Origin of the sequence: Amycolatopsis orientalis DSM 43388 (assembly GCF_000411975.1) — a bacterium.
Taxonomy (GTDB): domain Bacteria; phylum Actinomycetota; class Actinomycetes; order Mycobacteriales; family Pseudonocardiaceae; genus Amycolatopsis; species Amycolatopsis orientalis_D.
On sequence record NZ_ASXG01000063.1, the window covers coordinates 56,486 to 113,850 of the forward strand.

A 57,365-nucleotide genomic window follows, 5' to 3' on the forward strand; every position below is an offset into this window, starting at 1 on the left:
TCTTCTGCGCCGCGAGCGAACCCGCCAGGCAGAGCACCGCGACGATCGGCACGAAGCGGCCGATCAGCATGGCCACCGAAAGCGATGCCTGGAACCAGTCGCTGGTCGCGGTGAGACCGCCGAAGGCACTGCCGTTGTTGTTGCCCGCGGACGCGTAGCCGTACAGGACTTCGGACAGCCCGTGCGGGCCCGAGTTGCCGAGCGCGTCCCGGGTTCCGGGCAGCATCAAGGCGATGCCGGAGCCGAGCAGGACCACGGTGGGCATCGCGAGCATCGCGATCGCGGCGCAGGTGACCTCGCGCTTGCCGAGCTTCTTGCCGAGGTACTCCGGCGTCCGGCCGACCATCAGCCCGGCGAGGAACATCGCGATCACCGCCATCACGAGAATCCCGTACAGCCCGGTGCCGACGCCGCCCGGCGAAATCTCGCCGAAGAGCATGTTCAGCATCGTGCCCCCGCCGCCGAGGCCGGACAGGCTGTCGTGCGCGCCGTTGACCGCGCCGGTCGACGTGCCGGTGGTGGTGTCGGCGAACAGCGACGTGCCGCCGATGCCGAACCGCTGTTCCTTGCCTTCGAGATTCGCCCCCGCGGCCAGCGCCGCCGGGCTGTTCGTGCGCGCCTCGGACGTCCAGATCACCGCGAGCATCGCCGCCCACAGGCCGGCCATCACCGACAGCAGGACGTAGCCCTGCTTGCGGTTGCCGACCAGCTGCCCGAAGGCGCGGGTGAGGCAGACCGGGAGGACGAGGATCAGGAACATCTCGACGACGTTGGTCCAGACGTTCGGGTTCTCGAACGGGTGCGCGGAGTTGGCGTTGAAGATGCCGCCGCCGTTCGTGCCGAGTTCCTTGATCGCTTCCTGGCTCGCTGCCGGGGCGAGCGCGATCGTGCTGCTGCTGCCGTCCGGGTTCGTGACCGCGACGCCGGAACGCAGGCTCTGCACCACGCCGAGCGCCACGAGGACGAGCGCGAACACGAACGCCATCGGCAGCAGCACCCGGATCGTGCCGCGCGTCAGGTCGACCCAGAAATTGCCCAGCCGGTCGGTGCGCGAGCGGAGGAATCCGCGCGTCACCGCGATCGCCACGGCGAGCCCGACGCCCGCGGACAGGAAGTTCTGCACGGTGAGCCCGGCCATCTGGACGAAGTGGCCCATGGTCGTCTCGGGCGTGTACGACTGCCAGTTCGTGTTGGTCACGAAGGAAACCGCGGTGTTGAAGGCGACCGCGGGCGAAACCGGCCCGCGGCCGAAATTCCACGGCAGGATCGACTGCAGGCGCTGCAGCAGATACAGCAGGAGCACCGAGACGAACGAGAAGCCGAGCACGCCGGAGGCGTAGGTCTTCCAGTGCTGTTCGGTGTTCGGGTCGACCCGGACGATCTGGTACAGGGCCTTCTCCACCCGCAGATGCTTCTCGGTGGAGAAGACGCGGGCGAGGTAGTCGCCGAGGGGTTTGTAGACCACCGCGAGGGCGACCAGGAGCACGCCGGCTTGCAGGAAGCCGGCCGCGACGTCACTCATCTCAGAATTTCTCCGGCCTCACGAGGGCGACGAACAGGTAGCCGAGGAGGCCAAGCGCCAGCAGCCCGCCGACGATGTTGGCCACGGTGCCCGCGCCGCTCACAGCTTCTCCAGCCCGCGCAGGACACCGGCGAGCACCACGAAAACGCCGATGAGCAATAGGGCGTACAGCAAATCCGCCACGAGGCACCTCTCAGGAAGGGTCACCCGGCACGGGTGACCGTCGGTCGAGAGCCACTGTGCGGTTGCCGCGGAGGGCGAGCACCCGCGGCTGACGCCTCCTTGACGCCCCGGCCTGGGGGCGTTTACGCGATCTTGACGGCCGGTGACCCGGGCCACCGCGGCGAGCGCGTCCGGGCCGGGCGGGGGCGGGCAACTGTCCGTAGTTGGTGGGTGACTTGCGGCACAGCTGGTAGTGGATCAAGGACAGAGAGTGCAATTCGGGCAGACAAGCCGCGGGGTCCGTGTTACACCTGAGTAACCGATAGTTGTATCTGCTAACTAACTAGGCTCAGGAGGTCTCGTATGTGCGGAATCGCGGGCTGGGTTTCCTACGACACCGATCTCACGCAGCAGCAGGAGATCGCGGACGCGATGACCGAAACCATGGCCTGCCGAGGACCGGACGACCGCGGGACCTGGATCCGCCGTTCGGTCGCGCTGGGCCACCGCCGGCTCGCCATCATCGACTTGCCGGGCGGCCGCCAGCCAATGAGCGTCCGGACGCCGAACGGCGAAGTCGCCATGGTCTACAGCGGCGAGGCGTACAACTTCTCCGAACTTCGTGAAGAACTCACCAAACTGGGCCATCGCTGGGAGACCGACAGCGACACCGAGGTCGTGCTGCACGGCTACCTGCAGTGGGGCACCGAGGTCGTGGACCACCTCAACGGCATGTACGCGTTCGCGATCTGGGACGAGCGCGACCAGAAACTGGTGATGATCCGCGACCGGATGGGCATCAAGCCGTTCTACTACTACCCCACCCGCGACGGCGTCCTGTTCGGCTCGGAGCCGAAGGCGATCTTGGCGAACCCGTTGGCGCGCAAGGTGGTCGACAGCGACGGCCTGCGCGAGCTGATGGGCTTCACGAAGCGTCCGGGCTGGTCGCTGTGGAAGGGCACGTACGAGGTCGACCCGGCCACCGTCGTGACGGTGACCCGCGAGGGCATCAACACCCGCACCTACTGGAAGCTCGACGCCAAGCAGCACACCGACGACCAGGAGACGACGGTCGAGCGCGTGCGCGAGCTGATGACCGACATCGTGCACCGGCAGCTGGTCGCCGACGTCCCGCGCTGCGTCCTGCTGTCCGGCGGCCTCGACTCGAGCGCGGTCACCGGTCTCGCCGCCGCGCGGCTGGCCGAGCAAGGCGAACAGCTGCGCACCTTCTCGGTCGACTTCTTCGGGCAAGAAGAGAACTTCCAGCCGGACGAAATGCGCGACACCCCGGACTCGCCCTACATCCGCGACGTCGCCAAGCTCGTCGGGTCCGCGCACCAGGACGTGATGCTCAACCCGGCCGACCTGAGCGACCCCGAGGTGCGCCGCGCGGTGCTGCGCGCCCGCGACATCCCCACCGGGCTCGGCGACATGGACACGTCGTTGTACCTGCTGTTCAAGGCGATCCGGGCGGAATCGACGGTGGCGCTGTCCGGCGAATCGGCCGACGAGGTCTTCGGCGGCTACCGCTGGTTCCACGACGAGGCCGCGGTCAAGGCGGACACCTTTCCGTGGCTGGCGTTCCGCAACAGCCTGATGGACAACCGCGAATCGCTGCTCGAACCGGGCCTCGCCGCGAAGCTGGACCTGGAGTCCTACATCGACGACCAGTACCGGACCGCGGTGTCCCAAGTGGACTTGCTGGACGGCGAATCCGAGCGGGAGTCCCGGATGCGGGTCATCTGCAACCTGCACCTGACCCGCTTCGTGCGGCAGCTGCTCGACCGCAAGGACCGGATGTCGATGGCGGTGGGCCTGGAAGTGCGCGTGCCGTTCTGCGACCACCGGCTCGTGGAGTACGTCTACAACACGCCGTGGGCGCTGAAGACCTACGACGGCCGGGAAAAGAGCCTGCTGCGGCACGCGACGAAGCACGTGCTGCCCGCGTCGGTGCGGGACCGGGTGAAGAGCCCGTATCCGTCCACTCAGGACCCGGGGTACGCGGTGGCGCTGCAGCAGCAGGTCAAGGAAGCGCTGGCGCAGAAGGACAACCCGGTGTTCCAGATGGTCAACCGGGAATGGCTGCGGCAGTGCGCGGAAACCGACCCGGCGGCGATCAGCCAGGCGCAGCGCGTCGGCATGGACCGGTCGCTGGACCTGCACCACTGGTTCGACCTGTACTCGCCGGAGCTGGAACTCAATTGATCCGGTTCTCCCGGGACCGTCCGTGAAGGGCTCCTTGACGGAATCTGATTCCCTCAAGGAGCCCTTCACGGACTTCGGCATCCCGCGGCGGGGCCGGTCAGAAGTCCAGGTGCGCGTCGATTTCCGTGCCGCGGACGTCCAGTTCCGCGCCGGCTCCGCTCAGCAGCCGCCGGGCCGCCGCGTTGTCCACTGTGGTCGTCGCGACGAACTTGGCCGCACCGCCGTCGCGGGCCGCGTCCAGCAGCACCGCGGCCACCTTGCGGCCGATCCCGCGTCCGCGCGCCGAACGGCCGAGCCACACCCCGGCCTCGACCTCCAGCGCGGCCCGCCCGGACACCGGCCGCAGCCGGGCCGCTCCGCGGACCTCGCCGTCGACCTCCACGACCCACGTCGTCTCGATGGCCGTGTCCGGATTGAGCGATCGTCGGCGGTGAAAGGCGAGAAACGCTTCGCGGCGGGCTTCGGTCCAGCCGGCGGGACCTTCCACCGGCGGCATGACCTCAGTCGGTTCGGCGTCGGCCACCGCGGCTGCCAGCAGCCGTTCCAGCCCCTGCTCGTCGAGCGGGATCAGCACGATCTCGGATTCTCCGGATCCAGGCACGCCCCGCAGCTTGGCACGCGAAGCCGCCCGGCGCTACCCGATCGGCCCAGTCGTTACCAGGGAACCTGCGCTTCCAGCACGTCCACGACCGCCGGCACGCTTTCCCGCGCAGTCCTTCGAGGACTCTCAACCGGCTCAACGCATTCGTGATCATCACTTCGGCGAATCTCTCGGCAGGCAGACCGGTCCGCTCCGTCGCACGCGGCTATCTGCGCTTCGCCGGTCATCTCCAGGTGCTCAGGCAGCCCGACCGTGGCCGCTCCCTTAGCTAGACGCAACGTCACGTCTAGGTCCGGGGCGGGGTAGGGTGTCCGGTATGCCCGCAGTCAATTCGCAGCCCCGCAGGGCACGCTCCGGCAACCGGCGCGACGAGGCCGCACGCTTGGCCGTGCTCCACGCCGCCGACGACCTCCTGGTCGAGCACGGCTTCGGCGCGTTGACCGTCGAAGCGATCGCCCGCCGGGCCGGCGTCGCGAAGCAGACGATCTACCGGTGGTGGCCGTCGAAGGTCGAAATCCTGCTGGACACGCTGATCGAGGACAGCGACAAACGCGTGCCGGTGCCGACGGAACTCCCGACCGCCGAGGGCATTCGCGCGTATCTGCGCGACTTCGCGCACTTCCTGGCCGAAGACCCGGCAGGGAAATGCCTCCTCGCCCTGCTGGCCGAAGCCCAGCACGACGTCGGCACCGCGGCTCGCTTCCACGAGCGTTACCTGGAGCCGCGGCAGCTCGCCGAGCGCGAGATGCTGACGCGGGCCGCCGAGTCAGGCGAGATTTCCCCGGTCTTGGACCCGGAAGCCACCAGGGACGCGTTGCTGGGGCCGATTGTCTACTGTGCACTGACCGGAGCGGCGGTACCGGCGGATTTGATGGATACGTTGGTGGAGAAGCTGCTTCGCCCGCGAGCGTGAGCTACCGCCGCACCTCGGCGACCCGCACCGGGCGGTTCTCCCTCCGCGAGACCTCGCATGCCTCCGCGATGTAGAACGCCTCCAGCGCATCCCCCGCCCCCGCGGGCGACGGGATCCGCCGAGCGGCGACGTCCAGGAACGCCCGCAGCTCAGCGGCATAAGCCGTCCGGAAGCGTTCCATGAAACCGGGATACGCCGGTCCCGGCAACGGCTTGGCCCCGGGCTCCACCGATCGCAGCGGGGCCTGGTCGTCCAAGCCCACCACGGCGTTCCCCAGCGAACCCAGTGCCTCGAAGCGCACGTCGTAGCCCGCGCCGTTGTAGCGCGACAGCGAGACCGTCGCGAGGGTTCCGTCGTCGAGGGTCAATGAGACCGCCGCGGTGTCGACATCCCCCGCGTCCGCGAAGAACTGCTCGCCTTTGTTGCTCCCCAAGGCGAACACTTCCGAGACCTCCCGGCCGGTCACCCACCGGATGATGTCGAAATCGTGCACCCCGCAGTCCCGGAACAGGCCGCCGGAATGCGCGATGTAGGCCGCGGGCGGCGGGGCCGGGTCCAATGTGGTCGCCCGGACGCTGTGCAGCCAGCCCAGTTCCCCGCTCTCGACCGCGACCCGCGCGGCCTGGTAGCCCGCGTCGAACCGGCGCTGGAAACCGATCTGCACCGGGACGTCCGAGCCCGCGATCCGGTCGAGCACCGCGAGTGTGCCGGGGATGTCCGCGGCGACCGGTTTTTCGCAGAACACCGGCACCCGTGCGTCGACCGCCTGGATGATCAGCTCCGGATGCGCGTCCGTGGCCGCGGCGACGACCAGACCGTCCAGACCAGCTTGGAAGAGCGCGTCGATTCCCTCCGCCGCCTCGAGACCGAGCCGAGCAGCGACCGACTTCGCTCGCGCGGGATCCGCGTCCGCGACCACCACCGAGGTGACCTCGTCGAAGCTCGCGAGCGTCTCCGCGTGCGCGGCGCCGATCCGTCCGGCCCCGGCCAGTCCCAACCTCATCGTTGCGTCTCCCCTGAATTGGGCCCCGTGGTCTCGCGCACGACCAGGGACGGATGAAGCAGATGGCGCACCGGTTCAGTGCGCTCCCCGCGGATGCGCTCCAGCAGCGCATCGAACGCCAGCCGCGCCATTTCCGTGCGCGGCTGGTCCACTGTGGTCAACGAAATGTGCCGCAGGGAAGCCAAGGACGTGTTGTCGTACCCGACCACCGAAACGTCCTCCGGCACCCGCAAACCATGTTCCTCGAGAGCCGAAATCGCGCCGACGGCGTTGAAGTCGTTGCCCGCCACCAACGCGGTCGGCGGCGGAGCGTGTGCGGACAGCAGCTCTTGCACGGCCTTCTCGCCGGCGGTGTCGGTGTGCTCGCTGCGCACCACGATTGGCTCCAGCCCGTGCGCCCGCATCGCTCGTTGGAAACCTCGACGCCGCGCGGCGGCACCGGCCGCTCCCCCGCCGTCGAGGTGCGCGATCCGGCGATGTCCCAATTGGACCAGGTGCGCGACGGCCAGCGCCGCACCCGCCTCGCCGTCGTCGTTCACCGTATCCACAGTGGACAATCGAGATGTGCGAGACACCAGCACTACCGGACATTGCCGTGCCGCGGCTTCGATCGCCGCCGCCGGAACCACCGGCGACAACAGCACCACGCCAGCCGGACGGAACGACAGCAGACTGCGCAACGCCGCTCCTTCCCGGGAAGGCATCCGCCCGCCGGTGTTGAGAATGAGATCGAACCCGGCTGCCTGAGCCGCCGCGTCGAGCCCTTCGACCAGGTCGGCGAAGAACGCGTTCCGGAGGTCGTTCACCATCACGCCGAGTACCGTCGAGGTCCGGCTCGCCAGCGACCGAGCCATCACGTGCGGCGAATAACCCAGCTCCTCGGCCGCCTTCCGCACCGCCGCGCGCCGCTGCGCCGAGACGTTCGGTGCGTTCCGCATGACGAGCGAAACCAGCGCCCGGGACACTCCGGCGCGCGCGGCGACGTCCTCCATGGTGGGCTTCCCCATGCGAAAACCTCCCCGGAGAAACGCTTGACGCGACGGTCCGGACGCTACAAGCTTAGAGCGCTCTAATCAAGACCACGCTCGCCCCGTCCCTCCATCGGAAAGGGATCCATGACCGCGAAGATCCGCGTCGCCGCCGCCCCGATCTCGTGGGGAGTCTGCGAGGTGCCCGGCTGGGGGCGAGTGCTCGACGCCCCGGCCGTGCTCGGGGAAATGGCCGGATTGGGCATCACCGCAACCGAATTGGGCCCGCCGGGTTACCTGCCGCGCGAGCCGGCCGAGCTGAAGAAGCTCCTGGAAAGCCACCGCCTCGAACTCGTCGGCGGCTTCCTCGCCGTGCCGCTGCACGAAAACGCGGAAGCAGCGATCGCCGAAGCGGAAGACTCGGCGGCGCTCTTCGCGGCCTGCGGCGGCGAGATGCTCGTGCTCGCCGCGGCGACCGGCCTCGACGGTTACGACGAACGACCCCGCCTGACCGACGCCGAATGGTCCACTTTGGTCCGGACAGCGGGCAAAATCCGCGACGCGGCGGCAACGCACGGACTGAAAACAGTCCTGCACCCGCACGTCGGAACGCACGTGGAGACCGAGGCCGAGGTGGAGCGCTTCCTCGCCGATTCGGATCTCCAGCTCTGCCTCGACACCGGCCACCTTCTGATCGGCGGCGCCGACCCGGTCGCGCTCGCCCAGCGGCACCCGCGGCGGATCGGGCACCTGCACCTCAAGGACGTCCGCGGCGAACTGGCCGACGCCGTCCGGGCAGGCGAACTGCCGTATGCCGAAGCCGTCGCCAAGGGGCTTTACGTGCCGCTCGGCGAGGGCGACGTCGACCTCGAAGCCATGGTCCGCTCCGTCGCCGAAGCGGGCTACGACGGCTGGTACGTCCTGGAGCAGGACACCGCGCTGAGCGACGACAGCCCGGCGGATCGCCCCGGCCGGGACGTCGCGGCCAGCCTCTCGTATCTGCGCACTATCACCGGCTGACGAAGACAAGCGAGGAGAGACAACGATGTCCCATCGCTGGGAGCGCATCCGACGCTCCGGCCGCGCGGCGAGCCTGCTGGCCGCGGGCTTGCTGCTGGCGGCGTGCACCGGTCCGGCCGCCGAGCCGAAGACGACCGCGCCCGCCGCCGCCCCGACGCCGTCCGGACCGCTGAAGGTTTCGGTCATCACCCACGGCACCGCGGGCGACGCGTTCTGGAACGTGGTGAAGAACGGTGCCGAACAAGCGGGCAAAGACCTCGGAGTACAGGTCGAATACACCTCGGACGGTGATCCGGGCGCGCAGGCGAAGCTGATCGACAACGCGGTCGCGCAGCAGACCGGCGGCCTCGTGGTGTCGCTGGCGAACCCGGAGGCGCTGCGTCCGTCCATCGAGGCCGCGGTGCGCGCCGGAATCCCGGTGATCACCATCAACTCCGGCGAGGACAAAAGCGCGGCGTACGGCGCGCTCACCCACGTCGGCCAGAACGAGTCGATCGCCGGCGAGGAAGCCGGGAAGAAGTTCAAGGAACTCGGCAAGCACAAGCTGCTGTGCGTGATCCACGAGGCCGGCAACGTCGGGCAGGCGCAGCGCTGCGACGGCGCGAAAACCGGGTTCGCCGGCACCGTGCAGACGCTGCAAGTGGACATCTCCAACCCGACCGACGCCGAATCCCGCATCCGCGGCGCGGTACAGACCGACTCGTCGATCGACGCGGTGCTGACGCTGAACTCGCAGGTCGCCGCGCGGGCGGTGAGCGCGATCAAGTCGGTGGACTCGAAGGCGCAGGTCGCCACGTTCGACCTGAACTCCGACGTGGTGGCCGCGATCAAGGCCGGGGACGTGCTGTTCGCGGTCGACCAGCAGCAGTACGAACAGGGCTATCTCCCGGTGCAGTTCCTGAAGCTGTACCGGGACAACGCGAACGTCGTCGGCGGCGGCAAACCGGTGCTCACCGGACCCGATCTGGTCGACAAATCCACAGTGGACAAGGTCGGCCAGTACGTGCAAAGGGGCACCCGATGACGACCCTCGACGAACGCCTGTCGCAACCCCGGCTGACCGACCGCCTGGCGGTGCGCCCGGAAATCGGCGCGCTGCTCGGCGCGGTCGTGGTGTTCTTGTTCTTCACCTTCGCGTCCGACAAGTTCTTCAGCGCCAGCGGAGCGGCGACCTGGCTGGACGACGCGGCGACGCTGGGCATCATGGCGGTGGCCGTGTCGCTGCTGATGGTCGGCGGCGAGTTCGACCTGTCGGCGGGCGTGATGACGGCGTCGACCTCGCTGGTCACTGCGATCCTCGCCACCCAGGCCGGCTGGAACGTATGGCTCGCCCTGCTCGTCTCGCTGGTCTTCGCGCTGGCGGTCGGCGCGTTCAACGGCTGGCTGGTGATGAAAACCGGACTGCCGAGTTTCATCGTCACCCTCGGCACTTTCCTTGCCCTGCAGGGCTTGAACCTCGGCGTGACGCGGCTGGTGACCGGAACCGTGCAGGTCTCCGGGATGCGCTCGACCGACGGCTACGCGTCCGCCGGGTTCGTCTTCGCCTCCACAGCGGACATCGGCGGTACCCCGTTCCAGATCTCCATCGTCTGGTGGCTCGGCGCGATCGCGGCAGCCGCGTGGCTGCTCGTGCGGACGCGCTTCGGCAACTGGATCTTCGCGGTCGGCGGATCGGCGGCAAGCGCCCGAGCGGTCGGCGTTCCCGTGGTACGGACGAAGATCCTGCTGTTCATGGGCACCGCGCTGGCCGGCTGGCTGGTCGGCTCGATCAACATCCTGCGGTTCGCCAGCGTCCAGGCGAACCAGGGCATCGGCCTGGAATTCCAGTACATCATCGCCGCGGTGATCGGCGGCTGCCTGCTCACCGGCGGGTTCGGCTCGGCCGTCGGCGCGGCGATCGGCGCGCTGATCTTCGGCATGGCGCGGCAGGGCATCGTGTTCGCCGGCTGGGACAACGACTGGTTCATGCTGTTCCTCGGGATCATGCTGCTGGCGGCGGTCCTGGTCAACAACGCTTTGCGGCGACGCGCGGAAAGGGTGCGGCGATGAACGCTCTCCTCGAAGTCAGGAATGTCGGCAAGCGGTACGGAACCGTGGTCGCGCTGCGCGAAGTGTCCACTGTGGTCAATGCGGGCGAGGTCACCTGCGTACTGGGCGACAACGGCGCGGGTAAGTCCACTTTGATCAAGATCCTCGCCGGGGTGCACCAGCACGACGAAGGCGAGTTCCTCGTCGAAGGCGCGCCGGTGCGGTTCGCCTCGCCCCGGGAAGCGCTGGACCGCGGAATCGCCACGGTGTATCAGGACCTCGCGGTGGTGCCGCTGATGAGCGTGTGGCGCAACTTCTTCCTCGGCTCCGAACCGACCGTCGGCTTCGGCCCGTTTCGCGCCCTGGACCGGCGCAAAGGCCGGGAGCTGACGAAGAAAGCCCTAGCCGACCTCGGCATCGACCTGCGGGACGTCGAACAGCCGGTCGGCACGCTGTCCGGCGGCGAACGGCAGTGCGTCGCGATCGCCCGTGCCATCCATTTCGGCGCGAAGGTGCTGATCCTGGACGAGCCGACGGCCGCGTTGGGCGTGAAGCAGGCCGGGGTGGTGCTGAGGTACGTGGCCCAGGCCCGCGACCGGGGCCTGGGCGTCGTCCTGATCACGCACAATCCGCACCACGCATACCCGGTGGCCGACCGTTTCCTGCTCCTCAAACGCGGCACGGCGCTCGGCTCCTACGAGAAAGCGGAGATCGAACTGCCCGAGCTGACCCGGCAGATGGCGGGCGGCGCGGAACTGGAGGCGCTGGAGCACGAGCTGCGGACGGGGTCGTGAGTGTTTCCAGCCGGTTAGCACCGGCCTAGGCACTCACGAGGTCACCTTCTCCAGCCACGGCCGCACCACCGGCAGCACCGCGGCCGCCTGCATCGCGCTCATGTGGTCCAGCCCGTCGAGCACCTCGACGGTCCACCCCCGCGCTTCCAGTTCGGCGCGCTCCCACAGCAACGGCCCGGCGATGTCGACGGTCACGCCTCCCCACCGCTCGCTGTACTCGATCCGGTCCTCCGACCCGGCGAAGCACAGCCGCGGGCACGACAGCTCGACCGCCCGGTCGTCGAAGTCCTGCAACGCCTCGTACAACGTCACGAACTGCTTCGTCTGCCCCGTCGACAACTGGACGTCCACCGAATCCCAATCCCCCGGCTCAGCCGCGGATTCCGAGGCCGCCGGGCCGGCCAGCGCCATCTCGTGCGTCGCCCGGGTCACCGCGAGCATCGCCGCATACGGTCCGTCCACCGGCGGATACCCGCCCATCACCAGCGCGTCCAGCCGGTCCGTCCGCAACGCCAGCTGCAACCCGGACAGCGCCAGCCACGAGTAGCCGTAATACGAGAACCGCTCCGTCCCGGCCGCGTCCGCCACGGCCAGCAAGTCGGCCGCGAGCACGTCCGGTGTCAGATCGGCCGGATGCGCCATCCGGTGCCCCTGGTAGTCGAAAGCCACCACCCGGAACCCGGCGAATCCCTCGATCAGCGACCGGCCCAGCTCCGGATCGGCGCCCCACTGCCGGGCCGCCTCGGCCTCCGGTCCTTCCGCGGGGCTCGGGTCGACCGGGAGCAGCAGCACCGGCCCGTCCCCGTGCACCTGCGCGTCGATCCTCGTCCCGTCGTGCAGCGTCGCTTCAGCCATCTCGTCTCTTTACGTCGTAAAGTATTGTCCGGCACGACGGTACTATACGACGTAAAGAGATGTCGAATCAGCTGGCGACAGCAGGCGAGGAGGCGTCGGAGACCAGCTTGCGCGGGATCCCGGACCCGTCCGCGGGCACCGACCACACGGCGTCGTCCAGGCCGTAGAGGATCGTGTGGTCGTCCTGCCAGAGCGCTTGGTCGTCGACGCTGCGGGTCTCGGCGAGCGCGGTCTCCCGCATCGTCTTGAGGTCGAGCACGGACAGCCGCCAGACGCCCTCGCCGACCTTCTTCTTGAACGCGATCCGCGTTTCGTCCGGCGACAGCGACGGGCATTCCACGTTTTCCCGCAGCGCTTTGCCGCGGTAGGTGTCGTAGTCGCCTTCGATCAGATACGTCTTGCCCTTGGTGCCCAGCGTCGAATAGAACCGCTTGCCGTCCTTGGCGAACGTGATGCCCCAGTAGTTGACGTCCGCGGAGAAGTACCGCTTCCCGTCGACCAGGACCGGCAGTTCCTCGATCGTCTTCTCCAGCTCGCCGTTGTCCAGCTGGTAAATTCCGGCCCGCGTGGAAAACCCGGTCGCGGCATAGGAATCGCCGGTGACGAACACCGTCCAGTACACCCGTTTGCCGTCCGGCGAAACACGCGCCCGGCTCGGCGTCCCCGGCAGGTAGTCCTTGTGCGTCGTGGTGAAATTGCGATCGAGAATGCTGAAGTCGCTGACCGCGGGCAACGTGCCGGGCCGCACCGCGAGGCACATTCCGGTCGACGCGGACACGGCGAACCGATCGCATTTCAGGTCGCTGAACTTCGGCGCGGCACCAGGATTCGCGAGCGGAACGACCCCGACGTTGCCCGTCTTGGTGCTGCGGAAGAACAACTGACCAGGCGCGAGGGAAAGGTGCTCGACCTTCGCCGGTTCGGCCGGGCTGGGCCGGGCGGCCACCGTGTAGACCACCGCGGCAGCGGCGAGCACGACCGTGCCGGCCACCGCGAGAAGGACTTTCTTCATGTGCGCACCGGCCTTGCGAAAGCGGCGCCGAGCGCCACGACAGCGAGCGCTCCGGCCGCCGCCAGGACCGCGGGCTGGAGATCCCACCAGGTCCAAGCGAGTCCGAAGAGGACAGACGAGAGCATCCGGGCGGCGGCCTGTCCCGTTTGGACGACGGCCAGCCCGGTCGCCCGGAGATCGGCGGAAACCAGCGGTCCGGCGGCGGCCATCAGCACCCCGTCGGTCGCCGCGTAGAACACGCCGTGCAGCCCCAACGCCAGCGCCGCGAGCCAGAATCCGGACACCGGCCCGCACAACGCGACCAGCGCGGCGACCAAAGCGACGTGCCCGCCGAGAAACACCGGCCAGCGCCCGATCCGGTCAGCCAGTTTGCCCAGCGGAACGGCCAGCACCAGATACACCCCGGCGGTGCCGAGCGGGAGCAACGGGAAGAACGTCGCCGCGACGTCCCACCGACGCTGAAGCACCAGGTAGACAAAGGAATCGCCGAGCGTCACGAACCCGAGCAGCGCGGCCCACACCACGACCCGGCGGAACCCTCGCTCGCGCAACAACGCGAACGCCGCCCGCACGGACACCGCGGCCCGGTCGACCGCGGCGGGCCGGTCGCGGACGAACAACACCAGCAGCAGCACCGCGATCGCCGCGATGCAGAAACTGGTGAAGAACACCGACGAATAGCTGCCGAGGCTCAGCGCGAGCACGGCCATCGCGGCGAGCGGGCCGAGGAACGCGCCGACGGTGTCCATCGCGCGGTGCACGCCGAACGACCGGCCGAGCGTGTCGGGCTCGCTGGAAAGCGAAATCAGCGCGTCGCGCGGGGCGGTGCGCAGGCCCTTGCCGGTCCGGTCGGCGGCGAGCACCACGCCGATCGCCGCGACCGACGAACCGGCCGCGACCAGGCCGAGCTTGCACACCGCGGACAAGCCGTAGCCGAACCCGGCGACCGCCTTGAGCCGCCGCCACCGGTCGGCCAGGTGCCCGCCGAGCACGCGGACCACGGCGGTGGCTCCCGCGTAGAGCCCGTCGAGCAGGCCGAACTGCAGCGGGTTCAGCCCGAGGCCGAGCACCAGATACAGCGGGAGCACCGCGGTCACCATCTCCGAGGAGATGTCGGTGACCAGGCTGACCGCGCCGAGTGCGACGACGTTCGCCGACACCCGGCGCAGGCCGGCCTTCCGCTCGGTGCCCGCCGCGACGTCCGAACTGCGGCTTGCCGCGATGTACATGCCCGGCCCCTAGTTGTGGCAGGGGTAGGTCGGGCTGCTGTCCAGCACCTTGCCGTCGAGACCGATCAGCTGCTCGGAGAACGTGGTGTCGGTCATCGTCAGCTTCAGCACGCCGAAGGTGTCCTTGAGCAGCTTCGCCGTGGTCGGGTGCGCGGAGTGGACCGGGTACGGGTTCGCCCCGCCCATGCCGCCGATGATCTCGACCGGACCGGCCGGGTTGGCCTTGCCGCTCGCGTCTTGCGGGACGAACCGCTCGTAGTGGTGGTCGTGGCCGTTGAGGATCAGGTCGACCTTGTTCTGCGCGAACAGGTCCCACAGCTGCTTGGAACCGCGCTGGTCGCCGTGGTCGCCGGAGCTCCACCGCGGATGGTGGTAGTAGGCCGCGACGCAGCCCTTGGTGTTCTTCGCCAGGTCCTGCTTGATCCAGTTCATCTGGTCGGTGTCCTTGAGCTCGCCGCCGTCCTTGTCGTCGACGAAGCCGTTGGAGTCCAGCGCGATGAAATGCCAGTTGCCCATTTCCCAGCTGTAGTACCGCTTGCCGTTCGGCGTGGCGATCTTGCCGAAGTACTGCTCGTAGGCCTCGAACGGCTTGTTGTCGTCGTAGGTCTCGTGGTTGCCGGGGACCGGGTGCGTGATGTTCTTGAACGCGCCCCAGGTCTTGTCGTAGTAGTCCTTGAAGTTCTGCAGCGTCAGACCCGTGTTTTCGGAGTCGTACTGGTTGTCGCCCATGGTGATCACCGCGGCGGGGTTCATCGATTGGACCAGCTTCGCGGTCTTCGGGTGGACGCAGCTGGAACTGCTGGCGGTGCACTGCTCGGCGATGTCGCCGGCCGCGGCGAGCACGAAGGTGGTGCCCGCGGTTCCCGGCTTCGTGTGCACCTTGACCGCGCTGCTGACCGGCGAAGCGTTGCCGGCGGCGTCCTTCGCCCGGACGGTGTAGGTGTAGTCGGTATCCGGCGAGAGGCCGTTGTCGGTGTAGGACGTGGTCGCGCTGGTGGCGACGGACTTCCCGTCCCGGAAGACCTCATATCCGCTGACGCCGACGTTGTCGGTCGCGGCGGCCCAGGTCAGCGCGACGCTGTTCGCGCCGATCTCGCCCGCGGCGAGGTTCGACGGAGTGGTGGGCGCCTGGGTGTCCCCGGACGAGTCCGGCGTGCCGTAGGCCTGCAACTCCCACAGCGAATAGCCGTATTTCGTGGCGCGCTCGGTGCCGACGAAGCGCAGGAACCGGCCGTGTCCGGACAACCCGGTGAGGTCGTCGGTGCCGCCGTCGCCGTTGGTGATCGTCGCGATCGGCGTGAAGTTCTCGCCGTTGTCGGAGATCTCGATGCGGTACTTCTTGGCGTAGGCCGCTTCCCAGTTCAGCTTGACCCGGTGGACCGTGGCGGCCTGCCCGAGATCGACGCGCAGCCACTGCGCATCGGCGCTGACCGCGCTCGCCCAGCGGGTCTTGAGATTCCCGTCGACGGCGTTCTCGCCGCTCAACGTGGAGGTCTCCAACGTGGACGTGCTGACCGGTTTCCCTTGGGACAGCAGCACATCGGCGGCAGCGGCACTGGCGTCGCGCGCGGGCGAGACCGCGGCGGGCAACAGCACCACCGCGGCCGCCGGCAAGGCGAACCGGGCCAGACTTCGGACACGGGACGAGGACACGTCGCACTCCTTCGGGCCGGACGGGAACAGGGCGGCGGCGTTACGGTTCTGCGGCGTCTCGTTGCGTTAGGAAAGTTTCCTAACTAAACCGCACAGTAGCGGGCCCAGTTTCTCCCGACAAGCCCGGAACGGACGTGAAACGATCAAGACCGCCCGATCAGCGGAACGTCTCGCTCCCACTCGCGGAAGGGCCGTGAAGGGAACCCTGAGGGCCTCTGCTTCCGTGAAGGTGGCCCTCACGACCCAGCGCAAGTGCGTGAGGGCCACCTTCACGAATTTCCGCTCTGCAGCAGCCGCCGCACTTCCTGCACGGCCGCGCGCCCGGCCCGGTTCGCCCCCACCGTGCTGGCCGAAGGCCCGTACCCGACCAGGTGCAGCCGCGGCTCCGCGACCACGCGGGTCCCGTCCATCCGGATCCCGCCGCCGGGCGTCCGCAGGTGCAGCGGAGCCAGGTGATCGATCGAGGCGCGGAACCCGGTCGCCCAGAGAATCATGTCGGCGGGCTCGAAACTCCCGTCCTCCCAGACGACCCCGTCACGAACCAGCCGCGAGAACATCGGCCGCCGGTCCAGATAGCCGGCCGCCCGGCCGGCGAGCACCTGCGGCGTCACCGGCAGGTCCGTCACGCTCACGACGCTCTCCGGCGGCAGCCCGGCCCGCACCCGCTGGTCCACCTTCGCGACCGCCATGCGGCCCCAGTCCTCGCTGAACTCTTCCTCGAGCCACACCGGCGGACGCCGCGTCACCCACACCGTCGAACGGGCGACCGGACCGATCTCCATCAGCAACTGCACCGCCGACGTCCCGCCGCCCACGACCACCACGCGCTGGTCGCGAAACTCCTCAGCTCCGCGGTAATCCGCCGTGTGCAGCTGCCGTCCGGCGAAACTGCCGGGGTAATGCGGCCAGAACGGCCGATCCCACGTCCCGGTCGCGCTGATCACGGCCCGCGCCGCCCACGTCTCCGCGGGCGACTCGACCACCAGCCGCTCCCCCGCGCGCCGCACTGCGGTCACGTCGACCGGACGGTGCACCGGCAAGTCATACGTCTTCTCGAAGCGGGCGAAGTACTCCGACACCGCTTCGCTGGCCGGCCGGGTCGGATCCGGGGTCCCGAACGCCATCCCCGGCAGGTCGTGAATCCCGTGCACTTTCCCCACCACCAGCGACGGCCACCGGTACTGCCACGCCCCGCCGGCGCGTTTGCCGTGATCGAGCACGACGAACCCGCGTTCGTTGGCGAATCCGGCCCGGCGCAGGTGATACGCCGCCGACAGCCCGGCCTGCCCGGCCCCGATCACCACGACGTCGGTCTCGTGATCCGCAGTGCTCATACAACGTTCAACAATTGCCCGCGCCCGGTATTTCCGGCTCAGACCGCGACGCGGTTGCGCCCGCCGTCCTTGGCCCGGTACAGCGCAGCGTCGGCCGACCGCAGCACCTCGTCGAGCGTGGTGCCCGCCTCCGGATAGCACGCGACCCCGACGGACACGGAGAGCCCGCTGATCCGCAGCGGACCTCCCACCGCGACCGTCAGCTCCCCGACCGCGAGCCGCACCCGTTCGGCGATCCCGAGCACGTCCGTGCCGCCGGTCGCGGGCAGCAGCACTACGAATTCCTCGCCGCCGAACCGGCCGACGGTGTCGGTTTGGCGCACCGAAGACTCGATCGCCACGGCAACCGCGGCGAGCACCTCGTCGCCGGTGAGGTGCCCGTACGTGTCGTTGATGCGCTTGAAGTGGTCGAGATCGATCATCAACACGGCGAATCCGCTGCCGGCTCCCCGCCGCCGGGCCCGGGTGAATTCGCGGGTCGCCAGCTCGTGCCAGCCCGCGGTGTTGAGCAGACCGGTCTTCTCGTCGGTCACGACCGCCACCTGCAACTGCTGTTTCAGCAGGAGATAGCGGTGGAGCAACAGCAACGGCGGAAGCACGAACACCACCAGCACCGGCTGATGGACGAACGCCAACGCCGCGAGCCCGCCGAGACACAGCGTCGCAATCTCGAAGGCGTTGTCCTCCCAGGTGCCGATGAGGTCCGCGGGCGAGCGGCTGTTCGTGTACAGGTAGATGCCCGTCGCCACGAGCACGACGTTCACCAACTCGAACACAGCTGCGGCCAAGGCGAGCGCGAGGACTCCGTACGCAGTGTCGAGCTGCGCTTGATCCAAACCGCCAACGGTTAAGACCGCAGACGCTGCGAAGCACGACAGCATCGCCCACGCGGTGCTGGCCGCGAAGCGATGCGCGGGCCGCGTACGCACGTTTCGCCACACTCGCAGCCACAGATGCAGGTACAGCACCAACGCCAGCAACGCGACCCAGGCCGGCGGAAGCAGGTACGCACCGGCGAGGTACCAGACGGACGTGACGTTGATGTGCGTCTGGCCGCTCATCCACCGCCGCAGCCGTTCGATCCGCCGCGACATCTCGGCCTGCGCGATGCCCAGTCCGACGAGCACGCCGAACGAACTGAACTGCACCGGCCCGCCGAATCCGGTCGCGAGACCGGTCACCGTGAGCGCCACGGCGACCGCCTCGCACGCCATCGCGTAGCCGATCCACCGCCGTCGCGCGACCGCCCACATCGCCCAGCGCGGTGGCCAGCCGCGCCAGGCCGTCACCGCGCCGCGTACCCCGATGGGGACAGGTGCCTGCGTCACGGGCGCCCCCACGCGAAATTCGGCCTACGGAGTTGCCCAGGGTAGCGGGTCCGTTCCGGAGGTAGCCGAACCGAGCGAAAACTCCCCGGCGAACTGCCCGCTGGGCACGCTCTGGGTAGAGCGCGCGGGCAACCGCTCATCGGGTCAGCGGCGAAGCTTCCGCACGATGGCCAGCACGATCAGCAGCACGACCACGCCCGCGGCCACCGGAGCCAGCCGCTTCGCGACGGACTGGCCCGCGTAGTCGAGCAGGTCGATCGCCTCGGTCTCGCCGGTCGAACCGCCTGCCGGAACGCTGTGCAGATGCGGCTTCTCCTCCGCGACGGGCTTCTCCTCAGCAGCGGGCTTCTCCTCGGCCTTCGCTTCCGGCTGGTCCGCCGGAGCCTGTTGCGCCGGAGTCTCCAGCGAGGCCGCGAGGTTGCCCGCGAAAGTGTCGAGGATCTTGCCGCCCACCTCGGAGATCAGGCCGCGCCCGAACTGCGCCGGACGTCCGGTGATCGCCAGGTCGGTGGCGACCGCGCCGTGCGTGCCGCCGTCGCGTTCGGTGAGCGTGAGGGTGACCGTCGCGGCAGCCGTGCCGCCGCCGCGGGCGTCCTTGCCGGAGGCCTTGATGACGACCTTGCGCGCCGCCTCGTCCTTCTCCAGGAACTCGCCGGTTCCCTTGTACAGCAGCGAAATCGGCCCCAGCTTGACCTTCACCGTGCCCGCGAAGGTGTCCCCTTCCACCTTGGTGAGCGAGGCGCCCGGCATGCACGGGGCGACCCGCTCCGGGTCGATGACGGCCTGCCAGACCTCCCCGATCGGGGCGGGGACGGTGAATTCGTGGTCGAGCCGCACGGGCCGACCTCCTCTCCTGCGCACTGCTTCGAGCCGTTGCCGTCCACCATACGGCCGTCGCCCGGGAAGCGGTCCGGGAAGGACTCCTTGAGAGTCCCCCACGGTGACCTCACCCCGGGCACTTTGACGCACCTGAGCGCGCCCGCGGTCCGTGAGGGGAAACCTGGGAATCTGATTCCCTCAGGGTTCCCCTCACGGACGATCAGCTGGCCGGTCAGCTCAGGCGCCCACCGCCGCCGCGACGGCACGCCCGGTCAGCACCCGCGCGAGGTGCTGGCGGTACTCGACGTCGGAATTGCCGTCCGCGACCGGGTTGGTGCCCTCGGCCGCGTGCGCGGCGGCCGCCCGGATCGTCTCCGCGTTGGCCTGCGCACCGAGCAACGCCTGCTCCACGGCCGTCGCGCGGACCGGGGTCGCGCCCATGTTCGTGAGCGCCACCCGGGCTTCCTCGATCACGCCGCCCTCGGTGCGCACGGTGGCCGCCACCGCGCACATCGACCAGGCTTGCGCGACCCGGTTGAACTTCTCGTAGTGCGCCCGCCAGCCGGTGTGCTTGGGCAGCCGCACCTCGACGAGCAGCTCGTCCGGAGCCAGCGCGGTGGTGAAGTAGTCCTGGAAGAACTCCGCCGCGGGCACCGTGCGCCGCCCGTTCAGCCCGGCCAGCACCAGCTCGCCGTCGAGCGCGAGAACCGGAGCCAGCAGGTCGCCGGCCGGGTCCGCGTGCGCGATCGCGCCGCCGAACGTGCCGCGGTGCCGCACCTGCGGGTCCGCGACGGTGTCGGTCGCTTCCTTCACCAGCGCGGCGTGCTCGGCGATCAACGCGTCGCGCTGGACCTCGTAGTGCGTCGTCATCGCGCCGACGACGAGCGCGTCGCCGTCCTCGCGCACGCCGCGCATTTCGGCGATCTTCCCGAGGTCGACCAGCGTGGTCGGCGCGGCCAGCCGCATCCGCAGCACCGGCAGCAGGCTCTGCCCGCCCGCCAGCACCTTGGCGTCCTCGCCCGCCTCGGCGAGCGCCTGCACGGCTTCGTCTACTGTGGACGGAGCGACGTAGTCGAACGGAGCCGGGATCACTGCGCACCTCCGGAGGCGTCGATCGAACCGAGACCGCCGCCGGCCTCGCCGCCGGGTCCACCGGCATCGGCGGTGCCGGTGCGCACCGCGTTCCACACCCGCATCGGCGTGAGCGGCATTTCGATGTCGTTCACCCCGAGGTGGCGCACGGCGTCGACCACCGCGTTGACCACGGCGGGCGTCGAGGCGATGGTGCCCGCCTCGCCGACGCCCTTGGCGCCCAACGGGTTCGTGGTCGACGGGGTTTCCGTGCGGTCCGTGGTGAACGAGGGCAGGTCGGCCGCGGAGGGCAGCAGGTAGTCGGCGAACGTGCCGGTGGTGAGCGTGCCGCTCTCGTCGTGCACGGCCTCCTCGAACAGCGCCTGCGCGATGCCCTGCGCGAGGCCGCCGTGCACTTGTCCTTCCACGATCAGCGGATTGACCACCTTGCCGACGTCGTCCACGCAGACGTACGAACGCAGTTTCACCCGGCCGGTTTCGGTGTCCACTTCGGCCGCGCACAGGTGGGTACCGTGCGGGAAGGAGAAGTTCTCCGGGTCGAAAGTCGCGTCGGAATCCAGTGACGGCTCGACGCCGTCCGGCAGGTTGTGCGCGGCGAACACGGCGAGCGCGATGTCCTGGATCGTCGTCGACGAATCGGTGCCCTTCACGGTGAACTTGCCGCCGGAGAACTCGAGGTCGTCTTCCGAACACTCCAGCAGATGCGCGGCGATCGGCTTCGCCTTCGCGATCACCTTCTCCGCCGCCTTGACGATCGCGATGCCGCCGACGACCAGCGAACGCGAGCCGTAGGTGTCGAGGCCCTTGTGCGAGGACTGTGTGTCGCCGTGCAGCACCTCGACGTCCTCGAAGGCGACGCCCAGCTGGTCGGCCACGATCTGGCTCCACGCCGTCTCGTGCCCCTGGCCGTGCGCCGACGCGCCCGTGGTCACCTCGACCTTGCCGGTCGGCAGCATCCGCAGCGACGCGTACTCCCAGCCGCCGGCGCCGTAATCGAGCGAACCCAGCACCCGCGACGGCGCGAGCCCGCACATCTCGGTGAACGTCGAGACCCCGATGCCGAGCTGGACCGGGTCGTTCGCCTCGCGGCGTTCTTTCTGCTCGCGGCGCAGCGCGTCGTAGCCGAAGAGCTCCTTCGCCTTCGCGGTCGCGGCCTCGTAGTTGCCGGAGTCGTAGGTGAGCCCGCAGACCGTGGTGAACGGGAATTCCTCGTGCTTGATCCAGTTCTTTTCGCGCAGCTCGATCGGGTCCATGCCCAGCTCGTCGGCCAGCTCGTCCATGATCCGCTCGATCGCGAACGTCGCTTCCGGACGCCCGGCGCCGCGGTAGGCGTCGGTGAGCGTGGTCGTGGTGAACACGTTCGTGCAGGCGAAGTGATACGCCGGGATCTTGTAGATCGCGTTGAACATGAACGCGCCGAGGATCGGCACGCCCGGCCCGACCAGGCCGTTGTACGCGCCGAGGTTGGCGAGCAGTTCGACCTTGAGCCCGGTGACCGTCCCGTCGGCCTTCGCCGAGATCGTGATGTCCTGGATCTGATCGCGGCCGTGGTGCGCGGCGAGCATCGTCTCGGACCGGGATTCGTTCCACTTCACCGGTTTGCCGAGCTTGTTCGCGACGAGCACGGTCATCATTTCCTCGGGCAGCACGCCGATCTTGCCGCCGAACCCGCCGCCGACGTCCGGCGCGATCACGCGGAGCCGGTGCTCCGGGATGCCGAGCGTCAGTGCGGACATCACGCGCAGGATGTGCGGCACCTGGGTGGCCGACCACATGGTCAGCTGCGCGCCGGTCGGGTCCACCACGCACGCGCGCGGCTCCATGAACGCGGGCACCAGGCGCTGCTGGCGGAACCGCCGTTTCAGCACGACCTCCGAAGAGGACAGTGCTTCCTCGACATTGCCTCCGGTGCCGGCCTCGGCCGAGTCGAAGACCCAGAACGCGTTCTTGTTGCTGCCGAGTTCCTCGTGCACGAGCGGAGCGTCTTCGGCGAGCGCGGCTTCCAGGTCGAGCACCGGAGGCAGTTCGTCGTACTCGACCTCGATCGCCTCGAGCGCGTCGTGCGCCTCCGCGGACGAGCGCGCGACCACCACAGCGACGCCCTCACCGGCGAAGTTCACCCTGTCCGCCGCCAGCACCGGACGCCGCGGCGCGGCCATGTCCGGCGTGATCGGCCACGCGCACGGCAGGCCGATGGCACCCTCGGGGTCGAGGTCAGCGGCGGTGTAAACGGCCACGACTCCGGGCGATTCCTTGGCCGCGGAGGTGTCGATCGAAACGATCTTGGCGTGCGCGAACGGACTCCGCAGCACCGCGAGATGCAGCATGCCCGGCAACGCGATGTTGTCCGTCCACCGGGTACGCCCGGTGATGAGCCGCTCGTCTTCCTTGCGGCGACGGGACTTTCCTACCTCAGGCTCGATCGTGGCGGTCATCATTCACCACCCACGCCGACGTGGTTGGGCTGATTGATCTTCTCGGCTTCCGGCCCGGCGCCGGGACTCATGTGCTTCGCGGCGTCGCGAACCGCCTTCACGATGTTCTGGTACCCGGTGCAGCGGCAAAGATTGCCCTCGAGCCCTTCGCGGACGGCTTGCTCGTCCGGGTCCGGGTTGTCCGCCAGCAGGTCGATGGACTGCATGATCATGCCCGGCGTGCAGAAGCCGCACTGCAGCGCGTGGTTGTCGTGGAACGCCTGCTGGACCGGGTGCAACTGGCCGTCGCGGGCCAGCCCCTCGATGGTGGTGACCTCGCACCCGTCGGCCTGCACGGCGAGAACGGAACAGGATTTCACGCTGTGTCCGTCGAGATGGACGGTGCACGCGCCGCAGTTGCTGGTGTCGCACCCGACGACGGTGCCCACCTTCCCGACGCGTTCCCGTAAGTAGTGGACGAGCAGGGTGCGCGGCTCGACGTCATCGGTGTATTTCGTGCCGTCGACAGTGACGGTGATGCGCATCAAAGGCCTCCAAGTGCAAATGCCCGCCAGCCCCGGCGGAGGCGGCGGGCCGGTTCGGGAACGGCCAAGGCGCGATGCGTGATCGGCCTCACAGGGGAGCGTGCTACGCCGTTCGCGCGCGGACAAGTCCTGATGTCGCACGTCGGCTGCCCGCTTCCGCATATGCGGAGTTTTCGGCGGTTTCGCCGCGCAGCTGCGGGACGCCGGACGGGTGATTTTTCGGCCGCCCTTAGCGGTGGGCGGATCTTGCCGAGCGCCCGCGGTTTCGGGTCGGGGGTTCACCGGGTTTCGTTGCGGGGAGGGGGTTTCCCAGCTGATCTCGCTGAGTTGGTCGTGTGGTTTGGCGGTCTGGCCTGGACGGTCTTGCCAGCACGCCGTCGGTGCGCGAGCTTCACTGCGCGGCCGTGCCAGTCTCAGCGCCTCGTTTCGGCCTGCCGCTGCCTGCCGATCCCGGCACTCCGGCTGGGCGGCTGAGCCGGTCTCAGCGGCCGGTCAGCCACCGAGCCGCACCGGCTTCCCCGCTCGCCTCGACTGCCCGATCCCACCACTTCCGCTGGGCAGCCAAGTCGGTCTCAGCAGCCGGTTAGCCGCCGAGTCGATCCGGCCTCCTCGCTCCGCCCGACCGCCCGATCCCGCCACGCCCACTGGGCAGCCAACCGGTCAGCAGCCAACCCTCTCCAGCCTCCGCACTCCGCGCCGATCCCACCACTTCGCCTAGACGGCCAACCGGCCTCAGCCGGTCAGCCACCGAGCCGCACTCCGCCTGCGCGACCAGGCCGAGCGGGCCCACACTTCGCGGCGGCTACTGCCCACCTCGCCCGCAGCCGCATGCGCCAATCCGTCGTCCGGGCACCACCGCCGGTTTCACCCCGAACGGCACACCCGAGCACCGCACTTCCGGTCAGCCGCGCCCCGTCGCACCGGCCTCCGATTGCCGACCCCCCAGCACGTGCCGCCCAGACGTCCAACAGGTACCGCACCAGCCGAGCAGCTCGGGTTCCCAGCGCAGCGCCCGCGCCAGCACCAGCCGCGAATCCAGGCCGCAAGCGTTTGCCCGGCCCGTCAGCGCGGTCAGCTGTGGATCCGCCCGCTCAACGCGGCCAGCCGCCGTCCGGTCCCGCTCCAGCGCAGGGCGATGATCTCCGCCGCGATGGACACGGCCGTCTCCTCCGGCGTGCGCGCGCCGAGGTCGAGGCCGATCGGCGACGACAGGCGTTCCAGTTCGGCCTCGGTGATCCCCGCCTCGCGAAGCCGCGCGAACCGGTCGTCGTGCGTCTTGCGGGAACCCATCGCGCCGACGTACCCGACGTCGAGCCGCAGCGCGACCTCCAGCAGCGGCACATCGAACTTCGGGTCGTGCGTGAGGACCGCGATCGCCGTCCGCCCGTCGACCCGGCCCGCGTCAGCCTCGGCCTTCAGGTAGCGGTGCGGCCAGTCGACCACCACGTCGTGCGCCTCCGGGAACCGGCTGCTGGTCGCGAACACCGGGCGCGCGTCGCAGACCGTCACCTGATACCCGAGATAAGCACCCATCCGTGCCATTGCGGCAGCGAAATCAATGGCCCCGAACACAAGCAGTCGCGGCGGCGGTTCAAAGGAATTCACGAAAACAGCCATGCCTTCGCCGCGCCGCTGCCCGTCCGGCCCGTAGTGGAGCGTCCCGGTGCGGCCCGCGGCGAGAAGCCCGCGCGCGTCGTCCGCGACCGCGTCGTCCATCCGGGACGAGCCAAGGGACCCCTCGACCCGGTCCGGCCACACGATCATGTGCTCGCCGACCAGCCCCGGCGTCTCGTGCTCCACGATCGTGACCACCGCGACCGGCTCGCCGCTGCGCACCGATTCGACGACGCGCTCCAGCTCCGGCATCGATTCGCGGTCCACCGGCTCGACGTAGATGTCGATGATCCCGCCGCAGGTCAGCCCGACCGCGAAGGCGTCGTCGTCGCTGACGCCGTAGCGCTGCAACACCGGCTTCCGTTCGGCGACCACCTCGTTGGCCAGCTCGTACACCGCGCCTTCGACGCAACCGCCGGACACGCTCCCGACGACCGTGCCGTCCGGCGCGACCATCATCGACGCGCCCGGTGCGCGCGGCGCCGACGAAAACGTGGCCACCACTGTGCCGAGCCCGACCGTTTCGCCCGCCTGCCAGCGGCGGTACACGTCGTCCAGTACGTCACGCATCGGCAATCTCCCCGAGGAGTCGTTCCAACGTCGCCAGGCTGTGCCCGGCCAGCAGCCGGTCGATGTGCGGCAGGGCGGCGACGATGCCGGATTGGACCGGAGCATAACCCTCGCGCCCTGCGTGCGGATTCACCCAGAATACGGCGTGCGCGAGGCGGCGCAGCCGGCCAAGCTGCTCGGCGAGCAGGCTGACGTCGCCGCGTTCCCACCCGTCGGAGAACACGGTGACTACCGCGCGTCGCGCGAACCCGCGTTGCCCCCAGCGGTCGAGAAACACCCGCAGCGTCTCGCCAAGCCGCGTCCCACCAGCGAAATCGGGCACCGCGGTCCCAGCGGCGAGCATCGCCTGCTCTGGATCGCGCTGGCGGAGCTGCCGCGACACGCGCGTCATCCGGGTACCGAGCGTGAACACCTCGACCGACATCGGCGCCGCCCGCGCGACGACGTGCGCGAACCGCAGCAACGCGTCGGCATACGGGCTCATCGATCCGGAAACGTCGATCAGCAACACGACTTTCCGCGCCCGCGTGCCCCGGCGATGATGCGCCAGCCGAACGGGCTCGCCGCCGGACGCGAGCATCGCCCGCAACGTCCGCGCCGGATCGAGCGCACCCCGATGCGCGGGCGTCCGCCGCGCCGCCCGCCGCCGGGGCAGGATGGGACGCAACGTCGCCAGCAACTCCCGCAAATGCGCCCGCTCGGCCGTGGTGAGTTCGGCGAGGTCCCGGTGCCGGAGAACTTCGTGGTCGCTGGCCGCGACCCGGAGCGTGTCGGAGGATTCCTCGGTGCTGTCCCCGTCGCCGCCCGCCGCGACAAGCGGAGCGATCCGCGCCTGCTTCCGCACCGGCGTCCCCGACGTCGCCTTCGGACTGTCCTCTCCCTCAAACCACCGCGCGAACGCTTCCTCGTACCGAGGCAGATCGTCCGGGTCGGAACAGAGAGTCAACCGGCCGACCCAGTACAACTGAGTCGGCCGCGCGACATCGACCTTCGCCACCGCGGACAGGTAAGCCTGCACCCGCCGCGCGTCGCACGCGACGCCTGCCTCCCGCAAGGCCGCCGCGAACCCCGCGTAACCAGCAAGCGGGTCCGCGACTTCGGTGCTCATGCTCCCCATTGTGACCCCAACGCCGGAAACCGCGCCGCGACCGCCGATCCGACTCCGCTCAACCGCCCTCGACTCGCTCCGACGCACAGCTCAGCCGCCCGTAGCGGCGATCGTTCGACCGCGAACTGCGGGTTGGCGTCAGCGATCTTGGTTCGCCGGAGTCGTGAGCCTGGTTCTTGGGCGCACGCAGGTTCCGGCTTGAGCTGCTCCAGCTCGCCAGTGTTCCTCCGCGCTGCCATTCCAAAGTGAACCGCGCCGGCCTCGCAGATGTTCCGGCTTGCTCCAACTCGCTGCGCCGCGGAGTCGGCAACCGGCTCTGCGCAGAACCGCACTGTCCAGCTCACGCCGTCGTCAGCCCACCTAAGCTCGCGGACAAGACCAACAGCGGACACCCGGCTGGAGCCACTTAAGCCCGAGTCGCGCCGAGGTTCCCGGCACTGACGCCTCAGCCAGTCAAGTCCGCCACCGCACGACATCTCCCGCCCGCCACCGCGCCAAGACGTCCCGGCACCACGCTCAGCTAGCCACGCCGCGCCTCCCAGGTGCCTCGTTGCACCTAGCAAGCCGGCCGCACGCCAACGTTCCCCGACGCTTGTGTTCGGCGGCACGAACCCGCGCGCACCGCGCTCGTTCCGCGCGAGCGAAGCCAGTCGCCACGGCACCCTGCGTGCACATACCGCCTGCCGCCCACGCTTCCCAGACACCTCATCCCGCGCGCGAGCACAGCCACCGCCGCACCAAGCCGCCTTGGCACTCACGGCCAGTCACCCACGCTTCCCGGGTACCTCATCCCGCGCGCGAGCAAACCGCCGCCGCATCAGGCCGCCTCGGCACTCACGAACGGCCTGCCGCCAACGCCGCACGGCACTTTCCACGCACCTCATGCCGTCAGCGAGCGAAGCCACCGCCGCACCAAACCGCATCAGCACTCACATACGGCCCGCCACCCACGCAGCACCGCGCTTCCCAGGCACCTCGCCCCACCCAGCCAGCCAAACCCGCCACCGCGCAAACTCCCCACAGCCTCGCCCCCACCGACCACAGGCATCGACGAAGGGCGGCCGCGCACGCCGTCCCGCCTCCGGGACAGCGTGCGCGGACCGTGGTTGCGCGCAGCGGCCGGCCTCGGTAGCGCAAGGCGGGCGCGCGGAACCTTCAGGAAAGAACGGGAACTCAGCGGACAGCCGGGAGGGCAGTCCGGACGAAGTCGGTCACGAGCCCTCCTTCCGGCACAGTCGCAGTCACAAGATCAGGCAAAAATCAGCGAAGTCGGCGAAGTCATTCAGTGCTGCTTCAAGGATGCCCGATCCCGCACCCCGCCGCAACGGAATTACCGGATCGTCCACAGTAGACACGAGCTCAGGAGAACAGCGTATCCAGCTTCGCCCGCACCCGGTCGAGATCCTCGCTGTACTTGAGCACCGCACCGAGCGTGCGCGCGGCCGTCGCGGCGTCCAGTTCGTCACGCTTGAGCGCGAGCAAAGCCCTTGCCCAGTCGAGGGATTCGGCGACGCCCGGCGGTTTGAGGAGGTCCATCGCCCGCAGCCGGTGCACCGCGTCGGCGATCTGCCGGGCGAGCGTCTCGCCGATCCCGGGCAGCCGGCGGCGCAGGATGCTGATTTCCCGGGCCAGGTCCGGATGCTCGAGCCAGTGGTAAAGGCACCGACGCTTGAGCGCGTCGTGCACCTCGCGCGTCCGGTTGGACGTCAGCACGACCAGCGGCGGCTGCTCGGCGCGCACCTCGCCGTACTCCGGGATCGTGACGGTGTACTCGTCCAGCAACTGCAGCAGGAACGCCTCGAACTCGTCGTCAGCGCGATCGATCTCGTCGACAAGCAGCACGCACGGCGTCGTAGTGAGCGCCTGCAGCAACGGGCGTGCGAGCAAGAACCGCTCCGTGTACAGCGAACGCTCGGCAGTTTCCGCGTCGAGCCGTCCGCCGTCGGCCGCTTCGAGGGCGCGCAGGTGCAGCAACTGTCGGGGGAAGTCCCATTCGTAGAGGGCCTGTGCGGCGTCGATGCCCTCGTGACACTGAAGCCGCACCAATGGCCACTTCAGCGCCTCGGCCAGAGCCAGCGCCAGCGAGGTCTTCCCGGTGCCCGGCTCGCCTTCGCAGAAGAGCGGACGCTGCATCTGCGTCGCGAGAAATCCCGCGGTGGCCAGCCCCTCGTCGGCGAGGTAACCGGTGGTGTCGAGGGCGGCCGCGAGCGCGTCGGGCGAGGAGAGGGACTCTGTCACGCCCCCGATCGTAGATCCGGGACCGCCAAGTTCGCCGTTCGCCGCCACGGACCCGATCCCGCGGAGTCAGCCACGAGCACCCGTCCAGACAAGACCAGCTCCATCACCAGGCCCGGATCGCGTTCGGCACCGCTCACCGCCGCTCCGCGCCAGGCCCGGCCAAATCCCCAGGCCGATCGACATCGCTGCCGCTCCCGAGGTCACCGCACTCGACGAGCCGCACGTCAGGGCGCCCGCGCAGCCACTCTCGCGCCCCGTGGTCACCACTCGCCGAATTCGCGATCTCGCCCCACCAGCGCCGCCCGAACAGCACCGGATGCCCCGGAACGCCCTGGTAAGCGGCCCGAACGACCGCGTCCTCGGCAGCCTCCCCGACTATCCGCGCGAGTGCCGCGGCCGGCACCCACGGCAAATCCACCAGGTGCACGAGCACCGCCACCGCCGGCTCGCCCGACAGCGCTTCGAGCCCGGCCTTCAGCGACTCGCCCATCCCGTCCTGCCAGCGCGCCGCGGGCACCGCGGGCACCTCCGGCGGCAACAGCGCCCGGACCTGCTCGGCCGACGCACCGACCACCACCCGTACCGAGGCGCATCCTGCCTCCGCCAGGTTCCGGACCGCCCGCTGGACCAGCGGTTCCCCGTCGTACTCGACCAGCGCTTTGGGACCGCCGAACCGCCGCCCCGCCCCGGCGGCGAGCAGCAGTCCGGCAACCGGCTCCGGCATCGGCGCTCCTCAGCCCTGGATCGCTCGCCCGGGCGCGACCGCGGCGAGTTCTGCCGAAATGGCCGCCGCGGTCTCGAGCAACGGCGGAACGAACTTGTTCCGCACGGTCTCCACCGACGTCCGGCTCGCGTGTGTCGAGATGTTGACCGCGGCGACCGCGCGCCCCGCCTTGTTGCGGATCGGCGCGGCGACCGAACGCAGGCCTTCTTCGAGTTCCTGGTCGACCATCGCCCAGCCCTGTTCCCGGACCTTGACCAGTTCGGCCTCGAGCGCGGCGCGGTGGGTGAGCGTGTGCGGGGTCAGCCGGTCGAGATCGGCGACGATGAAGTAGGCGTTGAGCTCGGTCCGGTCCATGTCGGCGAGCAGCACGTGCCCCATCGACGTGGCATGCGCGGGGAACCGCGTGCCTACGTTGATGCTCACCGTCATGATCCGCGACACCGCCACGCGCGCGACGTACACGATGTCGGCGATCTCCAGCACCGACACCGAACTCGACTCGTGCACCTCCGCCGAGAGCCGCTCCAGGTGCGGTTGCGCGATCTCGGCCAGGCTGAGGCTGGACAGATACGCGTAGCCGAGTTCCAGGACGCGCGCGGTGAGCGAGAAGTACTTGCCGTCGGTGCGGACGTAGCCGAGGTCCACGAGCGTCAGCAGGAACCGGCGCGCGGCGGCCCGGGTCAGCCCGGTGACGCGGGCGACGTCGCTGAGCGTCGGATGCGGGGCCTCGGCGCTGAACGCTTTGATCACCGCGAGCCCGCGCTCCAGCGACTGCACGTGGTGCGCACCGCGTTCGGCCTGGTCGTCGGATTCCATGCCGCGAACCCTATCCGGCCGGCGGCTGAGCGGTGGGTTCTCCCAGCTCCGCGAGGACGCGCTGGGCGATCCCGATCGCCGTGTTCGCCGCCGGCACCCCCGCGTACACGCCGGTGTGCAGCAGGACTTCGCGGATCTCCTCCGCGGCAAGCCCGTTGCGCACCGCCGCACGGACATGCATCGCCAGCTCGTCGTGGCAGTGCAACGCGGTGAGCGCGGCGAGGGTGATGCAGCTGCGGGTCCGCCGGTCGAGGCCGTCGCGCGTCCACACCGAACCCCACGCCGCTTCGGTGATGTACTCCTGGAACGGCTTGCTGAACTCGGTGGTCCGCGCGACCGCCCGGTCGACGTGCTCGTCGCCGAGCACCTCGCGGCGCACCCGCATGCCCTCCTCGTAGCGTTCTCCGGTCACTGCTCCTCCGTGATCCGCTCGAGGATCAGCCGGGTGAATTCCTCCGGCTGTTCGTAGCTGCCCAGGTGCGCGGCGGAAGCGACGACCTCGAGCCGGGCGCCGGGGATCCCGTCCGCGATGACCCGCCCGTGCGGCTCGGCGGGCGTCGACGGGTCGTCGGCGCCGGCGATCACCAGCGTCGGAACGGAAATCTTCGCCAGGTCGCCGTTGAGGTCCATCCGCTCGATCACCTCGCAGCACGCGGCGTACCCCTCGCCCGGCTGCGACGCGACCATCTCGCGCAAATACGCGGCCTGGTCCGGATGCGCCTGTGCGTAGCCCGCCGTGACCCAGCGTCCGACCGTGGCCTCCGCGACCGTCTCCGTGCCCTCCGCCCGCACCAGACGCGCTCGATCGGCCCACATTTCGGGCGGCCCGAGCAGCGCTGACGTGCAGCACAGCGTAAGACTCGACAACCGTTCCGCGGCGTGCGTGCCGAGCCACATCCCGGTCATCCCGCCGAGCGAGAGGCCGACGAAGTGCGCGCGTTCGACGCCGAGATCGTCGAGCAGCCCCAGCACGTCGCCGCCCAGTTCGGCCAGGTCGTACGGCCCCGGCGGAACCGGCGACGACCCGTGGCCGCGCGTGTCGTACCGCACCACCCGGAAACCGCGTTCGGTCAGCGGCGCGACCTGCGGCTCCCACATCCGGTGGTCGCTGCCGATCGAGTTGGAGAACACCACCACCGGACCCGCCGCCGGGCCTTCGACGACCCGGTGCACCCGGACACTGCTCACGCTTGAACCTCCACAATGGACACGGCCGGTCAGACCTCGAAGAACACCGTCTCGCCTTCGCCCTGCAAACGCACGTCGAACCGGTAGCCGTCGCCGTCCTTCTTCGCCAGCAACGTATCCCGCCGTTCCGCCGGAACGCTCGCCAGCACGGCGTCGCCCGCGTTGTCCTGGTCCTCGAAGTACATCCGCGTGACGACCCGGTTCAGCAGCCCGCGAGCGAACACCGACACGTCGATGTGCCGCGCCTGCGGAGCCCCGGACGCGTCCGGCACGATTCCGGGCAGCAGCGTGAGAATCCGGTACTGGCCTTGGTCGTCGGTGGGACACCGGCCGAACCCGCGGAACGGATCGGCGGGCTTGCCGCGCGGATCGTCGGGGTGGTCGAACCCGCCGTCCGGGTCGGCCTGCCACGTCTCGATCATCGCGTCGGGAACCGGGTTGCCCGCGCCGTCGTACACGCCGCCGCGGATCCACACCGCGCCTTCGGTGCCCTCCGGGACCACGAACGGCCCGTCTTCCCACGGCAGCCCGATCGACAGGTACGGCCCGACGGTCTGCGACGGCGTGCTTTCCAGCCTCACTCGTCCTCCTCCTCGTCCTCGAACACCGACTGCTCGCGCCCGCGCACCACGATGTCGAACTGGAACGCCAGCGCCCACTCCTCCTCGGTGCGGTCGAGGTCGAACCGGGAGATCATCCGCTGCCGCGCCTTCTCGTCCGGGATGGAGTTGAAGATGGGGTCCTGCGAGAACAGCGGGTCGTCCGGGAAGTACATCTGCGTGACGAGCCGCTGGGTGAACGCCGAGCCGAACACCGAGAAGTGGATGTGCGCGGGGCGCCACGCGTTGTCGTGGTTCTTCCACGGGTACGCGCCGGGCTTGATCGTGGTGAACTCGTAGCGCCCGTCGCTGTCGGTCAGCGTGCGGCCGACCCCGTCGAAGTTCGGGTCGAGCGGCGACGGCCACCGGTCGCCGGTGTGCCGGTAGCGGCCGCCCGCGTTCGCCTGCCAGATCTCCACGAGCGAGTCTCGGATCGGCCGCCCGTCGCCGTCGAGAAGCCTGCCGGTGACGATGATCCGCTGCCCCTGCGGCTCGCCGGCGTGCTGACGGGTGAGGTCGTTGTCGAACTCGCCGAGCCGCCCCGGCCCGAGCAGCGGACCGGTGACCTCGGTGAGCATCTGCGGCAGCAGGACCAGCGGCTGCTTCGGGTGCCGCAGCGCGGTCGAGCGATACGGCGCGTAGTCGAGCGGCGGGTGCGTGCCGTCCGGATCGGGCCGGTACTGCGGCAGGCGCAGGTTGGTCGGTGTGGCCACGATGCTCCCCTTTCTCAGCGGTTCTCGAGCACGACAGCGAGTCCCTGGCCGACGCCGATGCAGATCGCCGCGAGGCCCCAGCGACCGCCGGTGCGGCGGAGCTGATGCGCCAGCGTGCCGATGATCCGGCCGCCGGACGCGCCGAGCGGGTGCCCGATCGCGATGGCCCCGCCGTTGACGTTGACGATCTCCGGGTCCAGCTTCGACCATTCTTTCAGGCAGGCCAGCGACTGTGCCGCGAACGCCTCGTTGAGTTCCACCGCGGCGAGGTCGTTCCAGTCGATGCCGGCCCGTTCGAGCGCGATCTCCGCCGCGCGCACCGGACCGATGCCGAACACATCCGGGTCGACCCCCGCGGCCCCGCGGCCGGCGATCCGAGCCAGCGGCGTCTTGCCCAGCCGTTCAGCCGCGGCCGCGTTGCCGAGCAGCAACGCCGACGCACCGTCGTTCAGCGGCGACGCGTTGCCTGCCGTGACGGTGCCGTTCTCCTTGCGGAACACCGTTTTCAGCTTCGCGAGTTTCTCGGGCGAGGAGTCCGGGCGGATGCCCTCGTCCCGGGTCAGCTCGACGCCTTCGACCGGAACCACGTGGTCGTCGTAGAAGCCCTCGTCCCACGCCCGCGCGGCGTTCACGTGGCTGCGCGCGGCGAACGCGTCCTGCTCTTCCCGGCCGATGCCGTAACGCTCGGCGAGCAGTTCGGTGGACTCGCCGAGGGAAACGGTCCACTGCGACGGCATCGCCGGGTTGACCATCCGCCAGCCGAGCGCCGTGTTGTACAGCGTCTGGTTGCCGGCCGGGAAAGCCTTGTCCGGCTTCGGCATCACCAGCGGCGAACGGCTCATCGACTCGACCCCGCCGGCGACCACGAGCGACGCGTCGCCGACCTGGATCGCCCGGCTCGCCTGCATGGTCGCCTCGACGCCCGACCCGCACAGCCGGTTCACCGTCACGCCGGGCACCGACGTCGGCCAGCCGGCGAGGAGCGCGGCCATCCGCGCCACGTTGCGGTTGTCCTCGCCCGCCCCGTTCGCGTCGCCGAGCACCACCTCGTCCACAGTGGACGGATCAAGGCGGTTGCGCTCGGCCAGCGCACGCAGGACGCCCGCGGCCAGGTCGTCCGGGCGCACGCCGGACAGAGCGCCGCCGTAGCGCCCGAAGGGAGCGCGGATCGCGTCGAGTACGTATGCGTCGCTCATTCGCCGGCCTTCTTTAGTTCGCGGAGCAGGGTCAGTTCGCGTTCAGTGGGCGCGGGGGTGGTCTTGAGGTCCGCGGCCGTCTTCAGTGTCCACCCCGTCGCTTCCACGACCTGGTCCAGCTCTACGCCGGGGTGCAGTTCGGTGAGCGTGAGCTCCGCGGTCTCCGGGTCGGGCCGCATCAGGCCGAGGTCGGTGACCACGAGCGTCGGCCCGGCACCGCGCAGGCCGAGCCGTTCGCGATCGCCGCGCCCGGAGCCGTGGCCGAACGACGTCACGAAGTCGACCTTCTCCACGAACGTCCGCTTGCTCTGCCGCAGCACGACGAAGACTTCCTTACAGGACGCGGCGATCTCCGGCGCCCCGCCCGCGCCGGGCAGGCGCACCTTCGGATCGCGGTAGTCGGCACCGATGACCGTGGTGTTGATGTTGCCGAATTTGTCGAGCTGCGCCGCGCCGAGGAACCCGACGTCGATCCGGCCGGGCTGCAGCCAGTAGTTGAACACCTCGGGCACGCTGACCACCGCGTCGGCGGTGTCGGCCAGCTCGCCGTCGCCGATCGACAGGGGCAGCCTGCTGGGTTTCGCACCGAGACAACCCGATTCGTAGATCAGCGTGAGGTTCGGGGCGTGCGTGCGCCGAGCCAGGTTCGCCGCTGTGCTGGGCAATCCGATCCCGACGAAGCACGACATGCCTTCGCCGAGCGCGCGGGCCGCGGCGATGCTCATCATCTCGTCAGCGGTGTACTCGCTCATGCCTTCACTCCGGTCAGGTCGTTCAGCCACTTGGCGAATTCCTCGCGGTCCCGCCCGATCTCGTCCCACGCCTGGTACGCCGCGTTGTCCCGCTCGTAGTACCCGGCGGCGTACGAAGGCGCCGCGCCGTGCGGCACCTCGGCCACGGCGGTGACCGCCCAGGACGGAAGGACCAGCGCGCCCGGCCGGGGCTCCAGTTCGTCGACGACCTCTTCGACGGTGACCAGCGATCGCTTCGCCGCGAGCACCGCCTCCTTCTGCACGCCCGCGATGCCCCACAGCTGCACGTTGCCCGCCCGGTCGGCGCGCTGCGCGTGCACGATCGTGACGTCCGGGTTCAGTGCGGGCACCGCGGTGAGCTGCTCGCCGGTGAACGGGCAGGTGATCGGCTTGATCGTGTCCGTCTGCGCGGGCAGATCGGTGCCGGTGTACCCGCGCAGCACGGCGAACGGCAACCCGGAAGCGCCTGCGACATAACGGTTCGCCATGCCCGCGTGACTGTGCTCCTCGATCTCCAGCGGCACCGGCCACGAGTGCTGCACGGCGTCGCGGAACCGGTGCAGCGAGCCGACCCCGGGGTTCCCGCCCCACGAGAAGATCAGCTTGCTCGCACAGCCCGCGCCGATGAGCTGGTCGTAGACGATGTCCGGCGTCATCCGCACGAGCGTGAGGTTCCGCCTGCCCTGACGGATGATCTCGTGTCCGGCCGCCACGGGGATGAGGTGCGTGAACCCCTCGAGAGCGACGGTGTCTCCGTCGTGCACCAGCTCGGCGACCGCCTCGCCGAGCGACAGCACCCTTGCCATCACGAGCCCTTCCGTCTGGATCTTTCCGCTTCCGCCGTTCCGTGCTAGCGTGTTCGCATAGCGCACAGAAGTTCTGTATCTGAACATAGCACGATCCGGCCGCCCGCGGGAGTGCCAAAAGGCGAAGCGGACATCCGGAGAGACGGCACAAGACGACGCGAGGTTTGCGGCTACGAGAGGAATGAGGTGGTGCGATAAGACAACACGGTGCGCTAGGAGTCGGCGAACGGGTTTCGCGGCCGGCGCAGAGCGGTGCGATCGACGGCAGACCGGATTTCGTTGCGTGGTACCGCAATGCGGAATTCGGGCACGGCAGACGTCGGCGGCGTTCTGTCGCGGATGGACGCTCCGTCGCAGCTCAGGCGGGTGTCCGGCGGTGAGCGCGCCGCGAACCTCGCTTGGGCGGCACAGTCGGCATTAGGCTGCTCGCCATGCCGAAGATCGCTGTCACCCGCTGGATCCCGGACGAGGCCGTGCAGGTGCTCGGCGAAGCAGGCGAAGTCGAGATCTCGCCCGAGGACCGGCCGCTCACGCCCGAGGAACTGCGGAAGTTCGTCGCCGGATCGGCCGCGGTGGTGTCGATGCTGCACGACCGGATCGACGGCTCAGTCGCGGACGCGGCGGGTCCTGGACTGAAGGTCGTCGCGAACGTCGCGGTGGGCTACGACAACGTGGAGGTCAGTGCACTGGCCGAACGCGGGGTCGTCGTCACCAACACGCCAGGAGTGCTCACCGACGCCACCGCGGACCTCGCGTTCGGGTTGCTGCTGGCCGTCTCGCGGCGGCTCGGCGAAGGCGAGCGTTTGCTGCGCGCCCGGCAGCCGTGGTCTTTCCACCTCGGTTTCCTGCTCGGATCCGGACTGCAGGACAAGACGCTCGGCATCGTCGGGCTCGGGCAGATCGGCCGCGCGGTGGCGAAGCGGGCAGCGGCGTTCGGGATGCGGATCGTCTACTCCGGACGGTCAGCGAAACCGGACTTCGACGGCGAGTTCGTGTCGTTCGACGAACTGCTGCGGCGTTCCGATTTCGTGTCGCTGCACTGTCCGCTGACCCCCGAAACGCGGCACCTCGTCGACGCGGACGCGTTGCGGGCAATGAAACCGGGTGCGTACCTGGTGAACACCACGCGTGGTCCGGTGGTGGACGAGTCGGCGCTGGCCGACGCGCTCGAAGCCGGCGAGATCGCGGGCGCGGCGCTGGACGTGTTCGAGAAGGAGCCGGAGGTCGAGCCTCGATTGCTGGACCGCGACGACGTGGTGCTTACGCCGCACCTCGGATCGGCGACGGTGGAAACGCGGACGGCGATGGCGGTGCTGGCCGCACGCAATGTCGTCTCGGTGCTCGCCGGCGCCGAGCCGCTGACGGAGGTGGGCCGATGACCCGGGTCGTGATCGCGCCGGACAAGTTCAAAGGAAGCCTGACCGCGGTCGAGGCGACGGACGCCATCGCACACGGCGTGCGCGATGCGTTGCCGGATGCCGAGATTTCCGCGTGCCCAGTCGCCGACGGCGGCGAAGGGACGTTGGAGGTGCTCGAGAACGCGGGCGGCTCCATGGTGCGGCTGTCGGTGCGCGGCCCGCTCGCCGAACCGGTCGAAGCCCGGTACGTGCTGCTCGACGGCACGGCCTACGTCGAATCGGCGCGGGCGTGCGGGATCGAGTTCGTGACGCCGAGCCGGGAAGTCGCGCTGGCCGCGCACACGTGGGGGGTCGGCGAGTTGCTGAACGACGCCCTCGCCCGCGGGGCGCGGCGGCTGGTGCTGACCGTCGGCGGCACCGCGAGCACCGACGGCGGTGCCGGGATGCTGGCCGCGCTCGGGGCCGAGGTGCTCGACGCGTCCGGAGCCCCGGTCGGTCTCGGCGGCGGGTCGCTGGCTCGGGTCGCGCGCGTCGACCTAGGCCCGGTGCGGGAACGGCTGGGCGCGGTGCCGGTCGCAGTCGCGACGGACGTGACGAATCCGCTGCTCGGCGCGAATGGAGCGGCGGCCGTGTTCGGGCCGCAGAAGGGCGCTGCTCCCGACGACGTACACGCACTCGACGAAGCACTATCGCACTGGGCCAAGGCGCTTGTGCAGGCTGGCGCGCGCGACGTCTCGAACCTCCCCGGAGCCGGGGCTGGCGGAGGCGTCGCAGCGGGAGCGATCGCCGGTTTCGGCGCGACGGTCGAGTCCGGCTTCGACCTGATCGCAGCGTTGACCGGCGTCGACACTGCGCTGACCGGTGCGGATTTGGTGATCACGGGCGAGGGGTCGCTGGACGAGCAATCGCTGTCCGGCAAAGCCCCTGCGGGCATCGCGGCCCGTGCCGGACGGGCGGGCGTCCCGTTGCTGGTGCTCGCCGGACGGATCCAGCTGGACGCGGACGCGCTGGCCGGTTTGGGAGTCGTGGGCAGCAGCGCGCTGATCGACCACGCGCCGTCGCTGGACTACGCCCGCTCCCATGCCGCCGAGCTGCTGCGCGAACAAGCCGGGGCGCTAGTGCGGGACTGGCTGCGCACCAGGTAGCAGAACGCTCCCGCGTTCCACCGCGGGAGCGTTTCCGCACAACAACGCAGCCACCCCGTCGTCTGGGCAATCCGTGTCTTGGGCAGCAGGGCCGCCGAGGGATCGGCCATGAATCCATTCGCCGGTCCCGGACGTCTCCAAGACGTTCGACCGGCGAACGGCACACGGGGTCGACGGACGCGGCCGCGAACCCCGTGGCCGGGCGCTTGCTTGCGCAGCCCGTCAGGCGGACTGCTGCTGGGGCAGGACGGCGAAGGCGACGTCGCCGGTGTCGTCCTGCTGAACGTCGAGGACCTTGTCGTCGAGCAATGCCGCTGCCTGCGGCTCGAGGAAGACCTTCGCCCCGCCGTCGGCACCGACGACGCGGTCGCCGTCCTCCGGAGCCGGGGCGACCGACAGCGCCAGCTGGGCACCGTCGCCTTCCATGCTCTGCAGCGCGAAGCGCAGGCCGCTCTGGTCGGAGCCGCTGCCTTGCTCAGCGGTCAACGCGGTGATCGCCTCGGCGGCGGCTTCGGTAACGGTCAGCATCTTTCGGCCTTCCCTTCGTCGCAGTCGGATGCGCGCGGTCGGTTGCAGGGTGGTTTTTCACGCTAAAGGCGGCTCGACGGTCGCGCAGTGTGAGCGCGACGCCGTTGGCCGCAGTGGTGGAACCTGTCACAAATACGTTTGAGATCAGGATCTTCGGGCCATGGCCGACCGGATCGCGTCGGCGACCGTGCAGCCGCCGTGGTCGACCCGTTCGCCCTGTGCGGGCACCGGGGGCCAGCCGCCTCCAGCCGCGTCGAGCGGCTCCGGTTCGGCTTCTCTGGCAGCTTCCCCGGCGGCGGCCTCTCCCTCGGCGGGCCCGCCGGACACTGGCGGCCGCACCTCCGGCGGCTCCTCCGCACGCTGGCTTTCCCGGACCTCGCCCGAGGGCACCGCGCCGGGCACGCGATCGGGGTCGATGCGAGAGCCGTCCGCAGCCGGGGGTTGACTCCCACGGAGAGTGTCGTCGCCGGCATCGCTCACGGGCACCTCCCCGAAAGTCCGGATTGTTCGTGGTGAGCTACCCGAGACGCCGTCGAGTGAAACGGACCGAACGGCTGTCGCCGGAATCACACGGTTTCCCGCCTCCGGCCAGGGCCTCAGCGGGCGAAGCGGAGTTAGCGTCGGGACATGACCACCACCAGGTGGAAGCCGCGCGGCCGGATCGGTCTCCGCGCCCGGCGCAAAGCCAGCAGCGACCCGATCGGCGATACCGCGCCGCCGGACTTCGGCGCGCTCGACGACTCCCCCGGCTTCGACGAGGTCGCCGACCTGCACCGCGCAGCCCACGAGGACCTGCCCGCCCTCGCCGACGAGATCGACACTCGTCGCGCCCTCCCGGACGCCGACTCCCGCGTGGCGAAGGTCCGTCGCCGCTCAGCGGCTAATCCGAGCGCCGATCGCGGCGAAACGGCAACGAGAGACGGCAAGCTGCCACCGCCAGAGACCGCCGGTCGCCACGCAGCGACTACCACGAGCGCCCGTCGCGTTCAGCCAGCAACTGACGACACCGGACTGCCGCAACCGGACACCAGCCACCACTCGGGGGCAGCCAACAGCGCTTCTCGCCACGAAACGGCAACCGGCGAACCAGCGCGCCCCGAGGCCACCGGCGAACGCGCCGATCGCCACTCAACGGCAAACACGAACACGGCTCGCCACGAATCGGCGAACAACAGCCTGCTGTCGCCACAACCCGCCACCAACGTCGCTGCGGAAGCCAGCCGCCAGCGAGGAGCCGCGGCAGACGATCCAGCTCACGACGAGCCCTGTTCGAGCCCCGCTGCCATCGACACCACGCCCGCAGCGCCTCCGGGTGTCGACACCACCCCCGCAGCTCCTCCGCACGTCGGCACGCCCGCGGGTCCTCCGCACGCCGCCACCTCGCCCGCAGCCCCACCGCACGCCACCACCTCCGCAGCACCACCGCAGCTCGCCACCACGCCCACAGCCCCACCACACGCCGCCACGCCCGCAGTGCCTCCGCACGTCGCCACGCCCGCAGCGCCACTGCACGCCGCCACCACTCCCACGACGCCTCCGCGCGACACCACCCCGGGAGCGCCACCGGACGTCGCCGAAAAACGGCCAAACCCTCACGGCGACCGCAGCACCCGCCGCCGCGAGATCGGTGGGCACGCGGCCTGGTACCTGGCCGCCGGGGTGGTCACCACCGGGCTCCAGGCCGTCCTCTTCCTCGCCTTCAGGCCGCAGATCGGCGCGCAATGGGCGAATCTCGCCGCGCTCGCGATCACGACGGTCGGCAACACCGAGTTCCACCGGCGCGTCACTTTCGCCAACCGGAGCAGCCGCGCGGGCAAGCGCCACCTGCAGGACCTCGTCACTTTCGCCTTCTACGCCGGCTACGGATCGGTCGTCCTCGCGGCCCTCGACGCCGTCGTCGCGCATCCCTCCGCCGGCCAGCAAACCGCCGCGCTTCTCGCGGCGAGTTTCGTCGGCGGGGTCGTTCGGTTCGCCGTTCTGCGGTGGTGGGTTTTCGCCCGGGCGCGGCGGAGCGACGCGGCACAAGATCACCAAGGGTAGTGGAACCCGTTCTACCCCCAGTGCGACCACTCTCTGTTGTGCTACGCAGCTATCACTCTTTGTGACACGCGAAATCGGACATCCGCACATGCTGCGAGAGCGGATTCGTACTGTGCGTCGGCTGGTCTCGTTTGTGTCAAGACCACTGCTGCTAACGGGGTATTCGTAGTTGAAATGTGGACGGTCGGCCTCCGGCCGCTTAAGGTTACGGAGCGTCGCAACGGTCGCAGTGCTCCCCCGTTTGATGGGAGAACCTGCAGCCGCAACATCACAGAGTGTTGACCCCAAGACAGCGACGGTCGCAGGGTTGCCGGGGAGACGACCATGACAGCACCGTCGAAGACGTCCCGTACTGCGGTGTCCAGCGTCGCGGGCTACGTGAGCCCCGCCGCGCTGCCCCGGTCCGGCGGACGCCTGACCAAAGAAGACCTCGACCCGCTCGTACGCGCCGCGGGACAGGGCGATCAAACCGCGATCGCCAACCTGCTGCACGTGCTCCGGCCCGTCGTCGCCCGCTACTGCCGGGCGCGGATGGGCGGCCGCGACCTCTCGTACCTCGCCGCCGACGACGTGGCGCAGGACGTCTGCATGGCCGTCCTCAAGGCCCTTCCCGACTACCAGGACCGCGGCGGTTCGTTCCTCTACCTGGTGCACGCGATCGCGGCCAACAAGGTCGCCGACGCCTACCGGGCGGTAGCGCGCGACCGGTCCGAGCCGGTGCCCGAGCTTCCGGAGCACCCGCTCTCCGGCGGCAACGAGCCGGAAACGCACGCGCTGCGCCTCGACCTCGGCAGCCGCCTGCAGGAGCTGCTCACCCGTCTCGCCCCGCTGCAGCAGGAGATTCTGGCACTGCGCATCGTCGTCGGCCTCAGCGCGAACGAGACGGCCGAAACGCTGGGCATTTCGGCCGGCAACGTCCGCGTCACGCAGCACCGCGCGCTGTCCAAGCTCCGCGAGATGGTGCGGGGCCAGGACTTCTGAGCCACGTCGTCACTCGAACGGCTGGAAGGCCGCCGCGAACGCCCAAATAGGTCGACAGGCCCTGTTTCGCACGGCACTCTGGAGTGCACCCGCCGCATCATTTCAGCTCATAAACGCGTGCCGCAGTGCGTTCGAAGACCTCCAGCCGTTCCGGGTCGCTCAGCGCACCGGTCAGCGACACCGCCGCGTCCAGTACGACTTCGTACGCTGCCGCCAGTTCGCACACTGGCCAGTCGGAGCCGAACATGACCCGGTTCGCCCCGAACGACTCGAAAACGTGGTCTGCGTAGCGGCGCAGATGGCCCACCTGCCATTCGCGCCAGTCGGCTTCCGTCACCAAGCCGGACAGCTTGCAGTGCACGTTGTCGTGCGCGGCCAGCGAGGCCACGTCGTCCGCCCACGGCTGCCATTCGCCTGCCGCGATGCCAGGTTTCGCGGCGTGGTCGAGGACCAGCCGCAGGTCCGGCAGACGTTCGGCGACCTGCCGGGCGGCGGCGAGCTGCGCCGGTGCCACGAGCAGGTCGTAGACCAGGCCCGCGGCGCCGACCGCGGCCAGGCCGCGCAGGACCTCGGGACGCAGCAGCCAATCCGGGTCCGGCTCGTCCTCGACCTGGTGGCGGATGCCGGCCAGCGGACCGAGTTCGCGCAGCCGGGCGAGCCGGTCGGCCACGTCCGGGGCGGCGAGGTCGACCCAGCCGACGACGCCGGCCACCAGCGGCTCGGACGCGGCCGTGGCGAGGAACTCCTCCGTTTCCGCCTCGTCCGAGACGGTCTGCACCAGCACGGTGGCGTGGACGCCCGCCGCGGTGGCCACTGTGCGCAGATCGTCGACGGTGTACGGCTTGCGGATCGGAGCCAGCGCGTCGCCGGACATCCACGGGTACTCGCGGCGCGCCGGATCCCACAGGTGGTGGTGCGAATCGATCACTGGGCTCCTCCGGACACGACGGGGCGGGCGGCCGGCCGCAGCAGGCCGGCGTCGGCGAGGTCGTCCCACAGTACGGCGGGGATATTCGCCGCTGCCCGGCGAACGTTCAGCGACACCTGCTGGGCGTCGTGCGCGCCGACGACCACCGACACCACCGCCGGATGCGTGCGCGGCAAGGCGAGCGCGGCCTCGGGCAGCGAAACACCGTGGCGCGCGCACATTTCCGCGATCTTCTGCGCTTTTTCCACGAGATCCGCGGGGGCGGCCGCGTAATCATAAATGGCACCGGGCTGTTCAGTGGCGAGGATTCCGCCGTTGAACACCCCGCCGGCCACGACGCCGACACCCCGTTCGACGCACAGCGGCAACAACTCGTCCAACGCCGGCTGGTTCAGCAAGGTATACCGGCCGGCCATCAGGACATGGTCAAGATCGAACCGGCGCACGAATTCCGCGAGCATCGGCGCCTGGTTCATCCCCGCCCCGATCGCCGCCACAACTCCCTGCTCCCGCAACTCCAGCAAGGCCGGAAACGCGCCCGAGACCGCTTCCTCGAAATGATCGTCCGGATCGTGCACGTACACGAGGTCGATGCGGTCGAGACCCAGCCGGTTCAGGCTCGATTCCAGCGAACGCAACACCCCGTCACGGCTGAAGTCCCAGCGGCGGCGGTAAGTCGCGGGAACGTCGAAGCCCTGATCGTCGCGTTCCCCTGGTGCCGCCGCGCGCGGTTCCAGCACTCGACCGACTTTTGTAGACAGGACGTATTCTGCGCGCGGATACGCCGCCAGCGCGGCCCCGAGGCGGCGTTCGGACAGTCCCAGCCCGTAGTGCGGCGCGGTGTCGAAATAGCGGATCCCCTCGTCCCACGCCCGCCGCACGCTCGCCGCGGCGGTTTCGTCCGGCACCGCGTGGTAGAGGTTGCCCAGCTGCGCGCCGCCGAGTCCCAGCGGAGGAAGATCCACGGTCAGGCCTCCGCCGGGAGTTGCCACACCAGCCCGAGGCCGTGCGCGACGTCGGAATGGTCGGGGTCGAGCAGTTCGTTGATCCTTTTCTGCCACGCGATGTCAGCCGGGTCGTCAGCGAGTTTCTCGCGCATCCGCTCGAAATCGTCCACCTCGACGAAGTGGAACAGGTCGAGCCCGTCGCGCCAGATCCGCCATGAACGCACGCCGGCGCGGCGCAGCGCGGCATCCAGTTCCGGCGGGATCACCGCGTGCACCTCCTCGTAGCTTTTCTCCATTCCGGGCTTCAGCCGGGTGCGCAGGGCGACCGTTTGCGGCGCCGGGCCGTGGGTCATCGTTCCTCCTGACGGGAGTCGTGGCACGCTGTAGGGAGTAAACATCCGAGGTCTCTGCAGGGAGGGCGGTCCCGATGCCCGTCACCGATGTCGCGATCGACAAGATCAAAGACATGATCATTTCGGGCGAGCTGGCCCCCGGCGACCGGCTCCCCAAGGAGGCCGAGCTCGCGCAGCGGCTGGGGCTTTCCCGCAGTTCGCTGCGGGAAGCGGTGAAGGCGCTGTGCCTGATCCGGGTGCTGGACGTGCGCCAGGGCGACGGCACGTACGTCACCAGTCTCGAACCGAACCTGCTGCTCGACGCGATGACCTTCGTGGTCGACTTCCACCGCGACGACACCGTGCTCGATTTTCTTGCCGTGCGGCGGATTCTGGAACCCGCGGCCACCGCGCTGGCAGCGCTGCACATGCGCGACGAGGACGTCGCCGAACTCGGCGCGCTGCTCGGCGAACTCGAGGAATCGCCGACCGTCGAGGCGCTCGTGGCCAACGACCTGCAGTTCCACCGCAAAATCGCGGACGGCTCGGGCAACCCGGTGCTGTGCTCGCTGCTCGAAAGCCTCTCCGGCCCGACCGCGCGAGCCCGGATCTGGCGCGGCCTCACCCAGGAAGGCGCGGTCGCCCGGACCCGGGAACAACACGCCGCGATCTACGACGCGATCGCCGCGCGGGAACCAGAACTCGCCCGCTCGTGGGCGACAGTCCACGTCGCCGGAGTGGAGCAGTGGCTGCGAAGCACCCTGGTCGAAGACGCCACAGCCGGCGACGAGGCTGAGCCCGCCGCGTCCTGATCGGACCCTGAAGCCGGTTGCTGAGTCGCTCCTTGTGGTGAGGGGTCCCTTCATTCCTTGCTGATGGAAGTGAAGGGACCCTTCGCTGCTACCCGGTTGACGCGAGGGGGACTTTCGCACCTCCACGGCGAGAGCGAGGGCAACCCGCACCCCACGGTGGTCGAGGCGAACGGACCCATCGCGCAGATCGGGCCGGAGCGAGAAGGACTTTCGCGCCCCCACAGCGAGAGCGAGGACAACCCGCACCCCACGCCGGTCGACGCGAAAGGAGCCATCGCGCGCACCTGGCCGGAGCGAGAAGGACTTTCGCCCCTCTACGGCGAGAGCGACCGCAACCCTCACCCCGCGGTGGTCGAGGAGAAAGCACCCATCGCGCGCACCTGGCCGAAGCGAGAAGGACTTTCGCGTCTCGACGGCGAGAACGGGGATAACCCTCACACCATCGTGGTCGAAGCGAAAAGATCCATCTGGCCGGAGCGAGAGGGACTCTCGCACAGGCACCAGGCCGGGCGCGGTCAATCTCCGGACCAGAAAAGACGAAGGCCTCCGTCGCGCAGGCTTGGACGACTCGGCGGGAACCGGTTCGCCCCGCAGCAAGATGGAGGTGCCCGTCATTAACTCCCGACCAAGTGCGGAGAAGGCAGCCCTCACCGCACCGGAAGCAGCGGAGTCGAAGGCCGCAGCGAAAGGTGTTGCCGCGGAGCACCCCGTGCCGGGCGAACCGAGAGACTCGAAGTCCCTGAAGGAGCCCTTCACGGACTTCCGCGCCCAGCTGCACACCGCACCACCCACCGAGCCGCCCGGACCCGCCGAGTCCTCCCGCCGCGAAGGTCGGATGATCACCGGACCTCCACCGATCAGGTCTGGGGCTTTCCGCCCGCATACCGGCTGATGATCAACGCGATCAGAATGATCCCGCCGTAAATCGCCTTCAGCCATTCGGCGGGGACCTGGGCGATGCGCAGCAGGCTGTCCACCGACTGCAGCAGCAGCACCCCGGTCAGCGCGCCGACCAAGGTGCCCCGTCCGCCGTCCAGGGAAACGCCGCCGATGACCGCCGCGGCGAAGACCTGGAGGATCAAGCCGTCGCCCTGGTCCGCGCCGAGGGCGCCGACGTAGCCGGTGTACGCGAGGCCGCCGATGGCTGCCAGGACTCCGGCCACCACGAAGACCGCCCAGGAAATCCGGTCCACTCTGATGCCCGCGGCCCGCGCGGCTTCGCGGTTGCCGCCGATCGCGTACAGCGACCGGCCGACCCGGTGGTAGCGCAGGCCCAGTCCGAAGAGCACGAACAGCACGGCCGCGAGCCAGACCGACATCGGGAGTCCGGCGAACGTCGTCGTCGCCAGCGCGGTGAACGCGTCGAGCTGGTCGAAGAGCGTCTTGCCGTTCGTCGTGCCGATCTGGGTTCCGCGCAGGACCGTCAGCATCGCCAGTGTCACGATGAACGCGTTCAGCTTCAGCTTCACGATCAGGAAGCCATTCACAAACCCGATCAGCGCGCCGACCACGGGGATCGCCACCAGGCCCAGCGCCGAGGGCCATTCGGTGCCGAAGCCGGACGACGCCGCGGGGATGACCAGCATCGCGCCGATCGCCGGGGCGATGCCCATCGTGGATTCCAGCGACAGGTCGAACTTGCCGGTCAGCAGCACCAGCGATTCGCCCAGCACGACCAGCGACAACGCCGCCGCGGCGGAGAGGATGCTGATGATGTTGTCGAAGGTGAAGAACGTATCGCTGATCAGCCCGCCGATCACGAACACCACCACGAGCGCGGGCAACAGCGCCAGTTCGCGCAGCCACGCCGACTTCCGGCGCTTCGCCCGTACCGCGGGCAGCGCCGTCTGCGGGTCGCTCATCAGGTCAGTCATGGAGCCCGACTCCTTCGATATCCGCCACCAGGTCCCCGTCGGACCAGCCGGCCTGGTGAGCGGCGGTCACCTCGCCGGCGCGCAAAACCAGCACCCGGTCGGCCAGGCGCAGGTCGTCCAGCTCGTCGCTCACCAGCAGCACCGCCTTCCCCTCGGCCCGCACCCGGTCCACGACCGCGAGCAGGGCCTCCTTCGACTTCACATCCACCCCCGCGGTGGGATTGATCAGCACCACCACGCGCGGGTCGCTCTCCAACGCCCGGGCGAGCACGACTTTCTGCTGGTTCCCGCCGGACAGGTCCGAGACCGGCTGGTCCGGGCCGGCCGCGACGATGTCGTAGTCGGTCAGCGCGCGCGTTCCGCGTTCGCGGCGGACCTTCGGGGACGCCAGGCCGCCGGGGCCCATCCGGTCGAGCACGGACAGGGTCGCGTTGTCCATAATGGAGTGTTCCAGCACCAGGCCTTCGTGGTGCCGGTCCCGCGGGACGCAGCCGATGCCCGCGCGCAGGGCGGCGGCAATGTCGCCGGACGGCAGGGGTTTTCCGTTCACGGCAACAGTTCCTGAGGTGGGTTTGCGCAGGCCGTACACGGTCTCGGCCACCTGGTGCTTGCCGCTCGCGTTGCTCCCGGCGAGACCGACGACCTCGCCACGGTGGACTCGCAGCGATACGTCGTGGAATCCGTCGCCGGACAACCCGTCGACGGCAAGCACCTCTTCGGCGTCTGCGGCGAGCGGGTCACGGCTCGCCGCGTCGCGGACCGCGAGGCCGCCCTGCTCCCCCGTCATCGCGTCGACCAGCGCCGCGCGGCTGACCTCCGCAACGGGGGCGGTGAGCACATGGCGAGCATCGCGCAGGACGGTAACCGCTTGGCACACCTCGTAAACCTCGTGCAGGTGGTGCGAGATGAACAGGAACGTGACGCCGTTCTCCTGCATCTGCCGCATCCGCTCGAAAAGCCGCTCGATGGCCTGGCTGTCCAGCTGCGCGGTCGGTTCGTCCAGCACGATGAACCGGGCGCCATAACTCAGCGCGCGAGCGATTTCGACGAACTGACGGTCCTCGACGGACAGCTCGCCCGCCGGAGTGTCCACATCGACCTGGACATCCCACGAGTCCAGCAGCTCCCGCGCTTGCCTGCGCAGCTTCTTCCAGCCGATCGCGAATCCGCCCTGACCCTGCCGGTTGAGAAACAGATTCTCCGCGACCGTCAGCTGCGGCACCACCATCGCGTGCTGGTACACGCACGCCACGCGTGCCTTCCAGTCGTCCTGTTTGGACAGCGGAGGTGCTGGCGCGCCGCCGAAGGAAACGCTCCCAGTGTCCGTTTCGGACAGTCCGGTGAGGATGGACACCAGGGTGGACTTGCCCGCGCCGTTGCGGCCGACGAGTGCGTGTGACTCGCCGGGCCGCACGGTGAGGCTGACGTCATGCAGCGCGACGGTGGGCCCGTACCGCTTCCCGACGCCGTCCGCCTGCACTACCGGCGCGCTCACAGGTTGTTACCCCACAGCGCTTTGTCGTCCACGTTGTCCTTGGTCACGACCGGCGCGGGCAGCTGGTCCTCCAGGATGCCCGGGCTGATCTCGACGATCGTGGAATCGTGGTCGGTCGGGCCGGGCTTGAACTTCTCGCCCGCCATCGCCTTCTTGAGCCAGTACATGCCGTACTTGGCGTAGGCGTCGGCGGGCTGCGAAACGGTCGCGTCCAGTTCGCCGTTGCGGATCGCGGCGAGTTCCTGCGGGATGCCGTCGTTGCTCACCAGCACGACGTGTTTCGGGTCGCCAACCGGGAAGAAGAGGTTCTTGCGCTTGAGCGCCTGCTCGGTCGGCGCGAGGTAGACCCCGCCCGCCTGCATGTAGACGCCCTTGATGTCCGGGTTCGCGGTCAGCAGACTGTCCAAACCGGACGACGCCTTGTCCGCCTTCCATTCGGCGGCGACCTCGAGCACCTTGACGTCCGGGTACTTCTGCTTCATGCACTCGCGGAACGCCGCCGACCGGTCGCGACCGTTGACCGACGCGAGGTCGCCCATCACCTGCACGACCTTGCCGCTCTTCACGCGCTTGCCGATTTCGTCGCACGCCTTGGTTCCGTACGCTTTGTTGTCCGCGCGGACCACCATCGCGACCTTGCCGCTCTCCGGCGCGACGTCCACCGCGACCACCGGGACGCCCTTGTTCTCGGCCTGCTTCAGGCCAGCGACGACCGCGGCCGAGTCGAGCGGCGTGACAACCAGCCCCTTCACGCCCTGGCTGAGCAGCGTGCCGATGTCCGTGATGAGCTTGGCCGGGTCGCTGTCGGCGTTCACCGTGGGCTGCGCGTCGAGGCCCTGCTCCTTCGCCATCTGCGGCACGTATTTGTTGTAGGCCTGCCAGAACGGCGAGGTCAGCAGGGGCAGGGTCGCCCCCACTTTTCCGGTTCCGCCTCCGGCCGCTGCCGCCGGTTTGTCCTTAGTGGACCCGCACGCACCGAGCACCAAACCGCAAGCGGCCACCGCGGCGGCCAACCGGATCACCTTCGTACGCACCGCATCCTCCTTGATGACAGGCCTTGTTGGCTGAGCAGATCAGTTCTGCACGGGTCCGCGCGGGCGCAGGCCGTACATGCCGCCGTCCACCGCGAGCGCGGTGCCGGTAGTCGATGCCGAAAGCGGGCTGGCCAGGTACGCGATCGCGTTCGCGACCTCGTCCGCGGTGACCAGCCTCCCCATCGGCTGGCGGGCGGCGAGCGCCTTCCGCTCCGCCGCGGGATCGGCGGCGGTGTCGAGCAGCCTGCCGACCCACGGAGTGTCCGCGGTGCCGGGGCACACGCAGTTGACCCGGATCCGGTCCGGCAGGTGATCGGTGGCCATCGCGAGAGTCAGCGACAGCACCGCGCCCTTCGTCGCCGAGTACAGCGCGCGGGCGGGCAGCCCGGCCCAAGCGGCGATCGAGCAGGTGTTCACGATCGCGGCCGCCGGGGAGTTTTTCAAGTGCGGCAAGGCAGCCCGGGCAGTGCGCACCATGCCGACCACGTTCACGTCGTATGCGCGGTGCCATTCGTCGTCGTCATTCGCGGTGACGTCGCCCTGTGCGCCGATTCCCGCGTTGTTGACCAGGATGTCGAGCCGGCCGAAGCGTTCGGCCACCGCGTCGACCGCGGCGCGCACCTCGGCGTCGGACGTCACGTCGCAGCGGAACCCGGCCAGCGGCTCGGGCACCTCGTCCGTCTTGAGGTCGAGCACGGCCACCTGCGCACCACGCTGAGCCAGCAGGTTCGCCGTGGCCAGGCCGATGCCGGAAGCGCCGCCGGTGACCGCGGCGACCAGGCCGTCGAATTCGCTCACTGCGCGTTCTCCGTCCATTCAGGACCGTCCGGGAAGCTGAACCGGCGCAGCGTAGCGTCGTGCATGCGCGCGGAAAAGCCCGGTGCGGTCGGAGCGAGGTAGCGGCCGCCACGCACGACGGCCGGATCGGTGAAGTGATCGTGCAGGTGGTCGACCCATTCGATGGAGCGGTCACTGTCCGAACCGGACACTGCGACGAAGTCGAACATGGACAGATGCCGCACCAGTTCGCACAACCCGACGCCACCGGCGTGCGGACACACGGGGACACCGAATTTGGCGGCCAGCAACAGGATCGCGAGGTTCTCGTTCACGCCGCCGACCCGGGCGGCGTCCAATTGCAGCACGTCAATCGCACCGGCCTGCAGCAATTGCTTGAACACCACGCGGTTCTGGACATGCTCGCCGGTAGCTACCTTGATCGGCGCGAGCGCCTTGGCAATGGCCGCGTGCCCGAGGACATCGTCCGGCGAAGTCGGCTCTTCGATCCAATATGGATCGAACGGGGCCAGCGCGGTCATCCACGACACCGCCGTCGCGACATCCCAGCGCTGGTTCGCGTCGACCGCGATCCGGATGTCGGCGCCGACGGTCTCGCGCGCCAGCTTCATCCGCCGGACATCGTCCTCGAGATTCCCGCCGACCTTCAGTTTGATCATCTCGAAACCGTCCGCGACGGCCTGCTCGGCCAGCCGCACCAGTTTCGCGTCGGAGTAACCGAGCCAGCCCGCCGACGTGCTGTACGCGCGGTAACCGTCGGCTTCGAGCTTGGCGATCCGTTCCGCTTTCCCGGGTTCGGCCGCGCGCAGGATGTCGAGCGCTTCCTGTTCGGTGAGCGCATCGGAAAGGTAGCGGAAGTCCACAAGGGACACCAGCTCCTCCGACGTCATCCGAGACGCGAATTTCCACAACGGCAGCCCGGCACGCCGCGCGGCGAGATCCCACGCGGCGTTGACAATCGCGCCGATCGCCATGTGCGCGACGCCTTTTTCCGGCCCCAGCCAACGGAATTGCGAATCGCCGACGAGCGCCTGCGAGAGCGCACCAAGTGCTTCGGCGTCTTCCGGCACGTCGCGGCCGATTACATGCGGTGCCAGCGCGCGGATCGCGGCAGCTTGCACGTCGTTGCCGCGGCCGATGGTGAACGCGAGGCCGTACCCGTCCGGCCCGGCGTCGGTGTGCAATTCGACGTAGGCCGCCGAATAGTCCGGATCCGGGTTCATCGCGTCCGAACCGTCGAGGTCGCGCGACGTCGGGAAACGGACGTCCCGGACCTCCATGGCCACGATTTTCGCCATGTCAGGCCTGCCCGAGGGTCTGGCGCTGCTTGCCGAGGCCGTCGATCTCCAGCTCGACGACGTCGCCCGCGCGCAGGTACGGCTTCGGCTCGGGCTGTCCGAGCGCGACGCCCTCCGGGGTGCCCGTGTTGATCAGGTCGCCGGGGCGCAGCACCATGAACTGGCTCAGGTAGCGGATGATCTCGGCGACGCCGAACACCATGTCCTTTGTGGACGAATCCTGCACCTTCTCGCCGTTGACCCAGGTACGCAGGCCGAGTGCCTGCGGGTCGGGGATCTCGTCGGCGGTCACGAGCTCCGGGCCGAGCGGGTTGAAGGTCTCGCAGTTCTTGCCTTTGTCCCACTGGCCGCCGCGGTTCAGCTGGAAGTCGCGTTCGGAGACGTCGTTGGACACCACGTACCCGGCGACGTGTGCCAGCGCTTCGTCCGCGCTTTCCAGGTAGCGCGCGGTTTTCCCGATGACGACGCCGAGTTCGACCTCCCAGTCGGTGGCCGTGGACCCGCGCGGGATCAGCACCTCGTCGAACGGTCCGACCATCACGTCCGGCGCCTTCATGAACAGCACCGGCTCGGTCGGCACGGCCGCGCCGGTTTCCTCGGCGTGGCGGCGGTAGTTCATGCCGATGCAGACGATCTTGCCCGGCGCGGCGATCGGCGCGCCGACCCGCAGCCCAGCCCCGTCGGCGACCGGCAGTTCCCCGGCGTCGAGCGCCCGCGCGGCCCTGGCCGGTCCGTCGCCGGCGAGGAACGCGCCGTCGATGTCCGGCGTGACCCCGGAGAGGTCGTGGAGGGTGCCGTCACCGGCACGGACGAACGGACGCTCAGCCCCCGCTGCCCCGAGACGCACAAACCGCACGGACGAACCCCTCTCTCGACACCGTTCTCGCGATACATCCGATGTATAGCGTACCGCCGGGAGGGAGATCTAGAGGGTAGGCGGATTTGGTGCGGAAATTGATCCGATCACCGGGTGCGCGGGTGGATAACGGACACTCGTCTGGGCGGGGAGGTCCCGCCAAGGCGAAGGAGACGGTGCGGCGCGGATGGGGACGGGAGAGGCGGCGCGGCCGCGACGACGGACGGCTCGCGCCGCACGCGGGCGGGAAGGCGGCGACGTGACGGCGGGCAGCGGCGGAGAGGCGGAGGACCGGGCGGGGCAAAGTTCGCGGGAGAGCCCCGGTCTGGGAGCCGGGCACGGGGTCGGCGATGAGGGCGGGTTGCCCGCGCCTAGCGGCAAAACCCGGGGCGATCGCCGAGACAGCCCGGCCCCGAAGGTCGGACGCGTCGGCGGGGAAAGCAGGCTGCCCGAGCCCAGCGGCAAAGCCCCGCACGGTCTCCGAGACAGCCTGGCCCCGAAGATCGGACATGTCGACGGCGAAAACGAGCTGCCCAAGCCCAGCGGCAAGGCCCGACGCGATTCCCGGCGCGGCCTCCGCGAGAACCCGAGCGCGGCCGACACTCCCGAGCCCGCCGCCGACCAAGAACCGTGTGCCGCTGAGCGTGCAGTGCCGCTTCCGGACGGCGCGGGGTTGCTCGCGACCGAATACTCCACGACCGACTATCCGGCGGCCGATCAGACAGCTCCCGATCACTCCACGGCGGACCAATCCACCGCTGACCACCCGGAGTCGGAGCATTCCGCACCCGAATACCCCACCGCAGACCCCTCCAACACGGAACACTCCACAGCCGAATACCCCACCACCACGAGCCCGTCCAGCACGGAGCATCCCGCCGTCGACCACACCGTCACCCTCCCCGAGCACCCCGTCCGGGGCAAGATCCGGCGTCTCCTCATCCTCGGCGGCCTCTCCGCCTTCGGGCCGCTCTCCATTGACATGTATCTCCCCGCCCTCCCCCGGATGGCGGGCGATTTCCAGGCCTCCGACACCACGGTCCAGCTGACGCTCACCGCATTCGTCGTCGGGCTCGCGATCGGGCAGATCGTCGCCGGGCCGTTGTCGGATTCCTTCGGGCGGCGGCGGCCGTTGCTGGCCGGGCTGGGGCTGTACGTCGCCGGGTCGGTCGCGGCGGCGGCGAGTCCGGGCGTTGAACTGCTGATCGCCGCGCGGAGTGTCCAGGCGCTCGGCGCGGCTGCGGGGATCGTGATCGCCCGCGCGACCGTTCGCGATCTCTACACCGGCACCGCGATGACGAAGTTCTTCTCGCTTCTCCTGCTCGTCAACGGTCTCGCGCCGATTCTCGCTCCGGTGCTCGGCGGGCAGTTGCTTACGTTCACGTCCTGGCGCGGCGTGTTCGTCGTGCTCACCGCGTTCGGCGCACTGCTACTCTGCGCGGTCGCGTTCGCGCTGCCGGAGCCATTGCCGGTCGAGCGTCGGCATCCGGCGCGGCTGGGCGGAGTGCTTCGCACATATTGGCACCTGCTCACCGACCACACATTCCTCGGCTACGCGCTCGCCGCGGGCCTGAACTTCGCCGCGTTGTTCGCGTACATCTCGGGTTCGTCGTTCGCTCTGCAGGACGTTTACCGCCTCAGCCCGCAGGAATACAGCCTCGTCTTCGGGCTCAACGGCGTCGGCATCGTGCTCGCGGGGCAGCTCAACGGATGGCTCGTCGGCCGCTTCCCCGAACGGACGCTCCTGCGTACCGGGCTCACCGTGTCGACGCTGTCCGGCCTGGTCACGCTGACCGCCGCGAGTTTGCGACTGCCATTGCCTGCGTTGCTGATTCCGTTGCTATTGATGGTTTCCTGCATCGGAATCATCAATCCGAACGCCAGTTCCCTCGCGCTCGCCGGGCACGCACGCACGGCAGGATCGGCGTCCGCGCTGCTGGGCGTGCTGCAGTTCGCGATCGGCGGACTCGCGACGCCGCTGGTCGGGCTCGGCGGATCCGGCACGGCGGTTCCGATGACCGCCGTGATGGCCGGGTTCGGGGTGCTCGCCATGCTGTCGTTCGCGACGCTGGCGGTCAGCCCAGCTCGGCGAGGTCCCCGTTCCGCAACTGGTCGTCAGTGACCACGATCCGTTCGTCGACCAGCTTCTGCAGCGCGTCCCCGTCGTCCCACTGGTTGACGTTCATCGCGGCCGAAACCTCGCCGGCTGGGGTCACCCAGAACGCCGTGAAGTCGTACGCCGCTAGGTCGCCGCGCACTACGACGCGGTCGCGATCCAAGTCCGGCAGGCCGCGGTATTCGCAGCCGATCGCCGGGCCGCCGCGGTCCGGGTCGTATTGGTCGGAGAAGAAGTACGGGCTGTTCAGGTACGGCTCGTTCGCGCCAAAGAGGTTGGCCGCCACGTGCTCGCCTTGCGTACGCGCTGTCGCCCAGTGCTCGACGCGTACGCGGCGGCCGTAGCGCGGATGGAACTGCGAAGCAATGTCGCCGATCGCGTACACGTCAGGTGCCGCTGTACGCAGACCGGCATCGACATCGACCCCACCGTCGTCCGCCAGCTCCAGGCCAGCAGCGTGCGCCAGCTCGACGCAAGGGGCCGCACCGACCGCGATAAGCACAACGTCCGCGTACAGCTCTTCGCCGCTCGAGAGTCGGACGCCGGTCGCTGCGGTGTCGCCGGTGATCGCAGCGACGCCTTCGCCAAGCCGCCACTGCACGCCGTGTTCTTCGTGCAGACGGTAGAACGCTCCGGCAACCTCGTCGCCGAGCACGTTGGCGAGCGGCAGTTTCTCCGGCGCGACCACAGTCACCTCGGCACCGTGCGTACGCGCGGCTGCTGCGGCTTCGGTGCCGATCCAGCCAGCGCCGACGATCAGTACCCGCTTCGCTGCTTCGAACGCCTCGCGCAACCGCAGTGCGTCGTCGAGGGTGCGAAGCGTGTAGAGGCCAGGCAGGTCACCGCCGGGCACCTTCAGCCTCCGCGGGCGCGAGCCGGTCGCTAAGACGAGACGGTCGTAGCGATGTTCGCCGCCCGCGTCATCATGAACAAGGCGTGCACCCAGTTCGACGCGGGTCGCCGTGGTGCCGGAGAGCAGTTGGATGCCGCTCTCGGTCCAGTAACCCTCCTCGCGCACCCAATCGGGTTCGTCGGCGTTGCCAAGCAGCACTGCCTTCGACAGCGGCGGCAGCTCGTACGGCCGGTGCGGGTCGGTTCCGAGCAGCACGATGTCGCCCTCGAAGCTGCGTTCTCGAATCGTCGCGGCCGTGGTGGCACCGGCCAGCCCGGATCCGACGATGACGATCTTCCGAGGTTCCGACATGCGTCCTCCCGAGTGCCCGCGGCGTGCGGTCGCCGACGCTACTCCGGTACGCGGCTGGTCACACCCGGTGGAAAACCGGCCAGTAGGCAATTCGGGTGAACCGGCGTAAGCCGCCGCGGAGCGGGCGGTCCCATCCGCGCACGAAGGACACGGGCATGACGTGATCGGAGGGCGAGGGCCGTGACAGCGCGGGACGACAGTGCGGTGCGGAACGAGTGGACGGTCGGCTGCCGGGACCTGGCGGGCCGGCGGCGCGACGTGACGGTGTTCGTGAGCAGCGACGACAAGGTCGTCCTGGTCGCGCCGCCCGGGGAGGCCGCCGTGCTGGGGCCGTTGGAGGTCGGACGGCTGCGCGCGGCCCTGCGCGACGCCGTGGTGGCCACCGCGACGTCCGCGGGACGCACCGGAACCGACTGACAACTACCGTTCCTACTCATGAGTAGGTAGAGTCGGCACCCGCAGACCCCGAAAGGTGCCGGCCATGACCACCTACTTCGTCACGGGCGCGACGGGCTTCCTCGGGAAGCGCCTGGTCGCCCGGTTGCTCGCCCGGCGGGACACGACCGCCGTCCACGTGCTCGTCCGGAACACCTCGCGCGACCGCCTGGACGCGCTCGCGCGGGAGTGGCCGAACGCCGACCGCCTGGTCCCCGCCGTCGGCGACCTCACCGAACCGCTGCTCGGCCTCGACCCGGCCGGTTACGCCGGGCTCGACCACGTCGTCCACCTCGGCGCGATATACGACTTCACCGCCGACGACGCGGCGAACCGGGCGGCGAACGTCGAGGGCACCCGGAATCTCCTCGCCTTCGCGGCGGCCGCCGGCGCGCGGTTGCTGCACCACGTTTCGTCCATCGCCGTCGCCGGCGATCACGCCGGCCGCTTCACCGAGGCCGACTTCGATCTCGGGCAGTCCTTCAATTCGCCGTACCACGCCACGAAGTTCGAGGCCGAGAAGCTGGTCCGCACCCAGTCCGAGGTGCCGTTCCGCGTCTATCGGCCTTCCGCGGTCGTCGGCGATTCGCGCACCGGCGAGATGGACAAGATCGACGGCCCGTACTACTTCCTGCCCGCCATCTCGCGCCTCGCCGCGCTGCCGAAGCAGCTTCCGCTCGTCGCGCCCGATCTCGGGGCGACCAACCTCGTCCCGGTCGACTACGTCGTCGCCGCGATGGAAACCCTCATGCACCGCGAAGCGCCTTCGGGCAGTACGTATCACCTCGCTTCGCCGCGACCGCAAAAGCTGCACGAGGTCTACAACGCCTTCGCCCGCGTCGCCGGAGCGCCTCGCGTACGCACGACCGTGCCGTCTGGGCCGCTTCGCCGCACAGCGTCTCTTCTCGCGACCGCTGTCGACCGTCTGCCGACTGGACGGGCAACGCGCGCGGCAGTGCTGACTGAGCTGGGTGTTCCGCTCGAAGTACTCCCCCACCTGAACATGGAGGTGGAGTTCGACACCGCGCGCACCACTTCGGAGCTGTACGGCAGCGGCGTTCACCTTCCCGAGCTTCGCGACTACGCCGAACCGCTCTACCGCTACTGGCGCGCGCATCTCGACCCGGACCACGCTCGGCGCCCCGGGCTTCAAGGGCGCGTTGTCCTCATTACCGGTGCGTCGTCCGGCATTGGCCGCGCGAGTGCGCTCGCTGTCGCGCGTCGCGGCGCGAAGGTGCTTCTCGTCGCGCGCCGTGCTGAAGAACTCGAAGACGTACGTAGCGAGATCACCGCCGCAGGCGGCGAAGCGGCGGCGTACCCGTGCGACCTCACTGACGGCGACGCGGTCGACAGCCTCGTGAAG

53 protein-coding genes and 1 pseudogene (2 of these 54 running past the window's edge) are annotated in these 57,365 nt (G+C 69.5%); 15 read left to right on the forward strand and 39 right to left on the reverse strand.

Going from position 1 to position 57,365, the window contains the following annotated elements; all coding sequences use genetic code 11:
- Positions 1 to 1,522, reverse strand: partial view of a potassium-transporting ATPase subunit KdpA gene (gene kdpA / locus L942_RS10800; protein ID WP_037358284.1) — the 5' portion only. The gene continues 140 nt to the left of window position 1, outside the view; only the first 1,522 of its 1,662 coding nucleotides appear in the window; its start codon is at positions 1,520 to 1,522; the stop codon falls past the left edge of the window.
- Between the two features lies 1 nt (position 1,523).
- Positions 1,524 to 1,625: a K(+)-transporting ATPase subunit F gene (gene kdpF, locus L942_RS10805; RefSeq protein ID WP_037358287.1), complete on the reverse strand. Its 102-nt coding sequence runs from the start codon at positions 1,623 to 1,625 to the stop codon at positions 1,524 to 1,526.
- 422 nt (positions 1,626 to 2,047) lie between these two features.
- Here kdpF and asnB point away from each other — a divergent pair, with 422 nt between their 5' ends.
- Positions 2,048 to 3,889: an asparagine synthase (glutamine-hydrolyzing) gene (asnB, locus tag L942_RS10810; protein ID WP_037358289.1), complete on the forward strand. Its 1,842-nt coding sequence runs from the start codon at positions 2,048 to 2,050 to the stop codon at positions 3,887 to 3,889.
- Between the two features lie 97 nt (positions 3,890 to 3,986).
- Here asnB and L942_RS10815 read toward each other — a convergent pair whose 3' ends face one another.
- Positions 3,987 to 4,490 carry a GNAT family N-acetyltransferase gene (locus tag L942_RS10815; protein ID WP_037358292.1) on the reverse strand — a complete coding sequence of 168 codons (504 nt, stop codon included), beginning with the start codon at positions 4,488 to 4,490 and terminating at the stop codon, positions 3,987 to 3,989.
- Positions 4,491 to 4,806: 316 nt separating this feature from the next.
- On the opposite strand from L942_RS10815, the gene L942_RS10820 reads away from it, so the two are divergent.
- Complete coding sequence (locus L942_RS10820) at positions 4,807 to 5,403, forward strand: TetR/AcrR family transcriptional regulator (RefSeq protein ID WP_037358295.1); 597 nt, start codon at positions 4,807 to 4,809, stop codon at positions 5,401 to 5,403.
- Between the two features lies 1 nt (position 5,404).
- Here the strand turns inward: L942_RS10820 and L942_RS10825 are convergent, their stop codons facing one another.
- Positions 5,405 to 6,406 carry a Gfo/Idh/MocA family protein gene (locus L942_RS10825; RefSeq protein ID WP_051165873.1) on the reverse strand — a complete coding sequence of 334 codons (1,002 nt, stop codon included), beginning with the start codon at positions 6,404 to 6,406 and terminating at the stop codon, positions 5,405 to 5,407.
- A complete protein-coding gene (locus tag L942_RS10830; protein WP_037358298.1) occupies positions 6,403 to 7,413 on the reverse strand; it encodes a LacI family DNA-binding transcriptional regulator in 1,011 nt (336 codons plus the stop codon). Before L942_RS10830 ends, L942_RS10825 begins: the two co-directional genes overlap by 4 nt.
- A gap of 108 nt (positions 7,414 to 7,521) precedes the next feature.
- Here L942_RS10830 and L942_RS10835 point away from each other — a divergent pair, with 108 nt between their 5' ends.
- From L942_RS10835 to L942_RS10850, 4 genes are read left to right on the forward strand one after another with little or no spacing between them, the layout of a single operon-like run.
- A complete protein-coding gene (locus L942_RS10835) occupies positions 7,522 to 8,394 on the forward strand; it encodes a sugar phosphate isomerase/epimerase family protein (RefSeq protein ID WP_037358300.1) in 873 nt (290 codons plus the stop codon).
- Between the two features lie 25 nt (positions 8,395 to 8,419).
- The gene (locus L942_RS10840; protein ID WP_037358303.1) at positions 8,420 to 9,418 is read left to right on the forward strand and encodes a sugar ABC transporter substrate-binding protein; all 999 of its coding nucleotides are present in this window, start codon (positions 8,420 to 8,422) and stop codon (positions 9,416 to 9,418) included.
- Positions 9,415 to 10,443 carry an ABC transporter permease gene (locus L942_RS10845; protein WP_037358305.1) on the forward strand — a complete coding sequence of 343 codons (1,029 nt, stop codon included), beginning with the start codon at positions 9,415 to 9,417 and terminating at the stop codon, positions 10,441 to 10,443. The genes L942_RS10840 and L942_RS10845 overlap by 4 nt, the downstream gene beginning before the upstream one ends.
- A complete protein-coding gene (locus tag L942_RS10850) occupies positions 10,440 to 11,216 on the forward strand; it encodes an ATP-binding cassette domain-containing protein (protein WP_037358306.1) in 777 nt (258 codons plus the stop codon). Before L942_RS10845 ends, L942_RS10850 begins: the two co-directional genes overlap by 4 nt.
- A 33-nt stretch (positions 11,217 to 11,249) precedes the next feature.
- Here the strand turns inward: L942_RS10850 and L942_RS10855 are convergent, their stop codons facing one another.
- The 22 genes from L942_RS10855 to L942_RS10960 all read right to left on the reverse strand — a co-directional run bounded on the left by L942_RS10855 (position 11,250) and on the right by L942_RS10960 (position 35,821).
- Positions 11,250 to 12,071: an alpha/beta fold hydrolase gene (locus tag L942_RS10855; RefSeq protein WP_037358308.1), complete on the reverse strand. Its 822-nt coding sequence runs from the start codon at positions 12,069 to 12,071 to the stop codon at positions 11,250 to 11,252.
- A gap of 67 nt (positions 12,072 to 12,138) precedes the next feature.
- A complete protein-coding gene (locus L942_RS10860) occupies positions 12,139 to 13,083 on the reverse strand; it encodes a PD40 domain-containing protein (protein WP_037358311.1) in 945 nt (314 codons plus the stop codon).
- On the reverse strand, positions 13,080 to 14,312 hold the full coding sequence (locus L942_RS10865; RefSeq protein ID WP_037358314.1) for an MFS transporter: 1,233 nt from the start codon (positions 14,310 to 14,312) through the stop codon (positions 13,080 to 13,082). The genes L942_RS10860 and L942_RS10865 overlap by 4 nt, the downstream gene beginning before the upstream one ends.
- Before the next feature lie 9 nt (positions 14,313 to 14,321).
- The gene (locus tag L942_RS10870) at positions 14,322 to 15,965 is read right to left on the reverse strand and encodes a discoidin domain-containing protein (RefSeq protein WP_106964857.1); all 1,644 of its coding nucleotides are present in this window, start codon (positions 15,963 to 15,965) and stop codon (positions 14,322 to 14,324) included.
- Positions 15,966 to 16,234: 269 nt separating this feature from the next.
- Positions 16,235 to 17,299, reverse strand: a complete 1,065-nt coding sequence (locus L942_RS10875; protein ID WP_037358317.1) for an NAD(P)-binding domain-containing protein — start codon at positions 17,297 to 17,299, stop codon at positions 16,235 to 16,237.
- Positions 17,300 to 17,337: 38 nt separating this feature from the next.
- A complete protein-coding gene (locus L942_RS10880; RefSeq protein ID WP_037358320.1) occupies positions 17,338 to 18,552 on the reverse strand; it encodes a GGDEF domain-containing protein in 1,215 nt (404 codons plus the stop codon).
- A gap of 219 nt (positions 18,553 to 18,771) precedes the next feature.
- Entirely contained in the window at positions 18,772 to 19,464 is a 693-nt protein-coding gene (locus tag L942_RS10885; RefSeq protein ID WP_037358322.1) for an SRPBCC family protein, read from the reverse strand.
- A 219-nt stretch (positions 19,465 to 19,683) separates the two neighbouring features.
- Positions 19,684 to 20,538, reverse strand: a complete 855-nt coding sequence (locus L942_RS10890) for an FAD binding domain-containing protein (RefSeq protein WP_037358324.1) — start codon at positions 20,536 to 20,538, stop codon at positions 19,684 to 19,686.
- Entirely contained in the window at positions 20,535 to 22,973 is a 2,439-nt protein-coding gene (locus L942_RS10895) for a xanthine dehydrogenase family protein molybdopterin-binding subunit (protein ID WP_037358326.1), read from the reverse strand. The genes L942_RS10890 and L942_RS10895 overlap by 4 nt, the downstream gene beginning before the upstream one ends.
- Positions 22,973 to 23,497, reverse strand: a complete 525-nt coding sequence (locus tag L942_RS10900) for a (2Fe-2S)-binding protein (RefSeq protein ID WP_037358328.1) — start codon at positions 23,495 to 23,497, stop codon at positions 22,973 to 22,975. Before L942_RS10900 ends, L942_RS10895 begins: the two co-directional genes overlap by 1 nt.
- A 1,071-nt stretch (positions 23,498 to 24,568) precedes the next feature.
- Positions 24,569 to 25,681, reverse strand: a complete 1,113-nt coding sequence (locus L942_RS10905) for an XdhC family protein (protein WP_037358331.1) — start codon at positions 25,679 to 25,681, stop codon at positions 24,569 to 24,571.
- Positions 25,674 to 26,789, reverse strand: coding sequence for a vWA domain-containing protein (locus L942_RS10910; protein ID WP_037358334.1), 1,116 nt, complete (start codon positions 26,787 to 26,789; stop codon positions 25,674 to 25,676). Before L942_RS10910 ends, L942_RS10905 begins: the two co-directional genes overlap by 8 nt.
- A 1,359-nt stretch (positions 26,790 to 28,148) precedes the next feature.
- Positions 28,149 to 29,027: an AAA family ATPase gene (locus L942_RS10915; protein ID WP_037358456.1), complete on the reverse strand. Its 879-nt coding sequence runs from the start codon at positions 29,025 to 29,027 to the stop codon at positions 28,149 to 28,151.
- 133 nt (positions 29,028 to 29,160) lie between these two features.
- Positions 29,161 to 29,751, reverse strand: coding sequence for a nucleotidyltransferase family protein (locus L942_RS10920; RefSeq protein ID WP_037358337.1), 591 nt, complete (start codon positions 29,749 to 29,751; stop codon positions 29,161 to 29,163).
- A 9-nt stretch (positions 29,752 to 29,760) separates the two neighbouring features.
- On the reverse strand, positions 29,761 to 30,567 hold the full coding sequence (locus L942_RS10925) for an IclR family transcriptional regulator domain-containing protein (protein WP_037358340.1): 807 nt from the start codon (positions 30,565 to 30,567) through the stop codon (positions 29,761 to 29,763).
- 10 nt (positions 30,568 to 30,577) lie between these two features.
- Positions 30,578 to 30,979, reverse strand: a complete 402-nt coding sequence (gene pcaC / locus L942_RS10930) for a 4-carboxymuconolactone decarboxylase (RefSeq protein ID WP_037358342.1) — start codon at positions 30,977 to 30,979, stop codon at positions 30,578 to 30,580.
- Positions 30,976 to 31,755, reverse strand: a complete 780-nt coding sequence (pcaD, locus tag L942_RS10935; RefSeq protein ID WP_037358344.1) for a 3-oxoadipate enol-lactonase — start codon at positions 31,753 to 31,755, stop codon at positions 30,976 to 30,978. The genes pcaC and pcaD overlap by 4 nt, the downstream gene beginning before the upstream one ends.
- Before the next feature lie 29 nt (positions 31,756 to 31,784).
- A complete protein-coding gene (gene pcaG / locus L942_RS10940) occupies positions 31,785 to 32,336 on the reverse strand; it encodes a protocatechuate 3,4-dioxygenase subunit alpha (RefSeq protein WP_037358347.1) in 552 nt (183 codons plus the stop codon).
- Positions 32,333 to 33,067, reverse strand: coding sequence for a protocatechuate 3,4-dioxygenase subunit beta (gene pcaH / locus L942_RS10945; protein WP_037358349.1), 735 nt, complete (start codon positions 33,065 to 33,067; stop codon positions 32,333 to 32,335). Before pcaH ends, pcaG begins: the two co-directional genes overlap by 4 nt.
- Before the next feature lie 14 nt (positions 33,068 to 33,081).
- A complete protein-coding gene (locus L942_RS10950) occupies positions 33,082 to 34,263 on the reverse strand; it encodes a thiolase family protein (protein ID WP_037358352.1) in 1,182 nt (393 codons plus the stop codon).
- A complete protein-coding gene (locus tag L942_RS10955) occupies positions 34,260 to 35,015 on the reverse strand; it encodes a CoA-transferase subunit beta (RefSeq protein WP_037358354.1) in 756 nt (251 codons plus the stop codon). Before L942_RS10955 ends, L942_RS10950 begins: the two co-directional genes overlap by 4 nt.
- The gene (locus L942_RS10960) at positions 35,012 to 35,821 is read right to left on the reverse strand and encodes a CoA transferase subunit A (protein WP_037358356.1); all 810 of its coding nucleotides are present in this window, start codon (positions 35,819 to 35,821) and stop codon (positions 35,012 to 35,014) included. Before L942_RS10960 ends, L942_RS10955 begins: the two co-directional genes overlap by 4 nt.
- Before the next feature lie 431 nt (positions 35,822 to 36,252).
- Between L942_RS10960 and L942_RS10965 the strand changes: the two genes are divergently transcribed.
- Positions 36,253 to 37,200: a 2-hydroxyacid dehydrogenase gene (locus L942_RS10965; RefSeq protein ID WP_037358459.1), complete on the forward strand. Its 948-nt coding sequence runs from the start codon at positions 36,253 to 36,255 to the stop codon at positions 37,198 to 37,200.
- Positions 37,197 to 38,324: a glycerate kinase gene (locus L942_RS10970; protein WP_037358357.1), complete on the forward strand. Its 1,128-nt coding sequence runs from the start codon at positions 37,197 to 37,199 to the stop codon at positions 38,322 to 38,324. Before L942_RS10965 ends, L942_RS10970 begins: the two co-directional genes overlap by 4 nt.
- A gap of 222 nt (positions 38,325 to 38,546) precedes the next feature.
- Here L942_RS10970 and L942_RS10975 read toward each other — a convergent pair whose 3' ends face one another.
- Together L942_RS10975 and L942_RS44235 are read right to left on the reverse strand one after the other, a co-directional pair.
- Entirely contained in the window at positions 38,547 to 38,852 is a 306-nt protein-coding gene (locus L942_RS10975) for an iron-sulfur cluster biosynthesis protein (protein ID WP_037358359.1), read from the reverse strand.
- A gap of 144 nt (positions 38,853 to 38,996) precedes the next feature.
- Positions 38,997 to 39,332 (reverse strand): hypothetical protein, encoded by a 336-nt coding sequence (locus tag L942_RS44235; protein WP_158684452.1) that lies wholly within the window; start codon positions 39,330 to 39,332, stop codon positions 38,997 to 38,999.
- Positions 39,333 to 40,475: 1,143 nt separating this feature from the next.
- Between L942_RS44235 and L942_RS45315 the strand changes: the two genes are divergently transcribed.
- Both L942_RS45315 and shbA read left to right on the forward strand, forming a co-directional pair.
- On the forward strand, positions 40,476 to 40,892 hold the full coding sequence (locus tag L942_RS45315; protein WP_051165877.1) for a GtrA family protein: 417 nt from the start codon (positions 40,476 to 40,478) through the stop codon (positions 40,890 to 40,892).
- A gap of 324 nt (positions 40,893 to 41,216) precedes the next feature.
- A complete protein-coding gene (gene shbA / locus L942_RS10990; protein ID WP_037358367.1) occupies positions 41,217 to 41,873 on the forward strand; it encodes an RNA polymerase sigma factor ShbA in 657 nt (218 codons plus the stop codon).
- A 97-nt stretch (positions 41,874 to 41,970) separates the two neighbouring features.
- Here the strand turns inward: shbA and L942_RS10995 are convergent, their stop codons facing one another.
- Genes L942_RS10995 through L942_RS11005 form a run of 3 tightly spaced genes read right to left on the reverse strand, consistent with a single transcriptional unit; the run spans position 41,971 to position 44,101 of the window.
- On the reverse strand, positions 41,971 to 42,801 hold the full coding sequence (locus L942_RS10995) for an amidohydrolase family protein (RefSeq protein WP_037358368.1): 831 nt from the start codon (positions 42,799 to 42,801) through the stop codon (positions 41,971 to 41,973).
- Entirely contained in the window at positions 42,798 to 43,772 is a 975-nt protein-coding gene (locus tag L942_RS11000; RefSeq protein WP_037358465.1) for an aldo/keto reductase, read from the reverse strand. Before L942_RS11000 ends, L942_RS10995 begins: the two co-directional genes overlap by 4 nt.
- A complete protein-coding gene (locus L942_RS11005; RefSeq protein WP_037358371.1) occupies positions 43,769 to 44,101 on the reverse strand; it encodes an L-rhamnose mutarotase in 333 nt (110 codons plus the stop codon). Before L942_RS11005 ends, L942_RS11000 begins: the two co-directional genes overlap by 4 nt.
- Before the next feature lie 74 nt (positions 44,102 to 44,175).
- Between L942_RS11005 and L942_RS11010 the strand changes: the two genes are divergently transcribed.
- Positions 44,176 to 44,892 (forward strand): FadR/GntR family transcriptional regulator, encoded by a 717-nt coding sequence (locus tag L942_RS11010; RefSeq protein ID WP_037358373.1) that lies wholly within the window; start codon positions 44,176 to 44,178, stop codon positions 44,890 to 44,892.
- Between the two features lie 857 nt (positions 44,893 to 45,749).
- On the opposite strand, the gene L942_RS11015 is transcribed toward L942_RS11010, so the two are convergent.
- From L942_RS11015 to L942_RS11025, 3 genes are read right to left on the reverse strand one after another with little or no spacing between them, the layout of a single operon-like run.
- On the reverse strand, positions 45,750 to 46,766 hold the full coding sequence (locus tag L942_RS11015) for an ABC transporter permease (RefSeq protein WP_037358376.1): 1,017 nt from the start codon (positions 46,764 to 46,766) through the stop codon (positions 45,750 to 45,752).
- Positions 46,759 to 48,261, reverse strand: coding sequence for a sugar ABC transporter ATP-binding protein (locus L942_RS11020; RefSeq protein WP_037358379.1), 1,503 nt, complete (start codon positions 48,259 to 48,261; stop codon positions 46,759 to 46,761). The genes L942_RS11015 and L942_RS11020 overlap by 8 nt, the downstream gene beginning before the upstream one ends.
- Entirely contained in the window at positions 48,258 to 49,247 is a 990-nt protein-coding gene (locus L942_RS11025; protein ID WP_369094762.1) for a sugar ABC transporter substrate-binding protein, read from the reverse strand. The genes L942_RS11020 and L942_RS11025 overlap by 4 nt, the downstream gene beginning before the upstream one ends.
- Between L942_RS11025 and L942_RS46145 the strand changes: the two are divergent.
- A pseudogene (locus L942_RS46145) lies at positions 49,186 to 49,329 on the forward strand (hypothetical protein); the annotation flags it as partial. The gene L942_RS11025 and the pseudogene L942_RS46145 overlap by 62 nt on opposite strands.
- Before the next feature lie 5 nt (positions 49,330 to 49,334).
- Here the strand turns inward: L942_RS46145 and L942_RS11030 are convergent.
- Genes L942_RS11030 through L942_RS11040 form a run of 3 tightly spaced genes read right to left on the reverse strand, consistent with a single transcriptional unit; the run spans position 49,335 to position 52,247 of the window.
- Positions 49,335 to 50,093: an SDR family NAD(P)-dependent oxidoreductase gene (locus L942_RS11030; RefSeq protein WP_037358385.1), complete on the reverse strand. Its 759-nt coding sequence runs from the start codon at positions 50,091 to 50,093 to the stop codon at positions 49,335 to 49,337.
- Complete coding sequence (locus tag L942_RS11035) at positions 50,090 to 51,391, reverse strand: enolase C-terminal domain-like protein (RefSeq protein ID WP_037358388.1); 1,302 nt, start codon at positions 51,389 to 51,391, stop codon at positions 50,090 to 50,092. The genes L942_RS11030 and L942_RS11035 overlap by 4 nt, the downstream gene beginning before the upstream one ends.
- A gap of 1 nt (position 51,392) precedes the next feature.
- Positions 51,393 to 52,247 carry a fumarylacetoacetate hydrolase family protein gene (locus L942_RS11040; RefSeq protein WP_037358389.1) on the reverse strand — a complete coding sequence of 285 codons (855 nt, stop codon included), beginning with the start codon at positions 52,245 to 52,247 and terminating at the stop codon, positions 51,393 to 51,395.
- Positions 52,248 to 53,172: 925 nt separating this feature from the next.
- Here L942_RS11040 and L942_RS11045 point away from each other — a divergent pair.
- Complete coding sequence (locus L942_RS11045) at positions 53,173 to 54,369, forward strand: multidrug effflux MFS transporter (protein WP_051165878.1); 1,197 nt, start codon at positions 53,173 to 53,175, stop codon at positions 54,367 to 54,369.
- Here the strand turns inward: L942_RS11045 and L942_RS11050 are convergent.
- Entirely contained in the window at positions 54,323 to 55,567 is a 1,245-nt protein-coding gene (locus L942_RS11050) for an NAD(P)/FAD-dependent oxidoreductase (protein WP_037358391.1), read from the reverse strand. The genes L942_RS11045 and L942_RS11050 overlap by 47 nt on opposite strands.
- A gap of 180 nt (positions 55,568 to 55,747) precedes the next feature.
- Here L942_RS11050 and L942_RS11055 point away from each other — a divergent pair, with 180 nt between their 5' ends.
- Positions 55,748 to 55,984: a hypothetical protein gene (locus L942_RS11055; RefSeq protein ID WP_037358392.1), complete on the forward strand. Its 237-nt coding sequence runs from the start codon at positions 55,748 to 55,750 to the stop codon at positions 55,982 to 55,984.
- A 64-nt stretch (positions 55,985 to 56,048) separates the two neighbouring features.
- Positions 56,049 to 57,365, forward strand: the 5' portion of a protein-coding gene (locus tag L942_RS11060; RefSeq protein WP_037358394.1) for an SDR family oxidoreductase. 645 nt of this gene lie beyond the right edge of the window; 1,317 of the gene's 1,962 nt are visible here — the first part of the coding sequence; the start codon lies at positions 56,049 to 56,051; the stop codon falls past the right edge of the window.

Bases quoted from the DNA above. Each gene is read 5' to 3' on its own strand.
- asnB (WP_037358289.1), top strand. From the start codon at position 2,048: ATGTGCGGAATCGCGGGCTGGGTTTCCTACGACACCGATCTCACGCAG.
- L942_RS10820 (WP_037358295.1), top strand. From the start codon at position 4,807: ATGCCCGCAGTCAATTCGCAGCCCCGCAGGGCACGCTCCGGCAACCGG.
- L942_RS10825 (WP_051165873.1), bottom strand. From the start codon at position 6,406: ATGAGGTTGGGACTGGCCGGGGCCGGACGGATCGGCGCCGCGCACGCG.
- L942_RS10830 (WP_037358298.1), bottom strand. From the start codon at position 7,413: ATGGGGAAGCCCACCATGGAGGACGTCGCCGCGCGCGCCGGAGTGTCC.
- L942_RS10835 (WP_037358300.1), top strand. From the start codon at position 7,522: ATGACCGCGAAGATCCGCGTCGCCGCCGCCCCGATCTCGTGGGGAGTC.
- L942_RS10840 (WP_037358303.1), top strand. From the start codon at position 8,420: ATGTCCCATCGCTGGGAGCGCATCCGACGCTCCGGCCGCGCGGCGAGC.
- L942_RS10845 (WP_037358305.1), top strand. From the start codon at position 9,415: ATGACGACCCTCGACGAACGCCTGTCGCAACCCCGGCTGACCGACCGC.
- L942_RS10850 (WP_037358306.1), top strand. From the start codon at position 10,440: ATGAACGCTCTCCTCGAAGTCAGGAATGTCGGCAAGCGGTACGGAACC.
- L942_RS10855 (WP_037358308.1), bottom strand. From the start codon at position 12,071: ATGGCTGAAGCGACGCTGCACGACGGGACGAGGATCGACGCGCAGGTG.
- L942_RS10860 (WP_037358311.1), bottom strand. From the start codon at position 13,083: ATGAAGAAAGTCCTTCTCGCGGTGGCCGGCACGGTCGTGCTCGCCGCT.
- L942_RS10865 (WP_037358314.1), bottom strand. From the start codon at position 14,312: ATGTACATCGCGGCAAGCCGCAGTTCGGACGTCGCGGCGGGCACCGAG.
- L942_RS10875 (WP_037358317.1), bottom strand. From the start codon at position 17,299: ATGAGCACTGCGGATCACGAGACCGACGTCGTGGTGATCGGGGCCGGG.
- L942_RS10880 (WP_037358320.1), bottom strand. From the start codon at position 18,552: ATGTGGGCGGTCGCGCGACGGCGGTGGATCGGCTACGCGATGGCGTGC.
- L942_RS10895 (WP_037358326.1), bottom strand. From the start codon at position 22,973: ATGACCGCCACGATCGAGCCTGAGGTAGGAAAGTCCCGTCGCCGCAAG.
- L942_RS10900 (WP_037358328.1), bottom strand. From the start codon at position 23,497: ATGCGCATCACCGTCACTGTCGACGGCACGAAATACACCGATGACGTC.
- L942_RS10905 (WP_037358331.1), bottom strand. From the start codon at position 25,681: ATGCGTGACGTACTGGACGACGTGTACCGCCGCTGGCAGGCGGGCGAA.
- L942_RS10910 (WP_037358334.1), bottom strand. From the start codon at position 26,789: ATGAGCACCGAAGTCGCGGACCCGCTTGCTGGTTACGCGGGGTTCGCG.
- L942_RS10920 (WP_037358337.1), bottom strand. From the start codon at position 29,751: ATGCCGGAGCCGGTTGCCGGACTGCTGCTCGCCGCCGGGGCGGGGCGG.
- L942_RS10925 (WP_037358340.1), bottom strand. From the start codon at position 30,567: ATGGAATCCGACGACCAGGCCGAACGCGGTGCGCACCACGTGCAGTCG.
- L942_RS10950 (WP_037358352.1), bottom strand. From the start codon at position 34,263: ATGAGCGACGCATACGTACTCGACGCGATCCGCGCTCCCTTCGGGCGC.
- L942_RS10955 (WP_037358354.1), bottom strand. From the start codon at position 35,015: ATGAGCGAGTACACCGCTGACGAGATGATGAGCATCGCCGCGGCCCGC.
- L942_RS10960 (WP_037358356.1), bottom strand. From the start codon at position 35,821: ATGGCAAGGGTGCTGTCGCTCGGCGAGGCGGTCGCCGAGCTGGTGCAC.
- L942_RS10965 (WP_037358459.1), top strand. From the start codon at position 36,253: ATGCCGAAGATCGCTGTCACCCGCTGGATCCCGGACGAGGCCGTGCAG.
- L942_RS10970 (WP_037358357.1), top strand. From the start codon at position 37,197: ATGACCCGGGTCGTGATCGCGCCGGACAAGTTCAAAGGAAGCCTGACC.
- L942_RS10975 (WP_037358359.1), bottom strand. From the start codon at position 38,852: ATGCTGACCGTTACCGAAGCCGCCGCCGAGGCGATCACCGCGTTGACC.
- shbA (WP_037358367.1), top strand. From the start codon at position 41,217: ATGACAGCACCGTCGAAGACGTCCCGTACTGCGGTGTCCAGCGTCGCG.
- L942_RS11005 (WP_037358371.1), bottom strand. From the start codon at position 44,101: ATGACCCACGGCCCGGCGCCGCAAACGGTCGCCCTGCGCACCCGGCTG.
- L942_RS11010 (WP_037358373.1), top strand. From the start codon at position 44,176: ATGCCCGTCACCGATGTCGCGATCGACAAGATCAAAGACATGATCATT.
- L942_RS11015 (WP_037358376.1), bottom strand. From the start codon at position 46,766: ATGACTGACCTGATGAGCGACCCGCAGACGGCGCTGCCCGCGGTACGG.
- L942_RS11035 (WP_037358388.1), bottom strand. From the start codon at position 51,391: ATGGCGAAAATCGTGGCCATGGAGGTCCGGGACGTCCGTTTCCCGACG.
- L942_RS11050 (WP_037358391.1), bottom strand. From the start codon at position 55,567: ATGTCGGAACCTCGGAAGATCGTCATCGTCGGATCCGGGCTGGCCGGT.